Annotated in this window: 63 protein-coding genes (2 of these 63 only partly in view); 49 read left to right on the top strand and 14 right to left on the bottom strand. The window is 41.9% G+C overall.

Translation table 11 applies throughout. The features are described from left to right. The 8 genes from I588_RS23110 to msrA form a co-directional block, all read left to right on the top strand. Positions 1-2809: the 3' portion of a sigma 54-interacting transcriptional regulator gene (locus I588_RS23110; RefSeq protein WP_010756604.1), read on the top strand. 11 nt of this gene lie to the left of the window's left edge; 2809 of the gene's 2820 nt are visible here — the last part of the coding sequence; its start codon lies off the left edge, out of view; its stop codon occupies positions 2807-2809. A gap of 93 nt (positions 2810-2902) precedes the next feature. Then, positions 2903-3313, top strand: coding sequence for a PTS sugar transporter subunit IIA (locus tag I588_RS23105; RefSeq protein WP_010756605.1), 411 nt, complete (start codon positions 2903-2905; stop codon positions 3311-3313). Positions 3314-3329: 16 nt separating this feature from the next. After that, a complete protein-coding gene (locus tag I588_RS23100) occupies positions 3330-3827 on the top strand; it encodes a PTS sugar transporter subunit IIB (RefSeq protein ID WP_010756606.1) in 498 nt (165 codons plus the stop codon). A 15-nt stretch (positions 3828-3842) separates the two neighbouring features. Beyond that, positions 3843-4595 carry a PTS mannose/fructose/sorbose/N-acetylgalactosamine transporter subunit IIC gene (locus I588_RS23095; RefSeq protein WP_010756607.1) on the top strand — a complete coding sequence of 251 codons (753 nt, stop codon included), beginning with the start codon at positions 3843-3845 and terminating at the stop codon, positions 4593-4595. Then, the gene (locus I588_RS23090) at positions 4595-5446 is read left to right on the top strand and encodes a PTS system mannose/fructose/sorbose family transporter subunit IID (RefSeq protein WP_010756608.1); all 852 of its coding nucleotides are present in this window, start codon (positions 4595-4597) and stop codon (positions 5444-5446) included. The genes I588_RS23095 and I588_RS23090 overlap by 1 nt, the downstream gene beginning before the upstream one ends. Positions 5447-5461: 15 nt before the next feature. Continuing rightward, positions 5462-6553, top strand: coding sequence for a DgaE family pyridoxal phosphate-dependent ammonia lyase (locus I588_RS23085; protein WP_010756609.1), 1092 nt, complete (start codon positions 5462-5464; stop codon positions 6551-6553). Positions 6554-6566: 13 nt separating this feature from the next. Beyond that, a complete protein-coding gene (gene dagF / locus I588_RS23080; protein WP_010756610.1) occupies positions 6567-7304 on the top strand; it encodes a 2-dehydro-3-deoxy-phosphogluconate aldolase in 738 nt (245 codons plus the stop codon). A 110-nt stretch (positions 7305-7414) separates the two neighbouring features. Beyond that, positions 7415-8242, top strand: a complete 828-nt coding sequence (msrA, locus tag I588_RS23075) for a peptide-methionine (S)-S-oxide reductase MsrA (RefSeq protein WP_010756611.1) — start codon at positions 7415-7417, stop codon at positions 8240-8242. 50 nt (positions 8243-8292) lie between these two features. Here the strand turns inward: msrA and I588_RS23070 are convergent, their stop codons facing one another. The 3 genes from I588_RS23070 to pflB form a co-directional block, all read right to left on the bottom strand. After that, positions 8293-9159 (bottom strand): aldo/keto reductase, encoded by an 867-nt coding sequence (locus I588_RS23070; protein ID WP_010756612.1) that lies wholly within the window; start codon positions 9157-9159, stop codon positions 8293-8295. Between the two features lie 84 nt (positions 9160-9243). Further along, entirely contained in the window at positions 9244-10122 is an 879-nt protein-coding gene (locus I588_RS23065; RefSeq protein WP_010756613.1) for a DMT family transporter, read from the bottom strand. A gap of 580 nt (positions 10123-10702) precedes the next feature. Then, positions 10703-12979: a formate C-acetyltransferase gene (gene pflB / locus I588_RS23060; protein ID WP_010756614.1), complete on the bottom strand. Its 2277-nt coding sequence runs from the start codon at positions 12977-12979 to the stop codon at positions 10703-10705. A 431-nt stretch (positions 12980-13410) separates the two neighbouring features. On the opposite strand from pflB, the gene I588_RS23055 reads away from it, so the two are divergent. Then, a complete protein-coding gene (locus I588_RS23055; RefSeq protein WP_010756615.1) occupies positions 13411-14280 on the top strand; it encodes a hypothetical protein in 870 nt (289 codons plus the stop codon). Positions 14281-14319: 39 nt separating this feature from the next. Here I588_RS23055 and I588_RS23050 read toward each other — a convergent pair whose 3' ends face one another. Next, the gene (locus I588_RS23050) at positions 14320-15708 is read right to left on the bottom strand and encodes an APC family permease (RefSeq protein WP_010756616.1); all 1389 of its coding nucleotides are present in this window, start codon (positions 15706-15708) and stop codon (positions 14320-14322) included. 142 nt (positions 15709-15850) lie between these two features. Here I588_RS23050 and I588_RS23045 point away from each other — a divergent pair, with 142 nt between their 5' ends. Then, complete coding sequence (locus I588_RS23045) at positions 15851-16624, top strand: helix-turn-helix transcriptional regulator (protein ID WP_010756617.1); 774 nt, start codon at positions 15851-15853, stop codon at positions 16622-16624. Between the two features lie 45 nt (positions 16625-16669). On the opposite strand, the gene aguA is transcribed toward I588_RS23045, so the two are convergent. Next, complete coding sequence (aguA, locus tag I588_RS23040) at positions 16670-17773, bottom strand: agmatine deiminase (RefSeq protein ID WP_010756618.1); 1104 nt, start codon at positions 17771-17773, stop codon at positions 16670-16672. Positions 17774-17978: 205 nt separating this feature from the next. Between aguA and I588_RS23035 the strand changes: the two genes are divergently transcribed. From I588_RS23035 to I588_RS23020, 4 genes are all read left to right on the top strand, one after another. Continuing rightward, positions 17979-18188: a helix-turn-helix transcriptional regulator gene (locus I588_RS23035; RefSeq protein WP_010756619.1), complete on the top strand. Its 210-nt coding sequence runs from the start codon at positions 17979-17981 to the stop codon at positions 18186-18188. After that, entirely contained in the window at positions 18185-18661 is a 477-nt protein-coding gene (locus I588_RS23030; RefSeq protein ID WP_010756620.1) for a hypothetical protein, read from the top strand. The genes I588_RS23035 and I588_RS23030 overlap by 4 nt, the downstream gene beginning before the upstream one ends. A gap of 220 nt (positions 18662-18881) precedes the next feature. Beyond that, positions 18882-19193 (top strand): hypothetical protein, encoded by a 312-nt coding sequence (locus tag I588_RS23025; protein WP_051138945.1) that lies wholly within the window; start codon positions 18882-18884, stop codon positions 19191-19193. Between the two features lie 70 nt (positions 19194-19263). Beyond that, positions 19264-19995, top strand: a complete 732-nt coding sequence (locus I588_RS23020) for a TraX family protein (protein ID WP_010756621.1) — start codon at positions 19264-19266, stop codon at positions 19993-19995. A 215-nt stretch (positions 19996-20210) separates the two neighbouring features. Here the strand turns inward: I588_RS23020 and I588_RS26595 are convergent, their stop codons facing one another. Then, positions 20211-21362: a hypothetical protein gene (locus I588_RS26595; protein ID WP_010756622.1), complete on the bottom strand. Its 1152-nt coding sequence runs from the start codon at positions 21360-21362 to the stop codon at positions 20211-20213. 625 nt (positions 21363-21987) lie between these two features. On the opposite strand from I588_RS26595, the gene I588_RS26590 reads away from it, so the two are divergent. From I588_RS26590 to I588_RS22985, 6 genes are all read left to right on the top strand, one after another. Further along, positions 21988-22557: a GNAT family N-acetyltransferase gene (locus tag I588_RS26590; protein WP_010756623.1), complete on the top strand. Its 570-nt coding sequence runs from the start codon at positions 21988-21990 to the stop codon at positions 22555-22557. A 153-nt stretch (positions 22558-22710) separates the two neighbouring features. Then, entirely contained in the window at positions 22711-23523 is an 813-nt protein-coding gene (locus tag I588_RS23005) for a MerR family transcriptional regulator (protein ID WP_010756624.1), read from the top strand. A 57-nt stretch (positions 23524-23580) separates the two neighbouring features. Next, positions 23581-24021 carry a hypothetical protein gene (locus I588_RS23000; protein ID WP_010756625.1) on the top strand — a complete coding sequence of 147 codons (441 nt, stop codon included), beginning with the start codon at positions 23581-23583 and terminating at the stop codon, positions 24019-24021. A gap of 121 nt (positions 24022-24142) precedes the next feature. Beyond that, positions 24143-24607: a VOC family protein gene (locus tag I588_RS22995; protein ID WP_010756626.1), complete on the top strand. Its 465-nt coding sequence runs from the start codon at positions 24143-24145 to the stop codon at positions 24605-24607. Positions 24608-24799: 192 nt separating this feature from the next. Further along, entirely contained in the window at positions 24800-25273 is a 474-nt protein-coding gene (locus tag I588_RS22990; protein WP_010756627.1) for a GNAT family N-acetyltransferase, read from the top strand. 94 nt (positions 25274-25367) lie between these two features. Further along, positions 25368-26726, top strand: coding sequence for a TPM domain-containing protein (locus I588_RS22985; RefSeq protein ID WP_010756628.1), 1359 nt, complete (start codon positions 25368-25370; stop codon positions 26724-26726). Between the two features lie 29 nt (positions 26727-26755). Here I588_RS22985 and I588_RS22980 read toward each other — a convergent pair whose 3' ends face one another. Continuing rightward, the gene (locus I588_RS22980; RefSeq protein WP_016250092.1) at positions 26756-27628 is read right to left on the bottom strand and encodes a DUF805 domain-containing protein; all 873 of its coding nucleotides are present in this window, start codon (positions 27626-27628) and stop codon (positions 26756-26758) included. Positions 27629-27878: 250 nt separating this feature from the next. On the opposite strand from I588_RS22980, the gene I588_RS22975 reads away from it, so the two are divergent. The 7 genes from I588_RS22975 to I588_RS22945 all read left to right on the top strand — a co-directional run bounded on the left by I588_RS22975 (position 27879) and on the right by I588_RS22945 (position 32766). Then, positions 27879-28376 (top strand): helix-turn-helix domain-containing protein, encoded by a 498-nt coding sequence (locus tag I588_RS22975; protein ID WP_010756630.1) that lies wholly within the window; start codon positions 27879-27881, stop codon positions 28374-28376. After that, positions 28373-29116, top strand: coding sequence for an ABC transporter ATP-binding protein (locus I588_RS22970; RefSeq protein WP_010756631.1), 744 nt, complete (start codon positions 28373-28375; stop codon positions 29114-29116). The genes I588_RS22975 and I588_RS22970 overlap by 4 nt, the downstream gene beginning before the upstream one ends. Then, positions 29109-29750: an ABC-2 transporter permease gene (locus I588_RS22965; RefSeq protein ID WP_010756632.1), complete on the top strand. Its 642-nt coding sequence runs from the start codon at positions 29109-29111 to the stop codon at positions 29748-29750. The genes I588_RS22970 and I588_RS22965 overlap by 8 nt, the downstream gene beginning before the upstream one ends. Positions 29751-29920: 170 nt before the next feature. After that, positions 29921-30418, top strand: a complete 498-nt coding sequence (locus tag I588_RS22960; protein ID WP_010756633.1) for a GyrI-like domain-containing protein — start codon at positions 29921-29923, stop codon at positions 30416-30418. Between the two features lie 63 nt (positions 30419-30481). After that, positions 30482-31372, top strand: a complete 891-nt coding sequence (locus I588_RS22955; protein ID WP_010756634.1) for an AraC family transcriptional regulator — start codon at positions 30482-30484, stop codon at positions 31370-31372. Positions 31373-31385: 13 nt separating this feature from the next. Next, positions 31386-31847 (top strand): hypothetical protein, encoded by a 462-nt coding sequence (locus I588_RS22950; protein ID WP_010756635.1) that lies wholly within the window; start codon positions 31386-31388, stop codon positions 31845-31847. Between the two features lie 121 nt (positions 31848-31968). Further along, complete coding sequence (locus I588_RS22945) at positions 31969-32766, top strand: MerR family transcriptional regulator (protein WP_010756636.1); 798 nt, start codon at positions 31969-31971, stop codon at positions 32764-32766. 63 nt (positions 32767-32829) lie between these two features. Here I588_RS22945 and I588_RS22940 read toward each other — a convergent pair whose 3' ends face one another. Beyond that, on the bottom strand, positions 32830-33423 hold the full coding sequence (locus I588_RS22940) for a GNAT family N-acetyltransferase (protein ID WP_248628235.1): 594 nt from the start codon (positions 33421-33423) through the stop codon (positions 32830-32832). Positions 33424-33559: 136 nt separating this feature from the next. Here I588_RS22940 and I588_RS22935 point away from each other — a divergent pair, with 136 nt between their 5' ends. Next, positions 33560-34543 carry a helix-turn-helix domain-containing protein gene (locus I588_RS22935; protein WP_010756638.1) on the top strand — a complete coding sequence of 328 codons (984 nt, stop codon included), beginning with the start codon at positions 33560-33562 and terminating at the stop codon, positions 34541-34543. A 46-nt stretch (positions 34544-34589) separates the two neighbouring features. Here the strand turns inward: I588_RS22935 and I588_RS22930 are convergent, their stop codons facing one another. The 3 genes from I588_RS22930 to I588_RS22920 are packed head-to-tail and all read right to left on the bottom strand — an operon-like array spanning position 34590 to position 35996. After that, on the bottom strand, positions 34590-34964 hold the full coding sequence (locus tag I588_RS22930) for an FMN-binding protein (protein WP_010756639.1): 375 nt from the start codon (positions 34962-34964) through the stop codon (positions 34590-34592). Beyond that, complete coding sequence (locus I588_RS22925) at positions 34957-35493, bottom strand: flavodoxin domain-containing protein (protein WP_010756640.1); 537 nt, start codon at positions 35491-35493, stop codon at positions 34957-34959. Before I588_RS22925 ends, I588_RS22930 begins: the two co-directional genes overlap by 8 nt. 17 nt (positions 35494-35510) lie before the next feature. Further along, a complete protein-coding gene (locus tag I588_RS22920) occupies positions 35511-35996 on the bottom strand; it encodes a MarR family winged helix-turn-helix transcriptional regulator (protein WP_010756641.1) in 486 nt (161 codons plus the stop codon). A 197-nt stretch (positions 35997-36193) separates the two neighbouring features. Between I588_RS22920 and I588_RS22915 the strand changes: the two genes are divergently transcribed. From I588_RS22915 to I588_RS22900, 4 genes are all read left to right on the top strand, one after another. After that, entirely contained in the window at positions 36194-37390 is a 1197-nt protein-coding gene (locus tag I588_RS22915; protein ID WP_010756642.1) for a DNA repair exonuclease, read from the top strand. A 15-nt stretch (positions 37391-37405) separates the two neighbouring features. Next, entirely contained in the window at positions 37406-40042 is a 2637-nt protein-coding gene (locus I588_RS22910; RefSeq protein ID WP_010756643.1) for an ATP-binding protein, read from the top strand. Continuing rightward, positions 40039-40983: a 3'-5' exoribonuclease YhaM family protein gene (locus I588_RS22905; RefSeq protein WP_010756644.1), complete on the top strand. Its 945-nt coding sequence runs from the start codon at positions 40039-40041 to the stop codon at positions 40981-40983. The genes I588_RS22910 and I588_RS22905 overlap by 4 nt, the downstream gene beginning before the upstream one ends. A gap of 73 nt (positions 40984-41056) precedes the next feature. Then, on the top strand, positions 41057-41710 hold the full coding sequence (locus I588_RS22900) for a hypothetical protein (RefSeq protein ID WP_010756645.1): 654 nt from the start codon (positions 41057-41059) through the stop codon (positions 41708-41710). A 21-nt stretch (positions 41711-41731) separates the two neighbouring features. On the opposite strand, the gene I588_RS22895 is transcribed toward I588_RS22900, so the two are convergent. Beyond that, on the bottom strand, positions 41732-42055 hold the full coding sequence (locus tag I588_RS22895) for a hypothetical protein (protein ID WP_010756646.1): 324 nt from the start codon (positions 42053-42055) through the stop codon (positions 41732-41734). Positions 42056-42193: 138 nt separating this feature from the next. Between I588_RS22895 and I588_RS22890 the strand changes: the two genes are divergently transcribed. From I588_RS22890 to I588_RS22855, 10 genes are all read left to right on the top strand, one after another. Beyond that, positions 42194-42838 (top strand): TetR/AcrR family transcriptional regulator, encoded by a 645-nt coding sequence (locus I588_RS22890; protein WP_010756647.1) that lies wholly within the window; start codon positions 42194-42196, stop codon positions 42836-42838. Between the two features lie 75 nt (positions 42839-42913). Beyond that, the gene (locus I588_RS22885) at positions 42914-43174 is read left to right on the top strand and encodes a hypothetical protein (protein WP_010756648.1); all 261 of its coding nucleotides are present in this window, start codon (positions 42914-42916) and stop codon (positions 43172-43174) included. Between the two features lies 1 nt (position 43175). After that, positions 43176-43307 carry a hypothetical protein gene (locus I588_RS28115; protein ID WP_010756649.1) on the top strand — a complete coding sequence of 44 codons (132 nt, stop codon included), beginning with the start codon at positions 43176-43178 and terminating at the stop codon, positions 43305-43307. Between the two features lie 12 nt (positions 43308-43319). Next, positions 43320-43460: a hypothetical protein gene (locus I588_RS27425; RefSeq protein ID WP_010756650.1), complete on the top strand. Its 141-nt coding sequence runs from the start codon at positions 43320-43322 to the stop codon at positions 43458-43460. 12 nt (positions 43461-43472) lie between these two features. After that, a complete protein-coding gene (locus I588_RS22880) occupies positions 43473-43664 on the top strand; it encodes a hypothetical protein (protein WP_010756651.1) in 192 nt (63 codons plus the stop codon). A gap of 277 nt (positions 43665-43941) precedes the next feature. Then, complete coding sequence (locus I588_RS22875) at positions 43942-44874, top strand: hypothetical protein (RefSeq protein ID WP_034693058.1); 933 nt, start codon at positions 43942-43944, stop codon at positions 44872-44874. A gap of 189 nt (positions 44875-45063) precedes the next feature. Beyond that, positions 45064-45726 carry an ABC transporter ATP-binding protein gene (locus I588_RS22870; protein ID WP_010756653.1) on the top strand — a complete coding sequence of 221 codons (663 nt, stop codon included), beginning with the start codon at positions 45064-45066 and terminating at the stop codon, positions 45724-45726. A 14-nt stretch (positions 45727-45740) separates the two neighbouring features. Further along, entirely contained in the window at positions 45741-46499 is a 759-nt protein-coding gene (locus I588_RS22865; protein ID WP_010756654.1) for an ABC transporter permease, read from the top strand. A gap of 53 nt (positions 46500-46552) precedes the next feature. Then, positions 46553-47665 carry a sensor histidine kinase gene (locus tag I588_RS22860; RefSeq protein ID WP_010756655.1) on the top strand — a complete coding sequence of 371 codons (1113 nt, stop codon included), beginning with the start codon at positions 46553-46555 and terminating at the stop codon, positions 47663-47665. After that, positions 47658-48257, top strand: a complete 600-nt coding sequence (locus I588_RS22855; protein WP_010756656.1) for a response regulator transcription factor — start codon at positions 47658-47660, stop codon at positions 48255-48257. Before I588_RS22860 ends, I588_RS22855 begins: the two co-directional genes overlap by 8 nt. Positions 48258-48301: 44 nt before the next feature. Here the strand turns inward: I588_RS22855 and I588_RS22850 are convergent, their stop codons facing one another. Beyond that, on the bottom strand, positions 48302-49549 hold the full coding sequence (locus I588_RS22850) for a DUF1576 domain-containing protein (protein ID WP_010756657.1): 1248 nt from the start codon (positions 49547-49549) through the stop codon (positions 48302-48304). Positions 49550-49654: 105 nt separating this feature from the next. After that, positions 49655-50419, bottom strand: a complete 765-nt coding sequence (locus I588_RS22845; protein ID WP_010756658.1) for a DeoR/GlpR family DNA-binding transcription regulator — start codon at positions 50417-50419, stop codon at positions 49655-49657. Between the two features lie 201 nt (positions 50420-50620). Between I588_RS22845 and ulaG the strand changes: the two genes are divergently transcribed. The 7 genes from ulaG to I588_RS22810 all read left to right on the top strand — a co-directional run. Next, positions 50621-51688: an L-ascorbate 6-phosphate lactonase gene (gene ulaG / locus I588_RS22840; protein WP_010756659.1), complete on the top strand. Its 1068-nt coding sequence runs from the start codon at positions 50621-50623 to the stop codon at positions 51686-51688. A gap of 15 nt (positions 51689-51703) precedes the next feature. Continuing rightward, positions 51704-52165, top strand: coding sequence for a PTS sugar transporter subunit IIA (locus I588_RS22835; protein WP_010756660.1), 462 nt, complete (start codon positions 51704-51706; stop codon positions 52163-52165). An 11-nt stretch (positions 52166-52176) separates the two neighbouring features. Then, on the top strand, positions 52177-53664 hold the full coding sequence (gene ulaA / locus I588_RS22830; RefSeq protein ID WP_010756661.1) for a PTS ascorbate transporter subunit IIC: 1488 nt from the start codon (positions 52177-52179) through the stop codon (positions 53662-53664). 70 nt (positions 53665-53734) lie between these two features. After that, on the top strand, positions 53735-54037 hold the full coding sequence (locus I588_RS22825) for a PTS sugar transporter subunit IIB (protein WP_010756662.1): 303 nt from the start codon (positions 53735-53737) through the stop codon (positions 54035-54037). A gap of 12 nt (positions 54038-54049) precedes the next feature. After that, positions 54050-54691, top strand: a complete 642-nt coding sequence (locus tag I588_RS22820) for a 3-keto-L-gulonate-6-phosphate decarboxylase UlaD (RefSeq protein WP_010756663.1) — start codon at positions 54050-54052, stop codon at positions 54689-54691. A gap of 2 nt (positions 54692-54693) precedes the next feature. After that, complete coding sequence (locus tag I588_RS22815) at positions 54694-55554, top strand: L-ribulose-5-phosphate 3-epimerase (protein WP_010756664.1); 861 nt, start codon at positions 54694-54696, stop codon at positions 55552-55554. Further along, on the top strand, positions 55544-56152 hold the 5' portion of the coding sequence (locus I588_RS22810; protein WP_010756665.1) for an L-ribulose-5-phosphate 4-epimerase. 105 nt of this gene lie beyond the right edge of the window; the window shows 609 of its 714 coding nt (coding positions 1-609); the start codon lies at positions 55544-55546; its stop codon lies off the right edge, out of view. The genes I588_RS22815 and I588_RS22810 overlap by 11 nt, the downstream gene beginning before the upstream one ends.

Here is a 56152-nt window from a genome sequence, read left to right as displayed (position 1 = left end):
TAATGTCTACAAAAATTTGGTGCAGTTTCATCATCAGTATCCCGTCACCGCTGAACAGCTGACTGGTTGTACCGTTAAGGATATTTGTGCAGCGACGGGCTATGCTCGAACCGCTGTCAGTGAGGATTTAACTAAATTGGCTAACCAGCAGCTGGTTATTAAGGTGAAATCACGCCCCGTTCTCTTTTTTGCTCGGGAGGTGCTGGAAAAGCAGCTGAAGTTTGCGCCGCAAAAAGAAGTTTATGCATCTATGGAGGAATTAAGAGCAGAAATTTCCCAAAGACTGGAACGGCAAAAAATAGTCAAACAGGAACGGGCCAACAATCCTTTTTCCAAAGTGATTGGCTATGACGGAAGCCTGAGTGACATTATCAAGAAGCTGAAGGCGGCAGTGTTGTATCCCCCAAAAGGCTTAAATATTATGCTGACTGGCGAATCGGGTGTCGGCAAGACCTTGCTGGCGGAGCATTTGCATCAATTTTTTGAAGCAAAAACAGGACAACAGGTACCGTTTATTTATTTCAATTGTGCGGAATATTTCAACAATCCGGAGCTGCTGACTTCTCATTTGTTCGGTTATAAAAAGGGCAGCTTTACCGGAGCAGACAGTGATCATCAAGGCTTAGTGGAGTTGGCGGATCAGGGCTTTTTCTTCTTGGATGAGGTGCATCGATTGACCAATGAAGGCCAGGAAAAGCTGTTCACCTTATTGGACAAGGGCTACTTTACCCGCATGGGAGAGGCCGAGAAGCAGCGGCATGTAGCTATCAAGTTCATTTTTGCCACGACCGAGGAGCTGGAAAAGACTTTTTTGAAGACGTTTTTACGGAGAATTCCGGTCACCTTGCATGTCCCTAGCTTAAATGAGCGCTCCATCAAGGAGAAAATTCAACTGATTTTAGCCTTTTTCTTAGAGGAGAGCCAGGGGATTCAAAAGGATTTGTACATTTCCTATAACACGTTAAAGTATTTGGCGTTCTCGGAGTACAATGCCAATGTCGGCGAATTGAAATCAGAGATCCAGTTTATTTGTGCTCAAGCCTATCTGGATGCGATTGATTATGAAACCGATGAGCTGATGATTGATGTTCCCATGGAGCTGTTTGATGAAAACTCCTTGGATACTAAAGAGATTGTCGTTTTAAATGAATACGTTCCCAGTAAGGGAATCAAAATTAGTTATGACACATTTTACCCACATATTGATCAGCTGCTGCAAAGCACTCAGCAGCAAAATGACCGCTTCTACAACTTTTTGCTGAAGGAGTATGCAGATTTAAAGAAGGTCAATATTTCGCCGCGGGATGCAGTGGCGATGATGCAAAATAAAGTCGATCAGCTGTATGACATGGATTTGTTTAGCCAGAAGCTTTCGCAGGAGGGGAAAATTGATGAGCAGTTTTATGCTCAGGTGCAGCATATTCTGCAATTGATTGAAGACAAGATGCAGTGCTTTTTGCCTGAACAGCTGAAGGATGTGTTGATGGCGCATATTTATTCCAGCGTGTTCTACTCAGCCCAAATTAATGAGGACTTTTTTGACCTGACGAAGAATATTTTTTCGGGAAAAATTGAGAACTATCAGCTGGCGGAGCAGATTGTTCAAAGTATTGAAGCGAGCTTTTCCTTGAAGCTGCCGGATACGGAGATCATTTTTTATGACCTGTTTATCCGCAAACTAAAGGCTCACGATCGCAGGTATGAGCTGGACGAAAAATGCGGCATTGTGGTGGTGGCTCACGGCAGTGCGACGGCTTCCAGTATGGTGGAATATACCAATGTGTTGTTTTCCACTAGTTTAATGAACTCGGTGAATATGCCCATCAATCAGTCGGTGGAGGAAACCTTGGATAAGGTTCGGAAAATTGTCCGTGACAACCAGTACAGCAAGCTGATTTTAATGGTAGATATTGGATCGCTGGTGTATTTCGGCAACGTCATCAGCAAGGAATTCCAAATTGAGGTTCTGCTGATCAGCAATATTAATCTGCTGACGCTGCTAGAGGTTGCCCGAGAGGTCATTTATGAATCAACGAACTTTGACTATTTATTGCCAGTATTAAAGGAAAAGGATCATAAGGCATTAATCTGTCGCAAAGGAAACTTTGAGAATTCGAAGGTGCTGATTATTTCCTGCCTGACTGGACTGGGCACGGCGTTGAAAATCGAACGGCTGCTGCTGAATACCTTCCCGCAGGAATTACTGACCAATGTGCGGATGCTGACACTGGAAAAACGCGAGCTGGAGGACATTAAGCGTCTCCACTCCTTTATTCATGACGATGAGAAGCTGGTGGGAATTATCGGAACGGTGCAAACGGAAATCCCAGATATTCCCTTTATTTCCTTGGACAAGCTTTTGTCGGATCAAGGCATCAAGCTGGTTTTTCAAATGCTGGGCTTTGATCTGTCCGTAGAAAAAAACAACGAGGTCTTTAAACGCGTCTCGGCTAAATATGTTCAAGGACTATCAGTCGAGGCGATTACCGGCTTATTGACGATCTTGAATCCGAAAAGTATTTCGATTGAGCTGTCGAAAATTTATTCGGATATTTGTATACAGACCAAGAAGAAAAGCGATGAGAAACGCCTGCTGCGCTTTATCATTCACTGTGCCTGCCTGATTGAACGCCAGATTCAACATCCGGAGTATGACCATACCTCTTATGAACTGTCATACAACGAGCTGCCGGAAATGGCATCTGTCATCAAAATGGCCTTTCGACCGATTGAAGTGTCATACAATATAATCATTCCACCACTGGAAGTGAAATATATTTATGAGCTGTTGTTTGAGGTGAACGTCTAAACAGCATGAAATAGCCCCTTTTTCAAAGGGCTATTTTTTTGGCACGCCTCTTGCTTTATATAAAAGTGAACAGAACAAATGAGGAGGGAGCTTATGGAGAAGGAACCGATCTTGATTTTGACTCACAATGGTTGGGGGCAGGCATTAATTAAAAGTGTCCGCATGATTGTCGGCGAAATCAAGGATGTGTATGAGGTACCACTTCAGGCAGAGGATTCGTTAGCGGATTACATTGCCCGAGTGAAGGAACAAATTGATCAGCTGCAGTGGTCAAAGAACTTATTGATTTTAACTGATATTAAAGGAGGGACCCCCAGCAATGTAGCTTTACGGATCTCCAAGGATTATCAGGTAATTACTATTTCCGGATTATGTGCGTCGATGCTGCTGGAAGCCGTAATGAAACAAGAAGAGGGCGGCTTTACTCGCGAGCTGGCACAGGAAATTCAGACAGCGGTGGTTGAAAGCTGTCAGGTATTGGAGCTACCACAAATTCAAAAATAAAGGGACGTGGAAAAAGATGTCAACAATCGTATTAACTAGAGTCGATAGTCGACTAATTCATGGTCAGGTGGTCACTAAATGGCTGCAGCAATCAGGAGCCAATGAAATTTTAGTAGTCAGTGATGAGCTGGAGCAGGATGAATTTTTACAAAGTATTTATTTAATGGCGGCCCCTCCTGGTGTCGAAGTAATTATTAAAGGTATGGAATCAGTGAAAAGCTATTGGGCTGAGGAAGCTGCGGCTAAAAATAGTAAAGTCTTGTTCTTAGTGCCAGATTTAACCACCTTGAAATCAGCAGTGGATGAAGGCATCGTAACCGAAGCTATTCAAGTTGGTGGATTAGGCGGTGGTCCTAACCGGAAAAATGTGATCAAAAATATTAATCTGTCAGAAGAGGATGTAGCGATTTTAGAAGGCTTGTTAAGCAAAGAGATGGATGTCTATTTCCAAGCCATTCCAGAAGAAACACCAGTACCTATGCAAAAATTGATCGAAAAATATAAATCATTATAAAGGGGTGTAAGAAATATGGGCGTTTTAGGTATTTCAATTGTGATGGGGTTGTACTATTGGTTTGCCCGCTTGCGTTTTGGCTATACCTTTTCCGGGATGCTTTCCCAGCCGCTTTCAGCTGCATTGATTGCAGGAGCGGTGACTGGCAAGCTAGGAGAAGCAATGATTATCGGTGCCGGAATTCAGCTGGTGTACTTAGGCGTAACGTCTACACCTGGGGGCAATGTTCCTAGTGATCCGGCATTGGCTTCAGCGATTGCGATTCCAATTGCTTTAGGTGTTGGGATGAATGCAGAGGCAGCGATTGCTTTGGCAGTACCATTTGGGGTGCTGGGTGTATTTATGGATCAAATTCGTCGAACGATTAATGCAACCTGGGTGCATATGGCTGACAAGTATGCAGAGGACTTAAATTATTCTGGAATTTATCGTGCCGCCTTTTTATATCCTGCTATGGCTGGCTTTGTTATTCGTTTTCCTCTCGTATTTGCAGCGAACTACTTTGGTCAATCGATTGTTAATCAGATTTTGGAAGTCATTCCGGAATGGCTGATGCACGGTTTTGAAGTCATGGGCGGCATTTTACCGGCTTTAGGCTTTGCCTTGACGATTATGGTAATCGGGAAAAAGACCTTGATTCCTTATTTCCTGATTGGCTTTGTGGCAGTGGTTTATTTTGGTGCTGAAGTTATGGCAGTGGCAGTTATTGGTGTTTGTGTGGCATTTTTAGTTAGAAACAAAGCGCTAGAAGAGGAGGCGGGTGCGTAATGGAACAGATGACAAAGCAAAACGAAGAGCAATTGGAGCAAAAGAAAATCACTAAAAAGGAATTATCTCAGGCCTTTTGGATTTATCAGCTGGGCTGTGAGCTGTCTAACTCTTATGAACGGCTGCAAAGCTTAGTCTTTTGTGCCTCGATGATTCCAGCCATTAAGAAGCTGTATGCCGATAATGAGGAGGAACAGCGGGAAGCCTTGAAGCGCCACTTGAACTTTTTTAATACCGAAGGAACAATTGGGTCATCGATTCAAGGGATCGTGATTGCCATGGAGGAAGAAAAATCCAATGGGGCTGCGATTACCGATACGTCGATTACTTCGATTAAAACAGGCTTGATGGGACCTCTGGCTGGGATTGGCGATTCAATTATTTGGGCAGCCGTAATGCCCCTGATTATCTCGATCTTTATCCCAATGGCGTCTAATGGCAATGCGATCGGCGGAATTGGACCGATCGTCATTTACACGGTGATTACAATGTATATCAGTTGGGCCCTAATCAATAAATCCTATACGTTGGGTCGTAATTCGATCTTGAGCTTGCTGAAGGACGGCAAAATTAAACAGGTCATTTATGCGGCAAACGTATTGGGAATGATGATGATGGGAGCCTTGAGTGCCAGCTATGTAAATATCACAAGTCCAATGAAATTCGTGGTTCCTGGTGGTGCGACAATTGTGCTGCAGGAAATTTTGGATCAAATTATGCGAGGCCTGCTGCCGTTAACCGCTGTTTTTGCGATTTATTTCTTCATGGTGAAAAAAGGCCCACGATACGGCATCATTATCGGTACGATCGTGGCTGTTAGTATCGTGGCGGCCTTCTTCGGACTTTTATAGAAAACAGGTGAATGCATGATCAGTTATCAAAAATTTGGATTAAAGGAAGTTATTAATGCCTCTGGTCGGATGACTATTTTAGGCGTATCCAAGGTTTCTGAAGGCGTGTTGGCGGCTCAGCGCTTTGGTGGAGAACACTTTTTCGAGATGAGCGAGCTAAGCATTCAAACCGGTGCGTATTTAGCGAAGCTGCTGCAGGTAGAGGATACCCAAATTGTGTCCTCGGCCTCGGCCGGTATTGCTCAAAGTGTGGCGGCTGTCATCGGCCAAGGGGATATGTACCATACGTATCATCCCTATTCCGAGCGTTTTAGCCAGCGGGAAATTGTGGTGCCGAAAGGGCATAATGTTGATTATGGCACACCAGTGGAGGTAATGGTGGCTCTCGGCGGCGGTCAAGTTGTTGAAGCCGGCTATGCCAATATGTGTTCAGGGGAGCATTTGGAGCAGGTGATTACCGAAAAAACGGCGGCCATCTTATACATTAAAAGTCATCATACTGTGCAAAAGAGTATGCTAAATGTAGAAGAAGCAGCCAAGGTTGCCCAAGCGCACCAGCTGCCGCTAATTGTCGATGCTGCTGCTGAAGAGGATTTGTTCAAGTATGCAAAAGCTGGAGCTGATCTGGTCATTTATTCCGGTGCCAAGGCAATTGAAGGACCCAGTGCCGGCTTAGTGATTGGTAAAAAGCGATTGGTTGAATGGGTGCGGCTGCAGAGTAAAGGCATTGGCCGAGCGATGAAGATTGGTAAGGACAACATCCTCGGCTTCACCCAAGCAGTGGAAGACTATTTGCAGCAGGGCAGCGAAAGCGGCGAAGCAATGAAGACGCGTTTGGCACCTTTTGTCGCGGCGGTGAATCAGATACCCGGGCTTTCAGCCGCAATTGTTCAGGATAGTGCCGGTCGCGACATTTACCGAGGCAGTGTGAAGGTGCAAGGGGAGAAAACCGCTAGGCAAGTGATTGAGGAATTAAAAGCTGAGAATCCGGCCGTTTATACTCGCGAATATCAGGCCAACGTGGGCATTATCGAATTTGATATTCGCTCGGTGAATCAAGCAGAGATGGAAAAAATTATTCAGCGCCTAGAAGCAATCATGGCGTAAAGGAGAGACCAAGATGTCGTTGACACCCAATTATTTAAACGAGCGCATTTGCTTAAATGTATTAGCCAATTCAGTGGAAAATGCCAAGGACTGTTACGAAGCAGCTGAAGGGCACGTGGTTTTAGGCGTACTGTCTAAAAAATACGCTACCGACGAAGCGGCGATTGAAGACATGAAACAGTATCAGTCTGCTACTAACAATGCCTTATCCGTGGGGCTAGGTGCTGGTGATCCCAATCAAAGCCAAATGGTCTCACGTATCTCAGCTGTTCTGCAGCCGCAGCATGTGAATCAGGTCTTTACTGGGGTGGGAACTTCGCGGGCGTTATTAGGGCAAACCGATACAGTGGTTAATGGCTTAGTTTCGCCAACTGGAAAAGCCGGCTATGTCAATATTGCTACGGGACCTTTAAGTTCTCAGGCACCAGCGGGAATCGTTCCGATTGAAACGGCCATTCGCTTGCTTCAGGATATGGGGGGCAGCTCGATTAAGTATTTTCCAATGAAAGGCTTAGCCCATCGCGAAGAATATATCGCGGTAGCCAAAGCTTGTGCGGAGGCGGATTTCTATTTGGAGCCGACTGGCGGCATTGATTTGGACAATTTTGAAGAGATTGTTCAGCTGGCGGTGGATGCCGGCGTGAAAAAAATCATCCCTCATGTGTATAGTTCAATCATCGATTCAACAACAGGGGACACCCGGGTTGAAGATGTTCAAGCGTTGTTAGCGATTATGAAAAGAATTGTTTAAGCTAAGGTCAAAAAAGGACAGTTTATTCGTGTATTTAACTTAACTATGGTAAATTTCAAGTGTATTTCCAACAATAAAACTATGACGTTTTTGTTAAAGGAGATCCTAATATGAAATTCACTCAAGAAGATACCATAACTGAAATTTACAACCTTATTTTAAATCCTAAAACGCGAGACTGGGAACGTCAACGGCTGATCGAAGCTAGAGATGCTTTGGAAAAGAACAGCAGCTATCCGGAGACCATTGCCAAGCTGGAGGCGGCTTTACGCCCGTTGGCTAGCAGAAATAATTTGACACCGGATATGACGGACTTTTACCAAAAGCTGACTGGCGAGTACAATTCAGAGCTGGATTATGACCGCAGCAAGCATAAAATTGACGATCCTCAGAACCAAAGCCGCGCCGTTTTTGCTGGCGGGTGCTTTTGGTGCATGGTGGAGCCTTTCGAAACCCGGCCAGGTATTATTTCGGTATTATCTGGATATACTGGCGGCGATTTGGAAAATCCCAGCTACGATCAAGTGCTGGTGGGCAATACCGGACACGTAGAAGCAGTGGAGATTATCTTTGATACGCGAAAAATCAGTTATCAGGAATTGGTAGATTTGTATTGGCAGATCATTGATCCTACTAATGATACGGGGCAATTTCAAGATAATGGCCTTCAGTATCGTCCGATTATCTTTGTTCAGGACGAAGAGCAAAAGCAAATTGCGGAAGCTTCTAAACAGCAGGTGATTGATTCAGGAAGATACAGCAAGCCAATTGTCGTTGAAATTCGCTGGGCCAGTACCTTTTGGCCGGCCGAAAATTATCATCAAGAGTTTTATAAGAAACAGCCGAAAAGATACAAAGCCATTAAACGAAGTCGCCAGCAGTTTTTGACCTATCAGCACCTAAAAGGAAATCTGCGGAGGACGTTTGCTAAAAAATAAAAAGGAGCAGCAGCGAAATCATCGAAAATTCGCTGCTGCTCTTTTTGTAGCTATTTATCGGTTGCCCTACGGAATACCGGAATATCACTATGGTCGCCGTAATCCACGCGGCCGATATTTTTCAAGGTAGTCATGTCTTCCGCTGAAATGACAAAGTCGACATCGGCATTGTTTTTCATGTGATCGATGTTTTCTGTTTTAGGCAATGGCAGCAGATCCAATTGCAGGCAATAGCGAATCGCTAATTGCGGAATGGAAACGCCGTATTTGTCCGCCATTGAAGTGATGTCTTCGTTTTGCATCATGGCACCATGAGCAATCGGCGAGTAAGCCTCCACGATCATGTTGTTTTGCTGCGAAAATTCAATCACCTCTACTGGCGTATGACCGATGTGGGCCAAAATCTGATTCACCATTGGTTTAACCTGGGCATTGGTTAATAAGTTTTCCAAATCGACTTGTTCAAAGTTAGAAACCCCAATTGCCCTCAGCTTGCCAGCTTCGTAGGCTTCTTCCAAAGCCCGCCACGCTTCCAAGTTGCCCTCAAAGAAATGATCGTCATCGTTTTGGAATTCTGCCCAAGGCTTGGGACTGTGAATAATCATCAAATCAATGTAATCCAAATCCAGTTTCGCCAGTGATTCGTCAATGGCCGCAACCGCTTCTTCATAGTTTTTGATTTCAGCCGCTAATTTGGTTGTTAGAAAAATATCCTTGCGATCAACACCGGATGTCCGGATACCTTCACCGACGCCAACTTCATTAGCATAGGCTTGAGCAGTATCGATGTGACGATAACCGACACTAATCGCATCGCGGACATGTTGAGCTACCTTGGCATCGTCAATCATCCAAGTACCAAAACCGATTTTAGGGATACTTACACCATTGGATAAAGTAAAGCTTTCATTTAACATGCAGGTTCCTTCTTTCTTTATGATATCTCCATCATAAACCTTAACCCTAACTTTAAGGCAAGCAATTTGCTGCAAGTTTTTTATTTAATGGATTTTCACTTGTTTTGCCAGTTTACTATTGAATAAAATCAACCCGCCCAAAACAAACACACCGCCAATCACAGTGGACCAGCCAGGAGCCTCGTCAATCAGCAGAAAGCCTAAAATCGAGGTAAAAAAAGGCGTCAAATACATATAATTACTCACCGACGCTACATTTTCTGCCCGCTCAAAGGCCTTAGCCCAGCAAACATAGGCCACTGCACTAGAAAAGACCCCCATCAAAATAATGCACAAAATTGCCAGCCAGGAAGCCTGCTGAACTTGGCGAAAGGAACTCACCGAAAAGATAGAAAGCAGCAATGTTCCCGCAAAGATACTATAAGTCGTCACCTGAATCGCCGCATATTTTTTAACCATTCGTTTAGAAAGCAAATTGTAGAAGCTCATGCAAAAAGCCGCTCCAAAAAACCAAATCAAGCCGTAATTAATCGTGAAGCCGCCAGGCAGCAGAGTAATTAGCAACACACCTAGAAAAGACAAGGCGCTGGCCAGCCATTGCAGTCGGGTGAGCTTTTCCTGGTAAATAAAACTGGATAAAATGGAAGAAATCATAGGAACAGCCGCAATAATGACACTGCCAGTTGCAGCGTTGACGGTCTCCAGGCCTTTATTAAAGGCAATCATATAAATGAAAAAGCCAACTGCTCCGGTTAAGAAAATCCAGCCAATATCTTGTTTCTCAATTTTTTTAAGCTTAATGATAGGCGCCAGCAAAAGTAAGGCAATCGAAGCCACAATATAGCGCAGAAAAGAAATCGAGTAGGCAGAAAATTCCCCCATAATGAAACGGGATAAAACATAGGAAATCGACCAGCACAAAATACTTGCCATAGCGTAGAAATGATAGCTCTTTTTATTCACGAATTCACGGCTCCTCTCAGTCTCTTTACTTTATCATGAAACCGCGAGGAAGAGGAGAGGTGTTTTTGAAATTGCGAGGGGGATTTGTTTGGGGTGGTAGATAGCTCACATTAAAGGGATTCTATTCACGTACGCTTACCATCCAACTAAACAGCACGAGCGGAAAATATCAGGAGGCTTTTTATTTCTTTCACACTAAACGAATTGCGAAAAGTTGGACTGGCAGCTAACTCTCAGTAAGGAATTCATTTTTCCAAGTGCGCGAAAAATGAGTCTGATTCTCGTGCGCTTACCATCCAACTAAACGCTTCTATTTGTCTATTAATCTAATTACAAAATTAGTTTTCTGAATAAATAGAACTGCGAAAAGTTGGACTGGCAGCTAGCTCTCAGTAAGGAATTCATTTTTCCAAGTGCACGAAAAATGAATCTGATTCTCGTGCGCCTACCATCCAACTAAACAGCACGAATGGGAAATATCAGGAGGTCTTTTATTTCTTTCGCACTGGAAAAAACTGCAAAAAGTTGGACTGGCAAAAAGCCCACTGAGAGATTTCTCTTTCAGTGGGCTCGGTATTTTTTATAATGAATGGTGGTCAGTTCTTGAGATTACGTCGCGACGTTGTTCTGGTGTTAAGTCACGGAATTTAACAGCGTAACCTGATACACGGATGGTGAAGTTCGCGTATTTAGGATTGTCGATGTCTTTATCCATTTCTTCCAACAGTTCACGGCCGAAGACGTTGACGTTCAAGTGGTAACCGCCGCGGTCAAAGTAACCATCTAGGACATTGCGCAGGTTGTCGATTTGCATTTCTTCATCATCTGTTCGGCCAAGAGCACCTGGGTTGATGGTTTGAGTGTCAGAAATACCATCTTGCGCACAAGCATAGTTCAATTTAGCTGTTGAGTTCAATGAAGCCAACAGACCATTTTTCTCACCTAGGAATTTACCATCTTGATAACTTGGGTTCGCACCTGGTGCCAATGGTTTACCTGCCCGACGTCCATCTGGTGTATTCCCAGTGTTTTTACCGTAAACAACATTTGACGTAATTGTCAATAATGACAAGGTTGGTGTTGAGTTGCGGTAAGTGTGCTGACGTTTGATTTGAGCCATGAAGTATTCTAAGATCCAGTTTGCTTCTGCATCGGCTTCATCATTGTCGTTTCCGTAAGTTGGGAACTCATTTTGTGGAACATAGTCCACAGCTAGTCCGTTTTCATCACGGATAACTTTAACATTTCCGTGTTTAATTGCCATTAATGAGTCAGCAGCGTGAGAAATACCAGCAATACCAGTTGCAAAGGTACGTTTCAAGTCAGTATCCATCAAGGCCAATTGTGGTGCTTCATACGCATATTTATCATGCATGTAATGAATCACGTTTAGTGTGTTTACATATAATTCAGCTAACCAATCCATGATATCTTTGTAGTTTTGGATGAAAGTATCGTAATCCAACGTGTCGCCATCCATTGGACGCATTCTTGGTCCAACCTGCATGTGTGTCATCTCGTCCACACCGCCGTTGATTGCGTACAAGACAGCTTTTGCCAAGTTAGCACGAGCACCAAAGAATTGCATGTCTTTACCGATAACAGTTGCTGAAACACAGCAAGCAATCGCTGCATCATCAGAACCCCAGTATTGACGCAATAGATCGTCGTTTTCCAATTGGATAGAAGAGCTTTGTTTTGCTACTTTTGCTGCATACGTACGGAAGCCTTCAGGTAATTTTGAAGAATACAAGACAGTCAAGTTTGGCTCTGGTGAAGGACCCATGTTTGTCAAAGTGTGCAAAATACGGAAGTCATTCTTCGTTACTAATGAAGAACCGTCCATGTTCATCCCAGCAATTGACAGAGTCGCCCAGATTGGGTAACCAGAGAACAATTGGTTGTATTCAGGCGTACGGGCAAATTTCACCATACGTAGTTTCATGATCAAGTGGTCGATTAATTCTTGTGCTTCAAATTCAGTAATCAAGCCACGGTCTAAATCGCGTTGGATGTAGATATCCAAGAAAGCAGAGATACGTCCGATAGACATTGCTGCTCCGTTTTGAGATTTGATTGCTGCCAGGTAACCGAAGTACAACCATTGGATTGCTTCTTTTGCGTTAGCCGCTGGTGCTGAAATATCATAGCCGTATGAAGCAGCCATGTCCTTCATGTCTTTCAAAGCACGGTATTGTTCAGCCACTTCTTCACGCAATTGGATAATGTCGTTAGTCATGGTTTTATTGCCGATTAGTTTGTGATCCTTCATTTTTTGTTCCATTAAGAAGTCGATCCCATACAAAGCCACACGACGGTAGTCACCAATGATACGGCCGCGGCCATAAGCATCTGGTAAACCAGTGATGATTTTGTTTTTACGAGCTAAACGCATTTCGTCAGTGTAAGCATCAAAAACACCTTGGTTATGTGTTTTACGCCATTTGCTGAAAATGAATGACATTTGATCATCCACCTCATAGCCATTTGATTCCAACGCTTTGTTGGCCATATTGATACCACCAAAAGGCATGAACGCTTGCTTCAACGGCACATCTGTTTGTAAACCAACGATTTTTTCTTCTTCTTTGATCAGGTAGCCTGGTTCATGAGAAGTGATAGTTGCTGGAATGTTTGTATCCATGTCGTAAACGCCATTATTTTTGTGCTGTACTTCAAATAGTTCTTGTAGTTTGTCCCATAGTTTGTTGGTGCTTGGTGCAGCTTCTTCTAAAAAGCTGTCATCGCCAGTGTACTCAGTGTAGTTGCGTTTAATGAAGTCTAATGTGTTTACCTCATTTTGCCATTTACCAGGTGTGAAACCTTCCCATTGTTCAAAGTGTAATTTGTTTTTCATTGAAATTCTCCTTATTATTGGTTGTGAGACTAATTATTTTTTACAAATATTAGTCAGGGTCCATGCGGAATACTAATCTGCTAAACAACAATTGACAATTATTCTAATTATCAATTAGAGTGGAAAAATTGCAGAATAGGTATCCTTATTGAGATTGAAAGAAAGCGCTTCTTGATACCGAGAGTATAACAGATAATGGTACTGTTTTGCTACTGTTTTTTCGAAATTAGTGAAAAAAAGTCGGTTTTTCGCTAATTTTATATAACAGATAGCTATGCTGTATAACAGTTTATGATAGATTTTTAATGATAACTTTTGTCATTTAAACATGATTTAATAAAAGCTGGATTAGGAAGTCTGTGAATAAAAAAGCAAAAAACAGGTTCGTTTTTTTATGCTGCTGGTTTATAGTGAAGGAGGAGGGGATCAAGATGGATACAGCCTTACAGCTTCGAAAAGCGTATGACCAAAAGCAGTTGTTAACGGTTCAAGAAATTGAACAGTTGCTTAGCGCGTCGTCGATCGTCAAAAAACTGACAAAGGATTGGATGGAGAACCCGTTTTTTGCTATTTTTCGTTTACTTTGCCTTGCGGAGATACCTTATGCTGAACGGCTTCCTTATACGCAACAGTTGTTGAACTATGTAACAGAGGTGATTGCTACGGAGGAAGGTTTTTCTTATACCGGAAAGCTTGAGGGAATTGTTCCATGCTACAATGTGATGTTGCTGGAGGCGTATACTCGTTTGGGGCAAGCGAAGTCACCAGAAGTTCAAGCAGCCTTAAATTGGATTAAAAGATACCAAGTGTTTGAACGGAATCAAACAACCAGCTGGCCTCACAAAGGGATTTGTAAGCATGGTGGCTGTATGCGCAAAACGCCTTGTTATATCGGGATTGGAAAAACGGTGCGGGGACTGCTTACTTACGCAGAATATACGAATCATCAAGATGAAGAGGTGGAAGCATTAATACAACAAGGAACCGACTATATGCTGAAGCATCAGCTTTTTCAACGACTTTCTAATCAACAGCCGATTAGTGCTCATATTACCGATATCATGTTTCCGCAGGCGTATATGCTTTCACTGACCGATTTAGTTTTTATCGCTAATAAGGCGCATGTATGGGCGGACGAACGAACCCAGCCTTTAAAGAAGTTGCTGCTGGAAAAAGAAACAGCTCCCCAACAATGGAAGCTGGATTACATCTATGGTCATAAGGGCTACAAGGCATTTGAAACACGGCGCAAAGCCTCTGAATGGATCAGCTATTTATTCACGGAAGGCTGGAAGGAATAAACTGTAAAAGAGACGAATCAGGGAATTCGTCTCTGGAAGCTAATGGGTTTCATCCGGCAGATGCGGTGTTTCTTCTTTAGGAAGCTGTTCTTTAGAGTGATACAGCCAAATTCCCAACAACAGTGTAATAATCGTTCCTACGACATAGGTTCCAATCACAAAACTGGATTCGGCCGTAATAAACATCAAAATGATGCTGAGAATCAAGCAAGCCTCACCTAAAACCGAGCAAACAACTAACCCAGTCATGCCCCCTGGCACTTGATAAATCCGCTGCATGGTGGCGTCTTTTTTGCGTAAAAGAATCGCAGCTGGAAACATAAACAAATAGGGAATCATTAGGATAATCACACTAAAGGAGAAGATCGTCCAAAATATAGCGTTGGCATCACCGGTCGTTGCATAATTGACAATAATCAGGAAGGTAGCCACAATCCCCATAAAATAATACAGACCATCAGGAGTGCCGTATTTCGCGCTGCGATGCTTCAAGAAGCGATTCCGCTGATCCAATTTGGCTGCAATAAAGACCTCGTTGGCGCCCAAGGTCCAGGAAACCATATTGGAAATGAGGGTACTCATAGCAACTAAAATAATGACATAAAAGACAGGCATTTGGAAACTGCCGAAGACCTTGCATAGTTCCAGTAAGGCATAATAAAAGCCGTCAACGGTATCAATTTGATTAGCAGGAATGGCGACTAAGACTCCGTAGGTTCCAAAAATATAGAGAGCCGAAATGATTACACCGGCAACAACCGTCATTTTAGGAATTGTTTTGCCGGGATTATCAATTTGATTGCCAATTGAGCCAATTAATTCAAAGCCTAGCAGATTATAGATGATCACCGAGATGTAACGAACAGTATTTCCCGGTGTCGGCATGAACGAAGCTACAGAGAAATCATTGGCTGATCCATGCTGCAAAGCATAAGCGATTCCCATAAATCCAAAAATCAATAAGACCGCCACTTTAAAGATAGCCGCAATGTTAGTCACGGTTACTGATAAATCCACCCCGCGAATTCCGATGTACACAATCAGCCAGCACATCACCAAAGCCAAACCAGCTAGAAAAATCGGACTAGCCTCAGGCATGAAGGCATAAGAAAACCAGCTGGAGAAGGCGACAAACACCGCAGGCATCCAAAAGGCCACATTCACCCAATAAAACCAGCCATTCAGCACGCCGATCTTATCGCCAAAGGCCCGTTTAATCCATAAATAAATCCCACCATCACCGGGATAATTGCTCCCCAGCTCAGCTGTTACTAAGCCATAAGGTAAAAAGAAAAGCACCGTTGTAATCAACCAAATCGTAATTGAAGAAACCCCAATTGCTGAAGAGGCGACAAAGGAATCCAATACTAAAACACTACAAATTGTAAATAGTATACTTTTTACCAAGCTTACTTTTTTCTCTTCCATAGGTCATTCATTCCTTTCCTATACCAAGGTGTTGCCATTAAGTAAAACAAGACCTTCGTATTTTTTTGTGACATTCAGAAGAACAGGCAAATATTGTGTCCGCAGAGTGTTATAATCAAGAAAAACACTTGGAGGTTATAAAATGATATCGCTTCCTAATGAGGTGTGGCACAGACTCAACACCTTTATTTATTCCATTAATCAATCAGATTCCATTGATGCCTTACGTTTGACGACGTTGAAGAAGCTTCCTGAATTAGTCGTATCAGACTGCTCCTTTTTTGATATGGCTCGAATTGAAAAAGGTCAAACGCACTATTTCAATCCACTATCTTTAACAATCAGCCAGGAAAAGCTGGATGAATATTTTAATTCTTTTATTTATGGCGATTATGTTTCTTGGATGTTTTCTCTTCATGAAAATTCTGTTGTATACTGCGATTCTCAAATTGTTACTGAAGAAGTTCGGGAACATTCGCCATTGTACAAGCAATGGTTAAAGCCGATGGATTTGTATTACAGCTGCGGAATAAATTTCGTGCAGGGCAGTATTCCTTATGGGTCACTTAATTTATTTAATTCCCGAAAACGAGGCGATTTTACGCAACAGGATTTAGCGGTTTTAACCATTTTAGAGCCGCATTTTACTCTGAAGCTGACTCAGTTGTATCCTCATGGTTTGCCTATTTTATCTGACCAAACCGTTGAGCAGCCATTAGACAAATTTCATTTAACCGAGCGAGAACAAGAGATGGTTCGCTGGCTGTGTTCCGAGGCCAGTATCGAAGAAATCAGCCAACAAATGTACATTAGCATCCATACGGTTCGTAAACATGCTGCCAATATTTATCGTAAAACCGGTTGTAAAAATCGCAATCAGCTGATGGCTTTAATGACCAGGACCCAGCTGACATAAGAAGGTCGCTGAGAAGCAGACCGCACTCTCAGCGTCCCAAGATTGTTAAGGTTTTGGTTTTTGCAGCGTCATGCAGTGGATGTTGCCGCCGCACAAGGACCATTCGCGACTCCAAATACGGACAATCTCGCGATCAGGCATTAATTCCTTAAACATGTTGCAAGCTACCTCATCCATCGGATCGTTAAATTGCGGCACCACTAATGCCCCGTTGATCATGTAGCTGTTAATATAAGTAACCGCTAGTGGCAAGCCGCTCTCACGAGTCGCTGCAGTATCGCTGATATCAATGCCGGCATTTTCTTCTTCACTAATGTAAAGAATTTCAGGAATAGGCACCTTGTGGATTTCCAGTTTACGGCCCTTGGCATCGGTGGCTTGACTCAAAATGTCATAGGCTTCCTTCAAAGGTTTGTACTGTGGATTTTCTTCATCATCGGTCCAAGAAAGAGCAATTACACCAGGCTTGATAAAGAAGCAAACGTCATCAATATGCCCATCAGTTTCGTCAAAGGCCATGCCGTCCTTCAGCCAAATGACCTTTTCTAGATTCATGTATTCTTTTAACAATTCCTCGATTTCATCGCGAGTCATGCCAGGATTGCGATTGTCATTGAAGACACTATTTTCTGTAATGATCAACGTGCCTTCCCCATCGACTTGAGTTGCGCCGCCTTCCAGAATTAATTTTGCTGTGGCATCATAGCGATCAATATTTTCCAGTTCCAATAATTTTTGAGCAAACTGGGAATCCAGCTTCCAAGGGAAATACAACCCTTCATCTAAGCCGCCATAAGCATTAAAGCCCCAATCAACTCCGCGAATCTCGCCTTTGTCATTGATTACATAAAAAGGACCTTTATCCTGTGCCCAAGAATCATCCGTAGACATTTCGATGACACGAACCTCCTCAGGTAAGCGAGCTCGAGCATTCTCATACTGTGCTGCTGAACAAATTACGCGTACCTCTTCGTAAGGAATCATCTTCTCAACTACATCCACAAAAACCTTTTGCGCTGGTTTACCGCCGTCACGCCAAGTATCGGTCCGTTCGGGCCAAATAATCCAAGAACATTCATGTTCTTCAAATTCTCCCGGCATCCGGAAGCCGTCCTTTTTTGGTGTACTGTCTTTGATTGATCGTGCCATTTTTCTCCACTCCTTTATCTTTGTTGGGTTTAGTGTAGGCCTAATCACCTAATTGAATAAATTAGCGAAGACAAGTATTTATTCAAATTACTTAAATGAAGTAGCAATGAAGTAGGCTACTAAAACGAAAAAAGGTAAAAGTATCTTTACATTTTTCGAGAATGATGTACAATTATGTAAAGATATCTTTACAAAGGGGAAGCAAATGAAAGTCATTAATCATATTAAAGAAATTCGGGAAGCCAAAGGAATTCCGCAATATGCGATGGCTGATGCTGTGGGGGTGTCGCGTCAGACCATGACAGCAATTGAAAAGGGAAAGTACAATCCTAGCTTGGAGCTCTCCTTGAAGATTGCGGAATATTTTGAACTGCCGTTTGAGGAAATATTTTATTTGGAAGGGAAGAAGAAATGATGGAAAGAACGGGGTATGCTTTTTTTCGAGGAACTTTTGAGGGGAATGCTTTTTGGCTTATTTTTTTTATGATCTTATTCTTTTTAGAGATCTATGCATTGGGAGCAAGTTTTCTTTTTATTCTTCGAGCGCAAGATAAAACCAATTATGAAGTGGAAAACAGGGGATTTATTAATGCGTTGGCCAAGAGCTTTGTACTTATTCTGCTTCTTCATTTCGTGCAAATGGTGGTTCGAGTGGTTCACTATGAGAGAACTGGGACAGATATCAATTTGGTGGTTAAACCTGGGTTGTTGATTTATGGTTTAGACGGCCCGCCTAGAAACCATTTTGAATCTTTCGGAGTAGACTTAGCTGTATTGGGTATTTGTCTAGTAACCAGTCGTTGGCGCTATCGGACTTGGAGTTTGAGGGAAAGCTTCGCAGCGCGAGCTGCTGCTTTTAAAAAGCAGCGACAGTTGAAGAAGAAATAGTTGTTATTAGGCGGAGTATTTTAAGCTGCCTTTTGAGAAAATAGTTTATTTGGAAGGGAAGAAAAAGTGATAGGGTTAGGGATAATTAGTTTTTTACATCGTTGGTTTAGGGACAGGTGCAAGAATTGTTATATGGATAGTTAGTTTTCTGGCGATCTATGGTTTCTTTTCTTCGCTTGTTTACCTCATCAAAGAAGTACGTCGAAAGAATGACGAGCTGGTGAGAAGAATTTTAGTTGATGCGGTGGCGATGAGCTTTGTGGTTATTCTGTTACTGCACTTTGGTCAGATGATTACTCGATTGCTGGTTTTTATCAACACCGGTAATGACTATCATTTTTTAGTCTCGTCTGGGTTGTACATAAGTAACTTGGATGTAGAAAGAGCTCATTTGGAATCCTTTGAGGTAGATCTTGGAATATTTGCAATTTGTCTGCTAATAAGTCGTTGGCGCTACCGTGCATGGACGTTAAAAGACAGTCTTACAACTTGGATAACTGTTACTGGGGAAGAAAGACAGTCAAAGAAATAATATTTTTCCGCCTAAAGTAGGAGGTCAGCATCACGGAGTTGTGTCATACTTTTATTTAGGAGGTGATGCTATGACTAGCTCAATAGATGGCTTTAAATTAAAATTAATTGCAATTATTGCGATGGCACTAAACCATATTGGGAGCGGGTTTAGTTTGGGGGACTATTCTCCACCAGTATATTTCTTCACTGAGTTTATTGGCAAGCTAACGTTCCCAATTATGGCATACCTGCTGGTTGAAGGGTTCTATTATACGAAGAACCGAAAGAAATATGCAGAGCGCTTGGCGATTTTTTGCCTGCTGTCTGCCTATCCGTTTCATTTATTGTTTTATCCCAACCATTCCTTTAGCGCTATAGAACTGGTTAACAACATTTTCTTTACACTCTTGATGGGGCTGCTGTTGCTGATGGCCTGTGAAAAGGTCAAAAGTACAGGAGTTCAGGTGGCTCTGGCTTTTCTGTTCTCGTTTACGACCATTTTGTCAGACTGGACCTTAATCGGCGTACTGATGATATTTGGCTTTTACAAATTACGGGGTCGTAAAATTGGTATTATTCTTCCCGCTGTTTATGGGGCAGTATTTTTGATCGCAATTATGACCTTGATGCATGTCAGTGATCCAGCATTAGTCCCACTTTATGAGGTTTTTACGGGATTGGGAATTTTATTAGTTATTCCAATTTTATTTGCCTATAACGGAGAACGTGGATATTCGCCTGCCTGGGTAAAATGGGGCTTTTATGGCTTTTATCCACTGCACCTATTGGTTCTTGTGGGCATTCGCTTCTTAATTCAATAAGTAACTAGTCGATAACAGAAATTCATTGCAATTTTTGCTATCGGCTTTTTGTTGGTAAAAAATTTCGCAGTTAATAAAGCTGTTACAACAAGGGGCAGGCTTCACAAATTAGCTTTGTCGACGATAAGCAAACTGGTCTATCAAAAATTTAGTCTTATTCTATAGATCAGTGAGTTTGCGAAGCCATGCTCTTTCATTCAGGTGAAAAGCCCAACTTATTTCCGTTTTTTCTTATTTCGCTTACTCTTGCCCATTTTTTTGTCCAGGCGTCTTTTTAATCGCTTTTGTTCCCACTGCTCTTTTTTCTTGCGAATTTCTTCCGGACTCTCATAAGAGTTCTGCTTCTTATTCTTTTTGGATTTCTTCTTATTAGGGAGCTTTTCTGTTTTCGCTTTTTTGTCGGAATCAGGATCAGGCGTGTTCTCTGGTTCATCATTCAAGACGAATTCAGCTTGGGCATCCTTCAGCTTAATTCCTCGTGCAAGGGCAGTCAACAGCCTGCTGAGCAATTCTGTTTCATCTGTTCCCGGAGGCAGCGTAAAACCATCCAATAAGAATTCAGTGGTTTCTTCGAGGGATTTGCCTGCATAGACATTATTTTTCAAATAGTCGCTAGACTCAAGAAACGGAACAGTCTCTGCTGAATCACCTTCAAGTTGAGCGTCCATGTGAGCCAAGATATTCATTGCTTTAGAGATTTGTGGCAGCAAAATACTCAGCATGTCACCAGCTGGTTCTGCTTCAACTTCCCGTTCACTGTCGTAAACTGGCTTAGTCGGTAAATAGATGTAGCGAACCAATTCAGTGAAGCGTCTAACGCCATCTTTTTCAAGGATGGTTAGTGAGCTTAAAATGGATAAAAGGGCAGTGGTTTCTTCAATGGAGTAGCAAGGATCAGCATCCTTTAGAGTAAAGCGATGCTTTCTTCCGTTGGCATCTTTATAGACAGTGGAAATATTCATGAGTTCTTTGGCTTCGCGGCTGCCAGAATGCAGCATCTTGTGAAGATGATTAGTTTTCTCGCGGGTAGCTTGGGTAACAGCTAAATACTCTTCATGGTTTTCAAATAAACGGGAAAGGACCTTTTCCCAATGTTCTGGAGTGAAATATTCTTTAAAGTAGACACAAAAATGACGGACGGAGGCTAATTCCTGCACATTACCTTCCAAAAAAATACGGCAAATCAACTCTTGACCCAAGAAAGAAAAGTTATCAGGTGAAAAAGCATTGCGAACAAGTACAAAAACAGCACTTTCCACTATGTGTTGGATGGTGCGATGCTCTGCGAAGTGCTCGGAAAATCTACGTTCGAGTCCTTTTCTCTTCATGGTGGTCAGTTGGGTTAGCTGCAGTTTTTTTGTGGTCATGGCGGTATCTCCTCATCTATAGTTGTAAGTTTGAATGAATTATTTCATGTTGTTTTAGTATTCGCTTCCATTGTAATGTATTTTAATAAAAAATCAAGTAATTTTTTAAAAAGAAACAAAGTGACTAACAAATAGACTAGTTTTTAGTCACTTTGTTTTTGTATTTAAACACAACTATAATAATTATAGTTTAACAAAATGTTATCCGAAATATAATGATTTTGTGATGTTATAGCGGATTCATAACGAATATAGAACGAAATGCCGATTAAAAATATAAGAGATGTTTAAGAGTTTTTTGTGTGAAATCCCACGTTACGTGCGACTCTATACTATTAAGCAAGCTAGTGAAAACGAAATAAAGTGTAACTATAATGATTACTGCAAAAGAATACCGGCTATGATCACCAATGATATCGCAAAGGCAGCACAACAGAATGAACTATTTTGTTTAGCTAATTCGGGTTAAAAAAGAAACTGAAGATTTTATTTCTCAAGCTGTGGTGATGTTCAGCGCAGGCATAAGTGAGTCCTTTTAAATAGTTCATGCTTAGGGCGGAATACAAAGAGGCGTTAATTTGGTAAGCTTGTCTTGCGGGAACTTAATAAATCTTGGAGGTAAGGGATGACTGACTACCAAATAATCAAATTTTCAGAAGTAACTAATTTACAAAAGGAGCAGGCCGTTGACGTTTTTCTTGAGGGCTTTGGTCACATGATGACTTTTACTAAAGAAAATGAAAAATTAGAGGCGCTATTTCTGGACTCCTTTAATCCAAGCTACATCTTACTTTATAAGGAAGCAGAGCAAATACTGGGAATTGTCGGGATTGCCACAAACAAAGTTCGACCGATCAAATTTAACAAAAGTGAGTGTCAAAAGTTATTTGGGAATGTAAAGGGTAGTATAATTTGTGGACAAATGAACGCTATTTTTCAAAGCAAAGCGGTAGAGGAAGAAACCGATTTGTACATTGATGTACTTGCTACAGCTAAAGCAGCCCGTGGCAAAGGCGTGGCGAGTAAGCTTATTCAATATTGCTTAGAATTACCGGACTTTCAAACGTGCCACCTTGAGGTTCTATCAAAGAATGCAAATGCCAAACGCCTTTATGAACACCTAGGTTTTGCAGCTTATAAACATCAGCGTCTTTCCCCAACGCTCTTACAAGGGTGGGGTACCCCATCAAAATGAAAAAAGCGATGAATCATTGCTAACAGAAAACTTTTTTGGTCCTTGATCAAAAAAGTTTTTTATTTTGTGTTGACTCCCACGTTACGTGTGACTCTATACTGTAAGTAAGCTAGCGAGGACGAAATAAAACATAATCATAAGGAGTTAACAAACATGTTTAAAATTGGAGAATTCTCAAAACTATCTAATACCACTGTTCGAACATTGGATCACTATGCCGTACTAGGCTTGTTAATACCAGAAAAAATTGATACGCAATCTAACTATCGGTATTATTCAGCAGGTCAGCTTGGGTTGTTGAATCAAATCAAAATGCTGCAGCAAACCGGTCTGCCATTGAAAACCATCAAAGAAATCATTGAAACCAATGATCTAGAATTTTTAGAACGACATTACACTTTGCAAGAGCAGAAGCTGCAGGAGGATCTTGATGAGGTGATGAAAAAGCAGCGGATGATCTCCTTGCTCCAACAAACGATGAAAGAAGGAATTGAAATGACTAAATATAACGTAGTAGTAAAAGAAGTAGCAGAAAGAAATGTGTTAAGCGTGCGAGAAAGAATTGCCGATTATACTTTGGAGGGCGAACTTTGGATGAAACTCCAACAAGGTATGCAGGAAACCAAGGCTAAAATGACTCAGCCAGCGATGAATATGACCGTTTTTCATGACAAGGAATTTGTCGAAAAAAATCCAGATGTAGAAGTCCAAACAACTGTAATTGGCGAATATCCAGAAGCACAATCTGTTCAATTTAAAAAAGCGCCAAGCTTCATTATGGCTTCTGTCACCTTCAGCGGCCCCTTCGAGCAAATGCCGCAGGTCACTCAGGCATTAGGGGAGTGGATTGAAGCAAATGATTACAAGGTAGTAGGACCAATGATTAATATCGGCCATGTTTCACCAGCTGAAGACCCTAATCCGGAAAACTGGGTAACCGAAGCAGGATTTGTTGTCAGTAAATAAGCAACAGAGACGTTCTCTAAATCTAGGGGACGCTTTTTGATGGTAGGAGGAATACTCATGACTTGTCCAGAATGTTACAGTGAGCAGTCCCGCATCACTCCGTTATTGAACCCAAAGGATTGCTTAGAAAATCATCAGCAATACATTTGTGGTACCTGCGGTCGCTGCATTTGTATTCAAGCAGACGAAAAACGCGGGTTACGTCGTTGGAACTTCCCATTTAAGACAGCAGAAATTGCCCAGTTGTATTTACGTGCCGCAGATGTGACGACTCAGAATAATTGCGGCATTTATGAAATTATCAGCAACAATGGCCGCAAAGCTTATAAAATTTTTCCTCAACAAGTGGATTTTGAAACCTATTTGAAGCAACATAATAAATCAGCGACTCAAATGACGCCCGTTTATCAGAAGGCTCATTTTGAAGAATTTCCGGAAAGCGACATTCGTTATCTGACAGCAGATGAACTAGCTGCCTACCTCCAAGAGCGAGAATAGCTAGTTTTTGAATATCGCATAAATACACCATGGTCCATTAATTAAACTAGCAGAATTGGGCAAAAATTAAGAGTCTTTTTTTCCAGGAACCTGCTAGAATAAAATAAAAAGGAGGTAAGTTATGAAGTTTAAAGGACCGATGCTGGTTGTAAAAGATATGGAGAAATCTAAAGAGTTTTATACTAAAGTAATTGGTGTACGTGTGATCGCTGATTTGGACGAAAATGTAACCCTGACTGGAGGGTTATCGCTTCAAACGGAAAGCTCCTGGGCAGAGTTCACCAATTGTACCCCTGATTTTTTTCAGTATCAAGGCAATGATGCTGAAATGTATTTTGAGGAAGAGGATTTTGAGGGCTTTCTCGAAAAGCTGGCTAAGTTGAAGGTTGAACAGATTGGTGAAGAAATGGAAATGCCATGGGGACAAAAAGTTATTCGTCTGTATGATCCAGATAAGCACATTGTGGAAGTCGGCGAAGACTTGTCAGTGATGATGAAACGTCTTGCAGCAACTGGTATGACCATTGACGAGCTAGCTGAAAAAACTTTTTTGAAGCCCAAAATGATTGAGCGAATGTTGAAGTAATCTTATGCATTCTAACCAGCGGATAGAAAACTATTCGCTGTTTTTTTGTTGTTTTGAAAAAAATATAACGGATTTTTTACAGGTGAACTAGCTTGTTAGAGAAGCTGATGATATGCTTGAAAAAAAGGGGGATGACCTATGTGTGGAGGAGCAGCTGATTAGGCAGAATAATAATCAGGAGGATCAACAAAGATGAAAGTAACTATTCGAACAATGCAGCCAGCAGAATATCCACTGCTGGAAGAGTTTTTGTATCAAGCGATTTTTCAACGAGATCTAAACAATTTGATTCCACGATCGGAAATCTGCAAACCAGAGATACAGGTATACATCAAAGATTTTGGTCAACAGGCGGAAGACTATTGCTTATGTGCCGAAGCAGCAGGAAAAATTGTTGGTGCAGTTTGGGTGAGAAATATAGAAGGCTTTGGTTCAATTGATGATCAGACACCAGAATTTTCAATTTCTCTTTTACCAGAATATCGAGGCCAGGGAATCGGAACTGCCTTGATGAGAGAAATGCTGGCATACCTCAAACAAACCGGATATACGAAAACGTCTTTAGCCGTTCAAAAGAATAATTATGCGTTTAAAATGTACCAAGATGTTGGCTTTACAATTGTTGATGAGAATGAACAGGAATATATCATGGTTTGTTTTCTGTAGAGGTTTTCTGGCTAAAAAATCCGTCCAAAGTCTCTTTTTTGCAAAAAAAAGTTTGCGTATAATAGATGAAAAGATGAAAAAGTAGGGAATAAAAATGAAAAAAGATACTGAAGATGCAAAGCAGCAACGGAACTTTGACAGGCTGAACAAGCGAGCGCAGGAGACTTTTCAAAGGTTAAACAGAAAAAGTAGAATTCAGCAGCTTTGTTTATCACTGATGCTGATCATTTGTTTAGGTCTGTTAGTACTAAGGCTTTTACCTGGCAACAATCAAAGCTATGCTGAAAACAATCAAAAATATGCTGCTCAGATTGAACAGCTGGAGTCGGAAAAAGCAGCGATTCTTTCAGGAGATAAGGAAGTAGCAACGGGGAATTTTGAGGAAACCTTGGATGAAAATTTGGCTAATTTAAAAGATTATCCAGAGCAGAATGATCTTTATACAGTGAACATAAAAGGTACGAATGCATCCATTCGCTTAAATCGGAATAATCTTTTTATCTCGGACAATGCCAATATGCTGAATAAAGAGACTAAAAAGAAAATATATGATTTAAACAAACAATTAGCAGCCAGTACCAATGGGGCACAGCTGCAGGTGGTTACCGTACCAGAACTGCCTTCAGGGGAGAGTATTGAATCTTACGCAGAAAAGATTTTTAATCAACTGGGAATTGGTAATAAGGATGAGAACAACGGTGTTTTGTATTTGATTGCCTTGGAAGATCGGGAGTTTCGTCTAGAAGTTGGTTATGGTCTAGAAGGACTAATTACAGATTCGACTGCGGATGACATTATTAATGACGATGATGTAGTGGAAGATTTTGGAGACGAGAAGTACGATGCGGCGGTCAGCCAAGTAGTAGACGAAGTATTTGAGATTATGAATTCCAAGACGGCTTTAGTAGATTCGCAAATTGCTGCTATCACGAGGACGAAACGCAATGGTCAATTGCTTTTTTGGCTGCAGATAGTCATTTTATCAATAGGAATCCTCTTATTTGCAGGATTTTTGATCAGCAGTCTTCGAGGCAGGAGCTTAATGAAGCAGCACTATCAGGCATTTCAAACCGACTTGGAAACTTTCCAGCGAGGCAGAAGTGCGCAGGAGAAAACTGCTCGCATCACTAAAATAAAAAGAACGCCATTTTATTATTTGATGATGGCTGGGATTGGAACTATCTGGTCAGCTGGACAAGTTAGAAATGCAATAAAGCGTGGGAAAATCTTAGCGAAATATCCCAAGGCTAAAAAGCAGTCTATGGGTCGTATTCTGGTAGGAGATACATTGTATGGCTATAATGGCGATGTAATCACTACTGCTTACCTAGCTTCCCATTACAATCCGTCCAATCATTCAGATAGCGGGTCAGGCGGCAGCGGTGGTGGCGGCTCTTGGGGTTCCTTTGGCGGAGGATCTTCTGGTGGCGGCGGTGCTTCTGGCGGCTGGTAAATATGAATAAGTAAAAAATGAGCCCCGCTTTATAGCGGTGGCTCATTTTTAGTCTCGTTGCTAGTCTCGTTGCTAGTCTCGTTGCTAGTCTCGTTGCTAGTCTCGTTGCTAGTCTCGTTGCTAGTCTCGTTGCTAGTCTCGTTGCTAGTCTCGTTGCTAGTCTCGTTGCTAGTCTCGTTGCTAGTCTCATTGCTAGAAGAATCTGCAGGTTCGCTTTTTAGCTCTTCAATGATCTCTTCCACTGAGGTTTCTGAAGTTTCTTGTGGAGGAATCGCTGTTGAAGGTTGTACAATCGGCAGTTCTTTTTCTCTAAAGAAGAAACGTAAAAAGCTGTTGTTGCTGCGGATCGTTATCTCATTTGTCGGCATCAAGGTAAAGACAAACAGTTCAATAGAGATAATCAGATTGAAAAATAAACACAGCATAGATGCTACATAGTAGCCAGGTGACCAAGTACTAGCAATTTGGAAAGTAAATTGGAGCATGCTCAAAAGAAAGAGTGCAATATAGTGTACCAGCAGGCCGCGTCCTCGAAGCCCTGCATCTCGCATTCTACGAGTCATTAACGACAAGCTTGGCAGTAAAATGGCCAACCAAAAAATAAAATAGAAAACCAACATTGGCAAAATACGAAAGAATGCACTGAATACTTCCCAAGCAATTTCATCATCAGACATGTAATAATCATAATATCCATACATCATACCGGTATTCATAATTGCCGAAAACAAAGTTGTAAACAAAATTAGTCCAAATATAAAACGAATCGACATTAAAATAAGCTGAACCCACCAATATCCCGCTCGGGTTGTCCGTCCTTTAAACTCCACATAGCCGACAAAAAAATCCTTAATGGCTTGTTTAAAGCTTACTTCTCCTGGAACCTGATTAATAACCTTCATTCATTTTAACTCCTTTATTGTAACGCAAAATAGTTGATAGCTCATTATTAAGAAATAATGGTTATCGTTCCTCCTATTGTACACATAACTCAAACTAAATAGCTACGAAATTTTAAAAAAATAAAAAGAGAATATGGCTAATTCACTGTACAGAAACGGTCAGGTAACGAAAACGAACATTTTTGGTTAACGATGGTTGGTGTTTATTTCCTCAGTAGTTGCTTATGATAATAACAAGAGGTGGGGAAAGATGAGTCGGATAAAGAGCAATATTTCAGCTAATTTGAATTACTTAAGGATACAAAATCGCATGTCTCAAGAAGAAATCGCTGAAAGACTAGGTGTCACTCGCCAGGCCGTCGCCAAATGGGAAAAGGGAGTCTCCTTGCCTGATGTGGTCAATTGTACACTGTTGGCAGAATTATTTAATGTTTCACTCAATGATTTTGTTAATTACGATTCAAAACAAACTGGAGTGCCCATTCCGCCAAAGGGCAAGCATTTTTTTGGTACAGTGAAAATCAATGACCGGGGTCAAATTGTTCTGCCGAAGAAGGCTCAGGAAACCTTAGCATATCAAACGGGAGACACATTGGTTGTGTTAGGGGAAAGCAATCCGCTAACTGCTGGCATTGCTTTATTAAGCAGCGAAGTTTTTTTTCGCCTGGCGGAACAATCAACTGTTCGTTTGTTTGATGAAAAACAGCTTTTGACTGAGTCAAAAAAGAAAGTTGAGGAAGAAAAATGAATTTATTGAACATTGAAGGATTAACGAAGCATTATCCCAGCTTTACATTAGAGAATATTTCTTTGGCCCTGCCTAAAGGACAAATCATGGGGCTGATTGGGAAAAATGGGGCTGGCAAAAGCACGACATTAAAGGCACTATTGAATCTGGTGCATCCGGATTCTGGTAGGATTGAAATGTTTGGAGAGAATTTCTTAGCTAACGAAGAAGACTGCAAACAGCAAATGGGGATTGTATTAGGAGGGATCGATTTTTACGAACAAAAGAAGGTGTCTTTAATTACCAAGGTGACAAAACGGTTTTATCCGGCGTGGGATGAAGCAGCGTATGAAAAGTACCTTTCAGCATTTTCCTTGGATCCCCAGAAAAAGGTGAAGGACTTATCGGCTGGAATGAAGGTGAAATACATGGTTGCTCTGGCTTTGTCCCATGATGCTAAATTGTTGATTCTAGATGAACCTACTAGTGGCCTGGATCCGGTCTCTAGAGATGATTTGCTGGAGTTGTTTCAGCAGTTGGTTCAAGGCGGCGAACGCAGCATTCTTTTCTCCACTCATATTACCTCTGATTTAGAGAAATGTGCGGATTCGATTACGTATATCAAAGAAGGGAAAATGGTTGCCAGCGCACCTAAAGAGACCTTCTTACACTCCTTTGATTATTTGAAGAAGCCAGAGGAACAAGCACTCTCGCTTGAAGAAATTATGATTCGTACAGAAAGGAAGAGCTACGATGTTTAATTTATTGTATAAGGAAATCCGTTTAGCGGCCCACCCAAATTTATTCGTTTTTACCTGCATGGGGATACTGGTTTTAATCCCAGCCTATCCATACGGAATCATTTTCTTGTTTAGCGGGCTAGGTATATATATCAGTTTTATGTATGGTCGTGAGACGAATGACATTTACTATACCGCTTTATTGCCAGTTCGCAAGCGGGACACGGTAAAAGCCAAATGTTTACTGGTCGTTTTAGCACAGCTGGTTCAGATGCTGATATCTTTGCCTTTTGCTTTTTTACGATTGATTATTTTATCAAATGGAAATCCAGTTGGAATTGAAGCGAATATAGCCTTTTATGGTATGGGATTTCTCATTTATGCTGTATTCAATCTGATTTTTTTGACCGTCTTTTTCAATACAGCTTATAAAGCAGGAAAAGCATTTATATTAGCGATGCTCCCAACAACCATCATCATGACAGTAATGGAGATCTTTGTTCATTTTCCTGCCTTTAGTTGGTTGGATAGTGTGAAGTTGCCAGAAATGCTTCGACAAGTACCGATTCTCATTATTGGCTTTTTAGTCTATGTTTTAGCGACATTTCTGGCTTATCAGGTATCGGTAAAGCGATTTGAACAAGTAGATTTGTAAGGTAGATTTTTTGTTACCTAGCAAATTTTGCTCCTAAAATAAGAGGTTTCAGTTCTGAAGCGGTGCTATTCTTTAAACAAGAAGAAGGGTATCGCTTTTTTTGCTTAGAAAAGGGTACATGGATTCAGGTTAGCTTTTGTTATAGTGGAAAAAACAAGGAGGAACGAACAATGGACTATCGAATTGTAGAATTAGATGGATTTAAGGTAGTGGGCTACAAAAAGGAGTCAACCAATGAAAAGCAGCAGGGAATGCAAGATTGTCCAGCATTTTGGGGTGAGATTCTATCTACGAGGAAACAGGAAGCATTGCTGCCGTTGATCAATCGGCAGCCATTCGGTTTGATTGGTGCCAGCTTTTACAACGTTGATCCTGATGATGGGAAACGCTTCGACTACTATATTAGTGCAGCTACTACCCTGGAAACACCAGCTGGATTGGAAGAAAGAGAAGTGCCAGCCAATACTTGGGCAGTTTTTCCAACGACTAAGGAAGCCTCTGGACAGACACAATTTGAAATTGTCTCAGCCTGGGGACCGCAATCAAAGGACTATGAATTATTGAACACTGGCTATCTGACAGGAGAAATGGCTTCAGGAGGACCAGACATGGAGGTTTATGGAAGAGGCGACGACATTGAAATCTGGGTGCCTGTAAAGAAAAAATAGCTGAAGAAAACTCTGTTTTAGTGTGCTATGCTTAATAGGAGACTAAAACAGGAGTTAAACAAGATGACTACAGATATTCAACGATTTACAGCGACCCTCGCTTATATAGAGGAGCATTTATTTGAAGAGATTTCATTGAAGAAGCTGGCGAAACAGGCATTGCTGTCAGAATATACCTTTCACCGCTTCTTTACTTATCTAACAGGCTATTCTTTTTCTAATTATGTTCGCAATCGTCGCTTATCTGAAGCGGTTGAAGGCTTGCGGCAAGGAAAATCGGTTGATACGATTGCCGAGCAGTGCGGCTATGCCAATCGTTCGGCTTTTCATCGGGCTTTTGTGAAATTCCATGGCTTAACACCTGCTCAAGCCAAAGAAGAAGCTGCAGCTGTCAATTTTTTCCCGCCGATGAGATTAACGGTTCAAATTGATGGCGGGAAAACGTTAAATTATCGGATTGAGCAGCTGCCAGCCTTTCAAATTGTTGGTAAAATGGCCAGCTATTTGCTGGATGAGCAGTTGTTTCAGCATACAGGTCAGCAATGGGAGCAGTTTTTCACAGATCAAAGCCTGCGTGTCTTTGCGGGAACTGAGGCTATCAATAAACGTTTCTTTGGGGTAAATCGTGCCCCTTATTTTGCAGTAGCAAATCCAGAAATACCCAACAGTGGGCAGCTAAACTACTTTACGGGCTTTGTCTTGGCAGAGGGACAAACGAGTAAATACCCAACCTTTTCAATACCCGCACAAAGTTATGCGGTTTTTACTAGCGAACGATATGATTATCGACTAACTGCGAATGTGTCCAATACCTATAATCACCTGCAGCAGCAGATATTTAATACTTGGCTGCCGCAAACCCACTATCAAAAAATGGAGGGGCCAGAGCTGGAAACGTACGTCACGTTAGGTGAACAGGCGTGTTTAGAAATTTGGCTGCCTATCCAAAAATAAAGGAGTGTCCAGTATGACTGTCAGTAAATGGTATCAAAAAAGAGCAGGCCAAGCCGAGCATCTGGTCTATTTGAATAAAGAAGGCAAGGAACTTGAAAAACTGTTGAACAAAGAAAAAACAATGATTATTCGTGGAGCTGCCGGCAAAAAACTGCCTCTAGGCGGACGAGTAAAGGTTGGCGATCTGGCCTACTTTGTTGAAACAGGCGGGAGCTTGTTGGTTACTCATCGCGGAGTAATTACTCAGGTTAGCGAAAGCGAGAAAATGACTAAAGAAGAATCTGTTGCTTTTGTCCAACGCTATGAAAAGGAATTAAACCTATCGAAGAAGCAATACGATCGCTGGGCAGGTAAGAAATATCTCGCTGTTTTTGAGATTGATCACATCGAAGAGCTTAAGCCCTTTACTTATCAGCGCGGTAAAAATATGGATGATTGGGTCATTACGGATTCAATTGAAGAAATCAAAGCTTAGCAATCGTCGGAAATCTTCCAATTTGACCAGGGAGATCTTCGACTTTTTTTGTATAATGGAGATAATGCCTCTTGACCTTCCTCTATACAGGAAGGTTTATAGTTGGAGTAGGAGGGAAGACATGTATACAATTGGTGAATTTTCCAAAATTTCTAAGCTGACAGCTAAAGCGCTGCGCTATTATGATCAAGAAGGACTGCTGAAGCCTTCTGCTCGCGGCTCTAACGGGTACCGCTATTATTCGCTTGCTGATTTGGAAAAGGCTGAACTGATTCTTTTGTTAAAGCAATTCGATTTCACGATTGCCGAAATGAAGGAAGTGTTGGCCTATGATTTGGAAGAAGAGGATTTGGCTGGTTATTTATCTGAAAAGCGCCAAATGCTGAAGCAAAAGGTAGCCCGGCAAAAGGAATTGATTCGCCAACTGGATGACCTCCTGACAACAGCTAAATTAAGGGAGCGAAGACAAATGAACTATGAAATGACGGTGGAACAACTACCAGCTGAACAAGTTGCTTTATGGTATTTCGAGGGAACCTTTCGCGAGATCGGCAGCTACACGGGCAAGCTGTTTCAGGAGGTCAAAGGTCGAGCAAACGGAGCCCCATTTTGCTTATATTTTGATGAGGAAGTCAATGAAGTTGGGAAAATGGCGCTAGGTGTTCCGATTAAGAAGACTTTTGCTTCTGACAAAGTAACGATTACTACTTTCCCAGCCAGTAAAGTGCTGTGCACGATGCATATTGGTGAGTATGATCGTCTGCATGAAGCCTATAAAGCGTTGATCGACTATGCGAAGGAACATCAGTTGACGCTGGACACGCCCTGGCGAGAGCTTTATCTAAAGGGACCAGGCAAGCTGTTTAAGGGAAATCCTGAAAGCTATCAGACCAAGATTCTTGTGCCGATAAAAGAGTAGAAACTGATTTAAGCTAATGAAACGTAAAGCCAAGCTGAGTAGTAACTTCAGCTTGGCTTTACTTTATTTATGTCGTCTAATAAAACAATATTCGTCAAACGGAACATTAGGACTGTGATGAGTTTCCACCAGTTCAAAGCCGAAATGCTGATAAATAGGAACATTACTTTCAGTCATGGTCTCTAAAACGATATCTTGCTCCTTGGCTTGACATTCGGTAAAAATGGGTGTCAGCATTTTCCGCAAGGCACCCGTTCCTTTGGCTTCTTTCGCAACAGCAATTTGACAGAGGTAGTAAGCATTCTGGGTATGTTTTTTATACCAACGAGTATGAATTTCAGTGATTAATTTATTCTTTTCCAGAAGCAGCTTCTGTTCCTGCTTGGGCATTTTTCTAAATGGGCTCGGGGTAGTTAAGCTATAAAAAAGTTGATAGGGCAGTGAAAATTTTTTTAAAGGAATGCCGGCTATTGCTCCAAGTAAAGGATCTTGATAAAGATAAATATCGCCATATTTTAAAAATATCGCTGTTTGAGCAGCCACTAAAGCAGTCAATGTTTCTTTGGGGTCAGCTAAATCTTGTGACAAAAAATTAAAGTGTTCAAGTCCCCAGAAACGCTCCACCATAAAATCAGTGATGATTGGTAAATCCTTCATTTGGGCTCTTCTCATAAGTCATCTCCTCGTTTCTCAGCTTGTTCTTTAATCTTATATGACCTAAACTGGAGGGGAGAGATAATTCTACTATAGTAGAAATAGTAGAATTATCAAGAGTATAGAAAGAGGTGATTAAATGGAGGGAAAGCTTTTTCGCCAGCTGCGTAAAGAGCGGGGGTTAAGTATGCAGCAGCTTGCCAATGAATGGAACAGTGTCGCTTTTATCAGTAAATTTGAAAAAGGCAACACGAATATCAGCTTTAAGCGTTTTGAACAGCTGCTCAATGGCATTAATGTGACGATGGAAGAATTTTTGTATTTGCGTTCTCAAGCGGAAGGACAGCCAGTGTACAATTATCTGTCTGATCATCCCTTTTATTTATCTGGAAAGTTTGTTGCCTATCTGGATCAGATTTTTCACTGCAATCATCTAGCGAATAAATCTGGGGATTTTGCCAAAGGTCAAGAAGAGATGAGACAGCTGGAGCAGGCGATTACCCAGGATACCAGCTGGGGCAAATTTTTAGGAATTCTCTGTCAACTGCTGGTATTGAACTATCAAGTGAATGAAGAGGGAAAAGCGGGAAAAACAGTTGATTTGGATCGTTTGTTTAAGCAATCCCACACGCTTTCAGCGCCAATTGTCAGTTATTTGTACAAGGTAGACAATTGGGGTGTTTTTGAAGTGATGCTGTTTCGTTTTTTTCAATTCAGCTTTCCAGTAGAAACGACTAGGCATTTGCTGCGAACGGCAGTTGCCCGGACGAGAAAGCAAGAGGGATTGCAGGCGATGCAAGGTATGCGTTTTGAACTGCTTTTCGGAACCTGTACCACCTTTATTAATTTCCAAAAGTTTACTTGGGCACAGGAAGTACTGAAGGCGGCTGAAGAATTGTTGTATGATCAGGGGGATTTGCTGAATAGCAGCAAGCTGCTGTTTTATCAAGGCTGGTTGAAAATTACTTCTGGCTCTGTTGAGATGGGCAAGCAAAAATGTGACCAGGCACTTTCTATTTTTCGAATTTTGCAGCAGCCAGAGCTGCAGCAGGAATACAGTGACCTTCTTTCGACGATTTTGAGAAATCGGGAGAAACTCAATCATTGTCTGGTATTTGCTTAATAAAAGGCTGTCATTAAGCAAGCTCTTAACAACAGCTATTTCAGGTCTAGTCGGTCAACGCATTTTCGCAGGCTTTGAGAATGGCTTGGCTGCTCATGGTTGCTCCGCTGATGGCATCTATCTGTAAAGATTGCTTATCGATGATTTCAGCGGCAATCGCTTCGGCTTTTTTGCCTAAGCCAGTTTGATGTTCCGTAATTTGCACGCCGGAAATTTTTCCATCTGCAATGGTTACGTTAACTTTAGCAATGACTGGTTTTAGGGTTGCTTCACCAAGATAGGTGCCGTCAGGTAATTCACGCGGATTAACTTTAGCAATTGATACATTCTTCAACATATTTTTTGCATATATGTTTGTTCCTAAGAAAATTAGGCATGCAACAGCCAGAACAGTAACTAGTCCGGTAATTAATTTAGCCATCCGCTTCAAGCTCCTTTTTTACATAGTCAATCAGTGGGGCAATCGTTTCTCGGGACGTGAAGTCAACCTGTTGATTATAAGTAGCCAAAAATTCACGGTCTTCTTCATTAGGAGCGGTGCTCATTTTTTTCTCGACCTCTTTCTTCTTGAACGCCATCATCAGTCGATGCGTTTTTGATAGTCGTCCATAATCTATTCCACCTCGCAAATGGAAAATTTTAGTATGTTGTAATTGCTCGCTGCTTAAGTTGTGAGACAATATAGAACTATAATCTGTGACTTTGGGATCAGCTAAACCTACTGTGAACAAAATCAATTTTTCTCCCGAATGCTCCTTCAACAGCTTAAATCCTTTAATCCCACTGGCATATAAGCCGCCACCAAAAATCAGCCATTCATAGTCTTGCAGCTGCTCCTGCTTCGTTTTAGCAGCTTCCAACAAAGGAGCCTGCAAGCTTTCGGCAATCCATTGGGCATATTTCTGCGTAGTTCCGTATTGCGAACCATAAATTACTGCGACTTTTTCCATGTAACTTCCACCTCTCTTTATTCAAATGCTAGTTGTTCTAATTCTTCGACTCCCTCATACAGCTTCATAAAAATAGTAAAAAATTGTTTCAGCTCTTCATCCGAATATCCTTCAAACAATCGACCTAAAGCTGTCCGGTGAAGGTCTGCTACCTTAGCAAAATAGGCTAAGCCTTCAGGAGTAATCGATAAAAGTGTCTTCCGTTTGTCGTGGGTGCTTTGCTGAATCTTTACTAGCTGCTTCTTTTCTAAGGCTAGTGCAAGTTTTTTGGCAGTTTGGCGGGAGCTGCCTAATAGCTCCCCGATTTGAGTCAAGGTCAAGCCTTCTTCCGGGGCATTTTTCACCATGGTCAGCAGCATAAACTGCTTTAAGGTAACTGCTGGATCAAGTTTGTCAAAGGAAGTCTGCAGACGATTGCCTAAGATAAACAGACTGGAAAAAATGGCTCGTTGCTGTGAATCGCGATTTTTACTAAAGGTTTCGATTAAATGCTGAATATTCATAATAGTCTCCTTTTTAAGTAACTAGTTACCTTTTTAGTATAGCATGATTGAAAGCGGAGAAACATCCGTCGCAGGTCCTAATTAGAAAAAGGGGCGCTGTTTTTTAATAAAATTAAAAAGAAACACCAGTCCCATTGATTATACGAACAAACTTTCGCTTTGTTGTGGTAAAATAGGTAGGATTGGAGGCGACAGCAATGAAATTTTTACACGCGGCGGATTTGCACTTGGATCGTTCTTTTGAGGGACTAATCGATGTAGCAGACAGCTTTCAACCTTATTTATTGCAAGCAAATCAGCAGATGCTGACAAATTTAGTCGATACAGCAATTCAGGAGACGGTTGATTTTGTTTTACTGGCCGGTGATACCTTTCATCAGAATCGGCCAACCTTGAAAACGCAGCGCTATTTCTTTTCGGAGATGGAACGGCTGCATCAAGCGGGTATTCCGGTTTTTATGAATTTTGGCAATCATGATTATTATCAAGCGGAACGTTACTGGTTTACCTTTCCCGACAACGTTGTTTTATTTACTAAAGAAACCGTTGAAACTAAACGCTTTACTACCCGAACAGGAGAGGCTGTAGCTATCAGCAGCTTCAGCTTTCAGCATCCAACGATTGAACAGGAGCTGCTTCCGCAGTTTCCAGTGAAAAGCAGCGAGGCCTTTCATATCGGGATGTATCATGGCGGACAAATGCCCTATGCACCTTTTACGGTGGCTAAGCTGATTGAAAAGGGCTATGACTATTGGGCTTTAGGACATATTCATGTACCTCAGATCTTATCGGAGCAGCCGTGGATTGTTTATCCAGGAACACCCCAGGGCCATACGCAGAAGGAAACTCAGTTGTCCGGGGTTCAACTAGTGGAGAAAAGGGATGGACTGGTAAAGGTACGCTCAATTCCTATTGCAGAGGTTCAATGGAAGAAGCAGCAGGTCTCTTTGGCTCGTGTCCGCAATAATCCTCAGCTTTTTCAGGCGGTGAGGGAGCAGGTTCAGTTTTCACAGCCTACCTTATTGCAAATTGAGCTAACTGATGGTGAAGCGCTGGGATCAGAATTGAGGTATCAGGTGACTTCTGGTGAGCTGCGAATGGTTTTGCAGGAAGAATTGCCTGAACAGATTTTTTTGTGGCAGTTAACGCTGACCGACACCTTAGAGGAGCAGCCGTATTTAGCAGTGGATGAAGCATTAGTGAAGCAGCTTCTGACCACGTATGAAGAGCCGCAGGTATTTCAAGAGCTGCTGCAGGAATTGGATCAAAATCCGATCATTCATCCATTGTTAACCCAGCAGTTTAAACAAGAGGTTATTGAAGAATTAGGTCAAACACTGAAGGAGTCGTATCGTTTTAGAAAGTCTGTCCCTTCAGATGAGACGAATAATTAAGGAGGAGGGATGCGCATGTGGATAAAAAAGGCGGAGATTACCGGCTTTGGCAAGTGGCGGCAGCAGACATTTTTGTTTGAGCCGAAGAATCAGCTTGTTTATGGGTTAAATGAAGCGGGCAAATCAACCCTCTATCAATTTATTCAGGCCATGCTGTTTGGCTTTCCCAACAAGCGGAAAAAAGGACAGGATTATACCCCAGAGGACGGCAGCGGTTATGGGGGACGGTTAACGATCGCCACCGCTAAATATGGTCAGGTCACGATCGAACGCTATAAAAATAAGAACAAAGGAAAAGCGATTGTTCAGCTGGAGGATGGTCAGCAGGGAAGCGAAGAGCTGCTGGAAACCATGCTGTACCCTTTAAATCAGGACCTTTTTCAGCAGGTGTTTACCTTTCAACAGGAGCAGCTGCAGCAGCTGGAATATTTACAGGAGGATGCACTGCATGATGCTTTAGTGTCCTTAGGATTATCAGGCAGCAACCAGCTATTTGAGCGAAAGGGCAGCTTGCAAAAACGCTACGAAGCCATCTATAAACCTCGCGGGCGTAAGCAAACCTTAAATCAGGCCTTGCAAAGCTGGCAGGCGTTACAACAGAAAATCCGGCAAAAGGAAGCGCAGGAGGCTGATTTTCAATCCTTAGTGCGTCAGGCGGATGAGTTGCAAATGCAGGTAAGTCAGCAGGAAAGCATGCATCAAAAAGCCCAACAGGAACAATTGCAGCTAGAGCAGCAGCGTTTAAATTGGAATAACTACGCAGAATATGTGGCTTTACAGGAGCTGGATTTGACCCCGCGAGGCAGTGAAGAAGCGCAACAGCAGCTGCAGGATTTTTATCAAGAGTATCAGCAGCTAAACAAAGAGCTGGAGAAGCTGCAGCAGGCATTGCAGCGACACAGCGGCATGGATCAGCACTCGGCGAAGTATTATTTTTATTTAGAGCATGAAGAAAAAATTCAACAGCTGCTGGAGCAAAAGGTAGCGGTTCTTCGCCTATTGGATGAAGAGCAGCGTTTAGCCGTTCAATTGGCCCAGCAGCAGTCAGCAGGTTTTGATTGGACGATGGAAGAGCCGCCAGTGCCTTTTCCGGACAATCAAGGGATCAGCAAATTATTTAGTCCCATCCAGCAAAGTCAAAAGCAAGTCGAAGAGCAGTCGATTCGTTTGCAAATTGTTAAAGAGCAGCGGGATCAGGCAGAAGCTGTTTTGAATCAATATGAGAAACAACATCCGGAACTATTTAACCAGCCAAAACGCAAACCTTGGGGCTGGCTACTAGCAGGAGCGGCGCTTATTGCAGCCTTTCTATTGCCGGCGCCTTGGCGTTATGGCTTAGTGGTTCTCGCAGTAGCAGGTATCCTGTGGGGATTGCGCAAACCTAATTTGACCGTCAGCAAAGAAACCTGGCAGGAAAAGCTGGGACAGCTGGATATTTACGAAGGCCAGCTGGCAGAGCTGGAGGGCAAGCTGTCGCAACAGCAGCAACAGCAGCAAAGGCTTTATCAGCAAGTACAGCAAGAGCTGCACCGCCGTCGACTACCGCTGCGGGAGTCGGAGCTGGAAATCCAGCAGGTAAATCAAGCTGCCCAACAGTTTTTAGCCCAGCAGGAGCAGCAGACGGACTGGCGAAAAGCGCAGCAAGCCATTCATCAAGAACTGCTGAAGCAGGAACAGGAATTTACTTTCTTACAGGAATGGCTGCCGCTGCAGGAAAAGAACATCAGCGAAAAATTTGCCGCCTTAGAGCAGTATGCAAAAGAGATGGAGCAGATTCGTTTTGCCCAGACCTATCAGGAGAATACGATGCTGCAGCAGCGGATGAACGAGACGAAAAAGCAGCAGCAGGTGTTAATTAGTCAACATCAACCCCTATTGCAGCAGCTAGGCTTGCATTACCCTGCCGAAGTTCCAGCCTTTTTGCAGCAGCAGCAGGAGTTGAAACAGCAACAGCAGCGTTTGCAGGATTTAACCAAAACGGTGGCACCTTTATTTCCAAAATCAATTTCGTTAGAAACAATTGAGGATAATTTGCGTATCTTAAGAGGACAGCAGCAAACGAACCAAGAACGCTTGCGCCAATTGCAGGAACAAGAACAGCGTCTACGTTTGCAGATTGATCAGCTGCAGGCCGATGGAACGTTGGATGCCTGGTACCAGCAGGCCAGTCAACAAAAGGCGGTCGTTACCCAGCTGTTAAAGGAATACACTGCAGCTAAGCTGGAAAGTCAGTTGCTGCAGGATATTGCCACAGAATTATCAGAGCAGCAGTTGCCAGAATTAATGAAGCAGGCGAGTCGTTACTTCCAAGTTTTAACGGACTATCAGCAGGCTCGGTTAGACTTTCTAGATGGCACCGTGACGGTGAATCAACGGCCGGTATACAGCCTGTCTACTGGAACCAAGGATCAGGTCATTATGGCGATCCGCTTTGCCTATTTGGCAATCCAGAAGAGCAATCCGTGGTGTCCCATCATTATTGACGATGGCTGGCTGCATTATGATCATCAGCGAAAACGGCAATTGGCTAAGCTATTTGCGGAATTTAGTAAAGATTATCAAATCATCTGTTTGTCATCTGACCAAGAAATGGTAAGCTATTATCAAGAGCTTCACCAACCTGTTTGGGAATTGAAGGGAGTTTCACGATGAAGAAAATTAAAGAATTGACGGTTGACGAGCAATTTGAAATGTATGTACTGATTAAAAATGCCGATGTACGCTTGGCGAAAAACGGCAAGAAATTTATCGCCTTTACCTTCCAGGATACTTCTGGCACCGTAGACGGCAAGTTTTGGGATGCTTCAGAAGAAGAAATCAAGAAATTTAAAGCAGGTCAGGTAGTTTCCCTAAATGGCAAACGGGAAGTTTACCAAGGCAATCCTCAGGTGAAAATTCTGCATCTGCGCTTAACCAAGCCTGAAGAACCTAGTGATCCAAGTCTGTACATGGAGCGGGCGCCGATTCGTCGGGAGGAAATGGAAGAAGAAATCAATCAAACCTTGTTTGAGATTACCAATGCCCATTGGAACCGGATTGTTCGTTTCCTATTAAACAAATATCAAAAAGAGTTCTTTGAATACCCAGCTGCTAAGCGGAATCATCATGCCTTTGCGGGAGGATTGGCGTATCACACGCTGACTATGCTGCGCATCGGAAAAGCGCTAGTTAAAGAATACCCGCAATTGAATGCCTCTTTATTGTATGCGGGGATTATTCTGCACGATTTAGGCAAGGTACTAGAATTATCAGGACCTTCCTCAACTGAATACACCGTTGTAGGCAATTTAGTCGGACACCTAGTTTTGGTGGATGAAGAGATCAATAAAGCTTGTGCGGCCTTGAAGATCAGTGATGCGGATGAGGATGTAGTCGTACTGCGCCACATGGTTTTATCTCACCACGGCTTGCTGGAATACGGTTCTCCTGTGCGCCCACGTATTATGGAAGCCGAAATTTTACATCAAATTGACAATATTGATGCGTCGATGCAAATGCTGTCCAGTGCAGTGAAAAACACGGAGCCGGGCACCTATACTGAACGTATTTTTGGTATGGATAACCGCAGCTTCTATGTACCAAAGGATATTTAATCGAAAATAGGCGAGAATTCTCTTAGGAGATGCATCGCCTTTCTTTTTACCAAAAAATAAGGAGGAATACGGAATGGATAATTTTGTCGCAGAAGATTTTGATTACTATAAACGGACAATCGAAATTATGTATCAAAAATACTACAACAAACGAATCATCATGGTTGTGGCAGCGCTAGTGATTATTGGTGCTTATACGGCTTTCTTTCAAGAGTTTATGCTGCTGAATGGCTTAATGATTTTAGTCTTGATTGGCGTATTAGTTTTTCTGATGGGACAGCGAGGGAAATTTTCGGAGATTTACGAGGAATTTCTGCAGGCCAATCAGCCAGCTGCCAAGATTGACCAAATTGAGGAAGATGAATACAGCTATAATATTCTGGATGACCAAGGTGAGAAGGTCAGCATTAATAAAAATGGGGTACGTAATTTGCCTTCCAAGAATAAACAATACACCATGATGGTTGGATTTGAAAAGACCTTCTTCGCCAAACAGCCGTTACAAATTATTTACTACGATATGCTGGATATTACATATGAAGAAAAGTTTCGCCTTAAACGCAATGGCTACAATAGCATGCCCCGGTTTTTACGCCGCTTCAGCTTAGGTAATATTAAAGCGAGTATCGGGAATCTTTTCAGTTTCATTTTTGGAAATATTTTTATTCTCTTTATCGTGTTTCGCCTTTTGCGCTACATCATTTCGATGCTTCGTTCATTTATGTAAAAAGCAGCATTCGCTGCTTTTTTAGTTTAACAGAAAAATATCCGAATCAAAGTATTGCTCGATAAAAGCAATCTGATCTGCGATTTCCTGCTTTGAAAGAACGGTTCCTCTTTTTGCTACCACCCATTTATCCTCTACATCATCTTTGCGAACTACCACAGCAATTACCTCACCAACAAAGGAAGAAAGTTTTTCTGTTTCTAATAAAACATAGGCATCTTGGGCTTCGCCGTCACCAGCAATAATTCCTTCCACGAATCCATAATTAATCGGATACGTATTGTTATAAGAATCAACATATCCTAAAGGTCGATCGATAGTAACAGTGACTGTAAATCGTTCCATAACATCCACTCCTTTGGGGCATTTTCCTTATTTTAGCAGAAATTCAAAACTTTTTTTAGAAACAAGTTGACAAACTGGTAGACAGACAGTATAGTATAACTATAAACAGACCGGTGGTCGGTCTAGAAGGAAGAGCCTATGAGAATTGTAAAGGAACATGAGACGCGGCGAACGGAAATTATCGATACTGCTGAACAGCTTTTTCTAACCAAAGGCTACGAAAAAGCGACGATCAATGATATCTTGAAGCAAATTGGAATTGCTAAGGGAACTTTTTATCATTACTTCAAATCGAAGGAAGAGGTTATGGATGCGGTGATTATGCGAGTCGTAGAGAATGATCGTCTAATCGCCCAAGAGGTTTTGAAGACAGAAGGCAGCAGCTTAGACAAGCTGTTACTCTTTCTGCAAAAGCAGTCAGCTGCAGGCAATGAACAAAAAAGCGATTTGCTGGAACAATTTCAGCACACCGAAAATGCGTTAATGAAGCAGCGAGCACTAGAAGGAACCTTGCACTATGTTTGTCCGGTTCTAGCAGAGATTTTGGAGGAAGGCAATCAACGTGGCGAGTTATCAGTCGTTTATCCGCTAGAAAGTATTCAATTTTTAATTGCGGGTATCCAATCTTTATCTGACGAACGAGTCATCGGTGAAGACTCAGAAGCCATCCAACGTAAGCTGTTTTCCTTCGTGGAGTTCATTTTTCGTATCTTAGGGATTGATGAAGCCAAAAGCGACAAGGAAACAGTCACGCAGCAATTTCTACAAATTTTTGCCAGTTAAACTCAATCATACCGGTTGAGTTTAAAAAATAAAACAAAATAGACTGACGGTCGGTCTATAGAGGAGGAACTAAAAATGAATCATCAACAAACAATCGAAGAATTAGCTTATCGCAGCGGTGAACAAGTAGAAACATGTGAAGCAGTTATGAAAGCCTACGAATTATACGCGGAGAATCATTTGAAAAAAGCTCGTCGCAACAATTTAGAGGAGGCTGCTCAAGCGGTTGCTGAAGAAACCGGATTAGCAGCCCGAATCTGTGAAAATATTTTAACCCAGTTTTTTGACCTATTAGCTGAAAGAATCCCTTTCATGAAGCGGCAAGGGGGAAAATAAAATGATGCCATTCATTATAGTAATCGCAGCATTAGGAATACTGTCTCAAATAGTTGAATCCATGATAAATAAGCAAGCAGTAAAAGAATTTGTAATTAAGCACTTAGGCGAAATCCCAGCAGACGAAAAATAGGAGGAGAACAAAATGAAAAAAATTATCATTGCAATCGTAGCAGTAGTAAGTATTGGATTGGTATCACAAATAGTCGAGTATTCAATCAATGAAGAGGCAGTAAAAGAAGCAGTAACGACCCACTTAGGCGAAATCCCAGCAGACGAAAAATAGGAGGAGAACAAAATGAAAAAAATCATCATTGCAATCGTAGCAGTAGTAAGTATTGGACTAGTGTCTCAGGTAGTGGAACGAACAATCGATGAAGAAGCAGTAAAGACGACGGTTCAAACTTACCTGAAAGAAACACCCGATAAAGAAGATGAAGAAACCATCAGCTTTGAAGAAACCAGTTTTAGTGAGTGGGTGGGATTTTAAAATAAAAGTAATGGCCCAAGTCAGGTTTACTTGGGCTATTTATCTGTTTGTTTTCACACAAGGATAACAAAAATATTTTATTCGTTATATAACAAAGAGTATTTTCGGGAAAACAAAAGAAAATATAGTTTAGATTTTGATTATTTGTTATAATAATTAGAGCGGTGGTTGAGTTTATTTAAGGTTTAGGTTTTACTTTGTAGTCCACTAACTAATGGGTAAATGAAGTCAATCACTAGGTTAATTGAGGATATTATAATAGATAGGAGTTAAAATGATGAAAAAACGTATTCTTGTTAAAAAATGTTTATCAGTTGGGGTTGTTTTGATAGCGGTTGTAGGGCTGGCGGCTTGTTCGTCAGATGATTCAGCTACTTCTACTTCCAGTAGCACAATAGAAAGTACCAGCGAATCGGAAGCTCCACCGAAGCGATTGACCAAGCAAGAGGTAATTGATGAACTAGGCTTGGAAAAAACAGAAGATAGAAATTCCGATATTTTTGCTAGTAATATAGAAAAATTAGAGCAAGCTGGTTATATTATCATCAATAGTAACGATGTTTATGGTGGGATTTATGAGAGTGAAAAAGCAGTTTTAGAGGCAAAAAATCTGAAGGTTAAGGGCATTAAGTCACCTGCTAAAGATACTATTACTGCAGGCAGAATTTTTGAAACGAATTACCCACAAGAAATAGGCTTGAGCACAGAATACATCGGGCCATCATACAAGATTCTTTCTAAAGGTGATCAAGTAATTTTGAATTATTATGATGCGGAAGAAATGGATGAATCTGAGAGTTCCCAAACGGATGATTCTGAAACAGAAGATTCTTCAGAGAAAACGGCGACTAAAAAAGCAGGCTCCTCTTCAAGTCAGAAATTAATAAAGGAATTAGACTTGGAAGAAACAGAAGACCATGATTCTTCGATTTATGTTGAGAATAGGGAAAAACTTGAGGATGCTGGCTATATTGTAATTAATAACAGTGAAGTTTTCAACAAGGACTTTGATACGGTAAAAGCAACCTTAGAAGCTCAAGGCTTAAAAGTTAAGGGAACTGAAGGAAAAGCAGCAGAAGGAGATAAGGCAGCTGGAAGTATCTATGAAACCAACTATCCGCAACAAATCAAGTTTAGTACGAACTACCTAGGGACTGCCTTGAGAGTTTTAACCGAAGGTGATCAAGTAATCGTTACTTACTATAAATAGTTTCTTATCTACCAATCGTGAGTGGTTGGGATTTTAAACACAAGCAATGAGGGCCTGAGACAATCTGTCTTAGGTCCTTTTTTTTACTAAATGACAAATGTCATAAATAGTCATGACGAATACGTCTTAATTACTAGCCCATACTTCGATAAACTAGGTCTATAAACAAGCAGAGAGGGAGTTACTTAAATGACTAAACTAGTGGATGTAAAAAATATGAGTATCACATTTAAACGAAAACAAGCGCTGGAAATGGTAAATTGTCATTTAGCGCAAGGAGAGGTAGTTGGCTTGGTTGGTCCAAACGGTGCCGGAAAGACGACGTTAATGAAGGCCATGGTCGGGTTTATTCCAATCAGCAAGGGAGAGATTCGGAAAGCTAAAGGAGCTACTATTGAGGCGTTGATTGAACAGCCGGGACTTTATCCTTTTTTATCAGGCTGGGATCATTTGAAGCTGTTTGCTAAGGATCGATACAAGAAAGTAGAGATTGATCGTTTAATTTCGTTATTAGACATGAATGAGTTTATTGGTAAGAAGACGAAGGATTATTCGTTAGGGATGAAGCAGCGGCTGGGGATTGCACTCGCTTTATTGAATCGGCCGCAGGTAGTTATTTTGGATGAGCCGATGAATGGCTTAGATCCTTATTCAGTCAAGCTGCTAAAGAAAGCTATTTTGACTTATAAAGAAGCCGGAACAACCTTCCTAATTTCCAGCCATATCCTGAGTGAGTTGGAGCAATTGGTGGATCGTGTCTTGCTGCTAAAAGCCGGAAAATTAGTGGAAAATGTGGAACATCCTGAGTTGTTAGAAAATTTTGAGGATGATCTATTAACCAAATTAGCCTAAGGAGAATGATGAAAATGAAACATGCAGTGAAACAGGAAGTATTTAAACTAATGAAGCAACATGTGATTTTGAAACAAACGCTAAAAGTGAGCGGACTCATCCTGCTCGTTGCATTGGTAACCAAATTTGGAAATTTTGAGATGCTATCGCCAAATAAATTAGTAAGAACCTGCTTTAACAGCGGCTGGCTGATTGTTTTCTTCATGGTCTACTTGGCTAGTCAAACCTTCTCAATGGAATTTCGCTTTGGAACGATTAAAAATCTGTTGCAAAAAAATCAGCAGCGCCGGACAATTTTCTTTAGTAAACTCATTACTTTAGTGGGCTATTCCATTTATTTGAATGTCGTAGCAGTAGTTGTAACGATCAGTCTCAGTATGATTTTGTTTCCAGAAGTTTCACTGGAGCAAACAGAAATAATCCGTACATTGTTTGCTAATTTGCTGGGGAATTTTGTTGGAATGTGGCTGTTTGCTAGTTTGGCATTGATGATTTCCTTAATCGTAACCAATGAATCGCTGGCAAGTATGTTGGGAATTGCGACTTACTTCTTGTCTTCAATGCTGGCAGGTATGCAATTTATACTGTTGGATAAGTTCAGCTGGCTGCGTTGGAATCCGTTAAACATGTTGAATCTGAGCAATCAGTTAATCAACAGCGGTATGGAAAAGCTGACTCAGCTAGCAACAAATCAATTGTTGATTGGCAATATCGTGTACATTTTAGGTTTTCTCCTAATTGCTGATGTCGTATTTAGTCGGAAAAAGATCTAATTCATATGGTATCATCGTAGGTAACATACGCAGGAGCATAGAAAGGACTATTCATGAGAAAATTTCACTTATTTCCCAAGGGAGAGGCACTTAGCTCGATTATCTGGATGCTTTTTCTGTTGATTCCTATTTTATCCTTGGTTCCTTTTGATACGTTTGAGAAAATTTTCTTAGGAATACTGATGCTGCTGTTCTGCTGGTTTTATCGGAATGCTCTTTTTCAAAAGAGATATTTTACCTACTGGCTGATAGTTCAATATGTCATTGCTGCCTTTTATGGGTTAAAGCTGGGATATATTTATCTATTCATGTTTCCCGCTTGGCAGATGGGCTTTGGCTTTTCCAAAATGAAAAATTCTACCTTTTGGCTGTTATTCTTCGGACAGGTAGGAATGATTGTACTAAGCTTTATTTTTGGACCAATGGAAAATCCAACTTTTGGTGGGAATCAACTGCTAGTGTCAATTCCTTTTGGCTTGTTTACTATGATTGCGCCTTTGCCTGGTAGAGAGGTACACAAATTGATTGAGCAGCGGAAACAATTGTATCAAGCTAATCAACGATTGGAGGCTGAGATTAAGGGAGAGGAACGCAATCGGATTGCGAGAGAATTGCATGATTCTTTAGGGCAATCCTTATCAGTAATGACACTCAAGCTTGACTTAGCCCAAAAGATTTTAACGAAAAATCCGCAAATGGTATCAACTGAGCTGCAGGAAATCGAACAGCTTTCCCGCTCTACCTTAAAAACGGTTCGGGAAATTGTTTCGGATATGCGCAAGCGTTCGGTTCGGGAAGAGTTGATTGAAATAAATCAGGCCTTAACTGCAGGAAAAATCATTTTAAAGACTGAAAACGAGGAACTGGCGAACGATTTGTCAGACACTCAGCAAAATGAAATCAGCAATGTCCTGCGAGAAGCCGTAACCAACATTATTCGTCATAGCAAAGCGACCTTTTGTACGATTGCTTTTTCACTTGAGTCAGGCTGGTTAAGACTTTCGATTAGGGACAATGGGATTGGAGCAAAGGAACTGATTGCTGGAAACGGGATTACTGGGATGACCGAACGAATTGAGAAGATAAAGGGTACGATCGTGATACAGGATGATCGAGGAACGTTGATTCGAATTGCGGTTCCTTTGGAGGAGATATTGAATGATTAGATTACTGATTGCTGAGGATCAAGGTCTGCTGTCATCGGCTTTAGCGATGATTTTGAATTTGGAGGATGATCTAGAGGTTGTTGGCACAGCCAAGGATGGGGCAGAAGCGGCAGCCATGCTGAAGCAGCTAACGCCGGATATTTTATTAACCGACATTGAAATGCCTCATAAATCGGGATTGGAGCTGGCAGAAGAATTGAAGGAGAGCCCAATCAAGGTAATTATATTAACTACTTTCGCACGGGACGGCTATTTCGAAAAGGCAGTGAATGCTAAAGTATCCGCTTATTTGCTGAAGGACACGCCTAGCGAGGAGTTAATCGAGCATATTCGCTCAGCGATGCAAGGAAAAGTGTACTATGAGCCTTCCTTGATTACCGGCTACATGAACAATCAACGAAATCCGTTGACGCCCAAAGAGCAGGAGATTTTAACCTTGATCGCTAAAGGCGCCACCTCGAAGGATATTTCAGCTCAGCTATACTTAACAGATGGAACGATTCGCAATTATATCTCGGAAATTATCAGCAAGTTAGGCGCTAAAAATCGCATCGATGCCGCAGCAAAGGCAAAGGAAAACGGCTGGCTATAAACGAAAAGTCTGGAAGATCATCGGCAAAATGATCTTCCAGACTTTTATTCGTAGTTAAGGGGAAATAGTCGCTGCTTGACCCAGTCTTTGCAGCGGGTCAGCTGAAGCAGCAGCTTTTGTTCACTTATCATCAGTTTCTGATAAGCGGTACTGCAGGTTTGTTTAAGCCAAGGCTGCCGAAAGAGAAGGTAGCGCAGGAAATCCAGTAAAAGAACGGTGACACCACCTGAAAATCCGCAGTTGTAGAGATTAACACCGGCAGTCAACACATGGGCATGGCGAGAAATCATCGCAAACACGGCACCAGACAAAATACCTGTCAACAGCCCATACTTTCTAGTGAAAGGGGCTAAGGTAGCGGCAAAGAACAGGATAACAATCGTAGTGGTCGACGTTACATCCTGAAAGACAAACCAAGACGCCAACAGCACACCGCAAGCCGGAAAGAAATAATAACGGAAGTGAAAGCTGTACATACTAAAGCCGGCAAAGGTTAAAATTGTCCCTACTAACAGACCATTTAAGGGAACCTGCAAAATTAAAGGGACGCTTAAGCCAATGAAGCCATAAGTTGAAAAACGCACCAGCTTCAACAGACTTAGATGGACCCCCTTATGAAGAGAGGACTCAAATTTTAAGCGAATCAGAGAATAGACCATTGGCGTTAGGAAAAGCAGCACCAAAAAGAGCAAGAGTGTCAAACTATGAGCAGCATTCAAACGATGGGGAAGGATCTGGATATTCAACAGCTTACGCGTGGCAAAATTCCCAACCAATCCAATACAGCCAGCAGAAAAGCCCATGTTGTAAAGATTCATTTCTTTGGTATGATCCTTTAAATAGTGAAAAACAGGAATACTGATATAGCCAATAGTAACCCCAACAATCAGGGCAATCAGCTTATTTTGCAGGCTAAATGGGCTAGGGGCCAGATAAATAATACTGACCATTGGAGACAAACAGGTGCTTAAGAGACCCATGACCAACGATTCCTGACGGGCTTCAGGCTTGTGATGCAGATACAGCAGGCTCCCTAAAAGGATAGGGGCTGAGTTGGCTAAATTTTTCCCAAAAAAAGAAAAACCGGAAAGCATCATGATAACAGGAATCGTTAAGGGGCAAAAGCTGTGACGATATTTCCTCAAGATAAACAAGCTTAATAAAGTCAGCAGCCCGCTATTGGTCACGGCTGCCCCCACCCCGGCAATCTCCACATAATCACTGATTAGATTACTGGGGGAGTGAACAATCTTGATCATGCCTGTTACAATAGCATCAGGCGAGTAAATCACTAGCGGCAGACAGGTAAGCAGCAAACCGTATAGGAGTAAAAAGTTGAAAATTACTTGCTGCGACAGAGCAAATTCGTTTTTTTTCAGGCGTCATCTTCCTTTCTATTAATCAATCTGAATAACCTTCACACCCATTTTTTGAATTTCCTTCAAGGTCTCTGGTGAACTAAATTGATCGGTGATCAAATAGTCGAAAACAGAAATATCCGCAATTTTAAATTGTGAAGTTAGGCCAATTTTACGATGGTCAGCAACGAGAATCTTTCGTTTAATCGTTCGGTTAATCATCAGCTCGTTAATCTTTGCTTCATTGATAATCTTGGTGGTCACACCGCTTTCCAGGCTGACTCCGCTGCAGCCGATAATACAGACATCCGCATTCATGGATGAGATGGTATTCATGGCAATATCCCCCACTAATGCTTCTTTCGGAAATCGCATTTCTCCACCAGTCAATATGTAATTGTAGTTAGCATTATGCGGCGAATAGTTGATCTTCAAATTATTCGTAACAATCGTTAGATGCTCTGAATTCAAATAATCAATGGTCTTTAAGGCCGTCGAGCTGGAGTTAATAAAGATCGTGTCGTAATCATGGACACACTTGCTGGCCTCGCGAGCGATGGCCTGCTTAATCCGCTCAGGACCGGACTGATCGAAATCACGCTTGTTGTCGTAATTATAAATGCAGTAGCCATATTTGCGGATGATGTCATTCTTTTCTTCTAACAGATTTAGATCCCGGCGAATCGTACTTAAGGAAACGTCCAATGCTTCTGCTAGCTCCTGGGTTGTCATCTGGTGATTGGCTTCTAAAATCTCCAAAATATCAGCATGGCGTTTGTCGATCGCAACTATCGAATTTTTCATACATGTCCCACCTTTTTCCTGCAAAATTATCTCTATAGAAGAAAACGTTTTATTTGATTCTATTATACAAGAAAATCGGCGCTTGCGTGAAGAAAATCATATAAAATTCAAAAAATCATATAAAAGGGTTTTCATCACAAGTTTTACGATTTATGATTTAAACATAGATCATAACAAAATCACGACAGGAGAGATTTACAGATGAGCAAGCATGTTAACGAAGTTACAAAAGAAAATTGGATTCTTTCAACGTTTCCCGAATGGGGGACCTATTTAAATGAAGAAATTGAAAATGAGGTCGTTGAAGCAGGAACTTTCTCCATGTGGTGGCTAGGCTGTACCGGAATCTGGCTGAAGAGTCATGAAGGCACGAATATCTTATGCGACTTATGGTGCGGAACTGGCAAACGCAGTCACGGGAACGGCATGATGAAAAAGGGCCATCAAATGATGCGCATGAGTGGCGTTCAAAAAATGCAGCCGAATTTGCGGACCCAGCCGTTTGTGATTGATCCTTTCGCCGTCAAAAATGTGGATGCTTTAGTAGTGACGCATATTCATTCTGATCACTTAGATATTAACACAGCTGCAGCCGTACATCAAAATTGTCCAGAGGCTAAATTTGTAGGACCAAAGGAAGTTGTCGCAACTTGGCTAGGCTGGGGCATTCCTGAGGAAAAAACGATTGTTGTGAAGCCAGGTGATGAGGTGAAAATTAAGGACATTAATGTAGTTGCCTTAGAAGCCTTTGACCGGACTGCCTTAGTTACCTGCGAAGATCCAGAAGTTACTTTAAAAGGAAAAATGCCGCAGGATATGGATCAGATCGCGGTGAACTACCTGTTTGAAACCTCTGGCGGTAATTTGTATCATGCCGGTGATTCTCATTATTCTAATATGTTTGCCAAGCATGGCAATGAGCACAAGATTGATGTCTGCTTAGGTGCCTATGGCGAAAACCCCCGAGGAATTACTGATAAAGTCACGTCAGTTGATATGCTGCGCATGGCAGAGTCGTTAAATACGAAGGTTGTTATTCCGGTCCATTATGATATTTGGGCGAATTTCATGGCGGATCCGAAAGAAATTACCGAAATTTGGAAATTCAAAAAGGATCGTTTGCGTTATGAATTCAAGCCGTATATTTGGCAGGTTGGCGGCAAGTTTACTTATCCAACCAACAAGGATGATTTAGAGTTTAATTTCTATCGCGGCTTTGAGGATGCCTTCAGCGTTGAAAATGACACACCGTTCCCATCATTCCTATAGAAAAGAGGTAGAACCATGTTAACGTACTTTTACGACAATGAACTGATTCGTTACTCTGATAAAGAAATTACTGACTGGAAAGAAGCAATTGCTGAAAGCTGCCAGCTGCTGCTGGACAAGGAAATTATTAATCAGCACTATGTAGATGAAATTATTCGCTGTGTGGAGGAGCACGGTCCGTATATCGTGATTGTTCCTCAGGTTGCCATGCCTCACTCTTCTGAAAAGAGTGAGGGGGTGTTTGGAACCGCCATTTCCTTTACCAAAATGAAACGACCGGTTGCCTTTGAAAGCACCGATGGAGAAGAAAAGGATGCCATTCTCTTCTTTACCTTGGCGGCTAAAAATGCGGAGGAGCACATGCAGAATATCCAAAATCTGTCGGAAATGCTAATGACTGACGGCTTGATTGACAGTCTGGTGGCTACTAACTCGCTTGAAGACTATCAAACCGTCATGAAACAATACCAGCTATAGGAGGAGAAATAATGGGGGAATTTTTGTTAAGTATTTGGACGTATTTTGCTGAGAACGTGTTGACGCAGCCAGCCTACTTGATCGGATTTATTGTATTACTGGGCTATTTGCTGCTGAAGCGGCCAATTTATGAATGTATTGCTGGTTTTTTGAAGGCGACAGTTGGGTATTTTATTTTGACAGTTGGTTCAGGCGGATTGGTTGGCAACTTCCGACCGATTCTAGTTGGTTTGAAGGAACGGTTTAATCTAGACGCCATGGTAACAGACCCTTATTTTGGTCAAAATGCGGTAGATGCAGGCTTAATGGAAACCTTTGGTCGAACCTTTGGCGACGTAATGATTTTGCTATTAATTGCTTTTATCATGAATATTTTATTGGTTCGTTTCCAAAAATATACCAAATTACGTTCAGTCTTTACCACCGGGAATGTGCAGATTCAACAAGCGGCTACGGCCTTCTGGATTCTATTGTTCTGTTTCCCAAACCTGGGGAGAGTAGAAGTATTGATTTTCATGGGACTAGTTTTAGGCTGCTACTGGGCAGTTGCTTCCAATTTAACAGTTGGTGTAACACAGGAATTGACAGAAGGTGCCGGCTTTGGGATTGCTCACCAGCAGATGTTTGGTATTTTTATCTTTGCAAAGCTGGCTGAATGGCTGCGCAAACGGGATCAAAAGAAAAACAAAGCTGAAAATGTGGATAAAAAATTGGAAGACATCGAGCTGCCAGGCTTCCTATCTATTTTCAACGAAAACATGGTAGCGACTTCATTATTGATGCTGTTCTTCTTTGGGATTATTTTAGTGGTACTTGGTCAGGATTACTTGGTTGAAGCGGAATTTATGGCAGAAGGCCAAAGCTTCTTGTTCTATATTATGACTACTTCTCTGAATTTCGCGGTTTATCTGGCGATTTTACAATTGGGCGTACGGACCTTCGTTGATGAGTTGACTCAGTCCTTCCAAGGGATTTCCAATACGATTTTACCAGGTGCGGTTCCAGGGATCGACGTGGCCGCAACATTTGGCTTCGGTTCACCAAATGCGGTAACCATTGGCTTCTTGTTCGGTGCGTTAGGTCAGTTCTTAATGATTGGACTATTGATTTTGTTCAAGTCACCAACAATCGTAATTGCCGGCTTCGTTCCATTGTTCTTTGATAATGCTGTAATTGCCGTTTTTGCTAACAACCGTGGCGGCTTTAAAGCAGCCTGTATCTTCCCGTTCATTTCCGGGATTATTCAAATTGGCGGCTCCGCTTTGTTTGCTACCTGGATTGGCTTATCTCAATACGGCGGATACCTGGGCATGTTTGACTGGGCAACCGCTTGGCCATTGTTTGCAGTGATCATGAAGTTCTTAGGGTATATCGGTGTCGCTGTAGTCGTAATTGGGCTGTTGATTATTCCGCAGCTGCAATACCGGAAAAATCCAGAAGGCTACTTCATGATCGTTGAAGACTATGATCAATATGCCGAAAAATTTTTGAATGACTAATTAAGGAAACTTGTCGGCTCAGCTTTGTCTGAGCCGCCTAAAATAAAAACTAACCTAGGGGGATTTTAAAATGAGAATCTTAGTATCTTGTGCCAACGGATCAGGAACCAGCTTAATGATGATGAAGAGTGTGGAAAAAGCAATGAAGGAATTAAGTGTGCCAATTACCAAAATTCACCATTGTGCACTTTCAGAAGGTAAAAGTTCAGCGACACAATACGATGTAGTCTTTACACCAGTCAACTTCTTAAACATGTTCGATCAAGCGGTGAAAAAAGGTGTTACCGTAATTGGCATTAAAAATGTTATGTCGCCAAAAGAAATTAGCGAGAAGTTCGCTGAATCAGAATTGTATCAAAAAATGGATAAATAAGAGGAGTTTAGAATGAGTAAACCAAAGTTGCAAATTGCATTGGACCATAATGATTTAGAACATGCCTTAGCCGATATCATGAAGGTAGGAGAAATTGTCGATATTATTGAAGTAGGGACGATTCTTTGCCTGCAGGAAGGGCACAAAGCAATCAGCTGTATTCGCAGCATGTTTCCTGAGAAAACAGTAGTAGCCGATACAAAATGTGCAGATGCTGGCGGAACCGTGGCTAAAAATGTGGCGGATGCCGGTGCTGATTTTATGACGGTTATCTGCTGTGCTACGATTCCGACGATGCAGGCCGCGCAAAAAGAAGTCAAGGAATTGCAGGTTGAGCTGTATGGCGATTGGACTTATGAACAAGCGGCTGCTTGGCGAGAAATTGGTATAAAGCAAGCTATTTATCATCAGAGCCGCGATGCCCTTTTATCTGGAGAAACTTGGGGCGAAAAGGACTTATCCAAAGTGCAAAAGCTAATTGAAATGGGCTTCAATGTTTCGGTGACTGGTGGCTTAGATGTTGACACCTTGAAGCTGTTTGAAGGGATGCCGGTGTATACCTTCATTACAGGTCGCGGAATCACGGCGGCGCCAGATCCCGTGAAGGCAGCACAAGACTTTAAGGATGAAATTACTCGTATTTGGGGGCAGTAAGCATGGCTCAAATCGGAATTTATGAAAAAGCTTTGCCAAAAGGAATCACCTGGCAGGAACGGTTTGCCTTGGCGAAAGAATTAGGCTTTGATTTTATCGAAATGTCGATTGACGAAACCGATGAACGCCTGGCACGGCTAGACTGGTCAGATGAACAGCTTGCACAGCTGCGAGAGGACATGTTTCAATCTGGTGTGAGAATCAATTCAATTTGCTTAAGCGGTCATCGCCGTTTTCCCTTTGGCTCCTCAGATCATGAGAAGCAGCAAAAAGCCAAGGAAATAATGGATAAAGCTGTTCGTTTTGCTCATAAGCTGAGTATCAAGGTTATTCAGGTAGCTGGCTATGATGTTTATTATGAGGAAAAATCCATGACCAGCCGGGAAGCGTTTATTGAAGGCATGAAGGAAAGTGTCAAGCAGGCCGCTAATTATGGCGTCATTCTTTCGATTGAGATTATGGACGATCCTTTTATGAATTCGATTGGGAAATTTTTGGAAATCAAACGGCAGATTCGTTCGCCGTATTTGCAGGTCTATCCCGATTTAGGCAATCTCTCTGCTTGGCCGGAAAACAATCCCGCAGTTGAATTGGAGGAAGGCATTGACTGCATCACTTCCATTCATTTAAAAGATACCTATCCAGTAACCGAGGATTCGGCGGGCCAGTTCCGAGATGTACCTTTCGGCGAGGGCTGTGTAGATTTTCTCGGCCTGTTGAAAAACTTAAAACGTTTGGAGTATGATGGCACCTTCCTGATTGAAATGTGGAGCGAAAAAAGCGCGAATTTTAAAGAGGAAATTGAAGCAGCCAAAAACTATCTTTACCCTAAATTAAGAGAGGCGGGATACGATGTCGCGTGAAGAAATCATTCAGGGAATGAAGCAGCGAGTATTTGAAGCGAATCTGGAACTGCCTCAATACGGCTTAGTGAAGCTGACCTGGGGAAATGTCAGTGAAATTAATCGAGATCTTGGCGTAATTGTCATTAAACCAAGCGGTGTGAAGTACGAAAAGATGCAGGCAGATCAAATGGTAGTGACTGACTTAGCTGGAAACAGTCTGGAAGCAGACAGTATGAATCCTTCTTCTGACCTGCCCACCCACGTGGTGCTGTATCAGGCTTTTGAAGACGTAAATGCGATTGTTCATACTCATTCTACTCATTCGGTGATGTGGGCCCAGGCAGGAAGAGACCTGCCTGCTTACGGAACAACCCACGCGGATGCCTTTTATGGAACAATTCCTTGTACTCGGCAGTTAACAGAACAAGAAGTCAAGGAAGCCTATGAGATCAATACAGGTCATGTAATCGTAGAAACCTTTGAGGAACGCGATTTGAAGGCCCAAGAAGTTCCGGGAGTCCTAGTTTATGGTCATGGGCCATTTACTTGGGGCGATTCACCCATGAAGGCAGTGGAGAACAGCTTGATTTTGGATGAAATTTGTTTAATGGCAAAA

It is taken from the genome of Enterococcus pallens ATCC BAA-351 (assembly GCF_000407485.1).
Classification (GTDB): domain Bacteria; phylum Bacillota; class Bacilli; order Lactobacillales; family Enterococcaceae; genus Enterococcus_A; species Enterococcus_A pallens.
This window is presented reverse-complemented; position numbering and strand designations above follow the sequence as displayed.

Excerpts from the sequence above, each read along its gene's own strand:
- I588_RS23095 (WP_010756607.1), top strand. The coding sequence starts at position 3,843 with ATGGGCGTTTTAGGTATTTCAATTGTGATGGGGTTGTACTATTGGTTT.
- I588_RS23000 (WP_010756625.1), top strand. The coding sequence starts at position 23,581 with ATGACTTGTCCAGAATGTTACAGTGAGCAGTCCCGCATCACTCCGTTA.
- pflB (WP_010756614.1), bottom strand. The coding sequence starts at position 12,979 with ATGAAAAACAAATTACACTTTGAACAATGGGAAGGTTTCACACCTGGT.
- I588_RS22920 (WP_010756641.1), bottom strand. The coding sequence starts at position 35,996 with ATGAATATTCAGCATTTAATCGAAACCTTTAGTAAAAATCGCGATTCA.
- I588_RS22955 (WP_010756634.1), top strand. The coding sequence starts at position 30,482 with ATGACTACAGATATTCAACGATTTACAGCGACCCTCGCTTATATAGAG.
- I588_RS22975 (WP_010756630.1), top strand. The coding sequence starts at position 27,879 with ATGAGTCGGATAAAGAGCAATATTTCAGCTAATTTGAATTACTTAAGG.
- I588_RS22970 (WP_010756631.1), top strand. The coding sequence starts at position 28,373 with ATGAATTTATTGAACATTGAAGGATTAACGAAGCATTATCCCAGCTTT.
- I588_RS23105 (WP_010756605.1), top strand. The coding sequence starts at position 2,903 with ATGGAGAAGGAACCGATCTTGATTTTGACTCACAATGGTTGGGGGCAG.
- I588_RS22985 (WP_010756628.1), top strand. The coding sequence starts at position 25,368 with ATGAAAAAAGATACTGAAGATGCAAAGCAGCAACGGAACTTTGACAGG.
- I588_RS22905 (WP_010756644.1), top strand. The coding sequence starts at position 40,039 with ATGAAGAAAATTAAAGAATTGACGGTTGACGAGCAATTTGAAATGTAT.
- I588_RS23070 (WP_010756612.1), bottom strand. The coding sequence starts at position 9,159 with ATGTTAAATGAAAGCTTTACTTTATCCAATGGTGTAAGTATCCCTAAA.
- I588_RS27425 (WP_010756650.1), top strand. The coding sequence starts at position 43,320 with ATGAAAAAAATTATCATTGCAATCGTAGCAGTAGTAAGTATTGGATTG.
- I588_RS22865 (WP_010756654.1), top strand. The coding sequence starts at position 45,741 with ATGAAACATGCAGTGAAACAGGAAGTATTTAAACTAATGAAGCAACAT.
- ulaA (WP_010756661.1), top strand. The coding sequence starts at position 52,177 with ATGGGGGAATTTTTGTTAAGTATTTGGACGTATTTTGCTGAGAACGTG.
- I588_RS23100 (WP_010756606.1), top strand. The coding sequence starts at position 3,330 with ATGTCAACAATCGTATTAACTAGAGTCGATAGTCGACTAATTCATGGT.
- I588_RS22995 (WP_010756626.1), top strand. The coding sequence starts at position 24,143 with ATGAAGTTTAAAGGACCGATGCTGGTTGTAAAAGATATGGAGAAATCT.
- I588_RS22935 (WP_010756638.1), top strand. The coding sequence starts at position 33,560 with ATGGAGGGAAAGCTTTTTCGCCAGCTGCGTAAAGAGCGGGGGTTAAGT.
- I588_RS22885 (WP_010756648.1), top strand. The coding sequence starts at position 42,914 with ATGAATCATCAACAAACAATCGAAGAATTAGCTTATCGCAGCGGTGAA.
- I588_RS22910 (WP_010756643.1), top strand. The coding sequence starts at position 37,406 with ATGTGGATAAAAAAGGCGGAGATTACCGGCTTTGGCAAGTGGCGGCAG.
- I588_RS26590 (WP_010756623.1), top strand. The coding sequence starts at position 21,988 with ATGACTGACTACCAAATAATCAAATTTTCAGAAGTAACTAATTTACAA.
- I588_RS22980 (WP_016250092.1), bottom strand. The coding sequence starts at position 27,628 with ATGAAGGTTATTAATCAGGTTCCAGGAGAAGTAAGCTTTAAACAAGCC.
- I588_RS22895 (WP_010756646.1), bottom strand. The coding sequence starts at position 42,055 with ATGGAACGATTTACAGTCACTGTTACTATCGATCGACCTTTAGGATAT.
- I588_RS22915 (WP_010756642.1), top strand. The coding sequence starts at position 36,194 with ATGAAATTTTTACACGCGGCGGATTTGCACTTGGATCGTTCTTTTGAG.
- I588_RS22965 (WP_010756632.1), top strand. The coding sequence starts at position 29,109 with ATGTTTAATTTATTGTATAAGGAAATCCGTTTAGCGGCCCACCCAAAT.
- msrA (WP_010756611.1), top strand. The coding sequence starts at position 7,415 with ATGAAATTCACTCAAGAAGATACCATAACTGAAATTTACAACCTTATT.
- I588_RS22815 (WP_010756664.1), top strand. The coding sequence starts at position 54,694 with ATGGCTCAAATCGGAATTTATGAAAAAGCTTTGCCAAAAGGAATCACC.
- I588_RS23035 (WP_010756619.1), top strand. The coding sequence starts at position 17,979 with ATGAAAGTCATTAATCATATTAAAGAAATTCGGGAAGCCAAAGGAATT.
- I588_RS22925 (WP_010756640.1), bottom strand. The coding sequence starts at position 35,493 with ATGGAAAAAGTCGCAGTAATTTATGGTTCGCAATACGGAACTACGCAG.
- I588_RS23030 (WP_010756620.1), top strand. The coding sequence starts at position 18,185 with ATGATGGAAAGAACGGGGTATGCTTTTTTTCGAGGAACTTTTGAGGGG.
- I588_RS22950 (WP_010756635.1), top strand. The coding sequence starts at position 31,386 with ATGACTGTCAGTAAATGGTATCAAAAAAGAGCAGGCCAAGCCGAGCAT.
- I588_RS22960 (WP_010756633.1), top strand. The coding sequence starts at position 29,921 with ATGGACTATCGAATTGTAGAATTAGATGGATTTAAGGTAGTGGGCTAC.
- I588_RS22880 (WP_010756651.1), top strand. The coding sequence starts at position 43,473 with ATGAAAAAAATCATCATTGCAATCGTAGCAGTAGTAAGTATTGGACTA.
- I588_RS22890 (WP_010756647.1), top strand. The coding sequence starts at position 42,194 with ATGAGAATTGTAAAGGAACATGAGACGCGGCGAACGGAAATTATCGAT.
- I588_RS26595 (WP_010756622.1), bottom strand. The coding sequence starts at position 21,362 with ATGACCACAAAAAAACTGCAGCTAACCCAACTGACCACCATGAAGAGA.
- I588_RS22835 (WP_010756660.1), top strand. The coding sequence starts at position 51,704 with ATGTTAACGTACTTTTACGACAATGAACTGATTCGTTACTCTGATAAA.
- I588_RS22855 (WP_010756656.1), top strand. The coding sequence starts at position 47,658 with ATGATTAGATTACTGATTGCTGAGGATCAAGGTCTGCTGTCATCGGCT.
- aguA (WP_010756618.1), bottom strand. The coding sequence starts at position 17,773 with ATGGCACGATCAATCAAAGACAGTACACCAAAAAAGGACGGCTTCCGG.
- I588_RS22860 (WP_010756655.1), top strand. The coding sequence starts at position 46,553 with ATGAGAAAATTTCACTTATTTCCCAAGGGAGAGGCACTTAGCTCGATT.
- I588_RS22900 (WP_010756645.1), top strand. The coding sequence starts at position 41,057 with ATGGATAATTTTGTCGCAGAAGATTTTGATTACTATAAACGGACAATC.
- I588_RS22825 (WP_010756662.1), top strand. The coding sequence starts at position 53,735 with ATGAGAATCTTAGTATCTTGTGCCAACGGATCAGGAACCAGCTTAATG.
- I588_RS22930 (WP_010756639.1), bottom strand. The coding sequence starts at position 34,964 with ATGGCTAAATTAATTACCGGACTAGTTACTGTTCTGGCTGTTGCATGC.
- dagF (WP_010756610.1), top strand. The coding sequence starts at position 6,567 with ATGTCGTTGACACCCAATTATTTAAACGAGCGCATTTGCTTAAATGTA.
- I588_RS22820 (WP_010756663.1), top strand. The coding sequence starts at position 54,050 with ATGAGTAAACCAAAGTTGCAAATTGCATTGGACCATAATGATTTAGAA.
- I588_RS22990 (WP_010756627.1), top strand. The coding sequence starts at position 24,800 with ATGAAAGTAACTATTCGAACAATGCAGCCAGCAGAATATCCACTGCTG.
- I588_RS23020 (WP_010756621.1), top strand. The coding sequence starts at position 19,264 with ATGACTAGCTCAATAGATGGCTTTAAATTAAAATTAATTGCAATTATT.
- I588_RS22875 (WP_034693058.1), top strand. The coding sequence starts at position 43,942 with ATGAAAAAACGTATTCTTGTTAAAAAATGTTTATCAGTTGGGGTTGTT.
- I588_RS23055 (WP_010756615.1), top strand. The coding sequence starts at position 13,411 with ATGGATACAGCCTTACAGCTTCGAAAAGCGTATGACCAAAAGCAGTTG.
- I588_RS23085 (WP_010756609.1), top strand. The coding sequence starts at position 5,462 with ATGATCAGTTATCAAAAATTTGGATTAAAGGAAGTTATTAATGCCTCT.
- I588_RS22940 (WP_248628235.1), bottom strand. The coding sequence starts at position 33,423 with ATGAAGGATTTACCAATCATCACTGATTTTATGGTGGAGCGTTTCTGG.
- I588_RS22945 (WP_010756636.1), top strand. The coding sequence starts at position 31,969 with ATGTATACAATTGGTGAATTTTCCAAAATTTCTAAGCTGACAGCTAAA.
- I588_RS28115 (WP_010756649.1), top strand. The coding sequence starts at position 43,176 with ATGATGCCATTCATTATAGTAATCGCAGCATTAGGAATACTGTCTCAA.
- I588_RS23045 (WP_010756617.1), top strand. The coding sequence starts at position 15,851 with ATGATATCGCTTCCTAATGAGGTGTGGCACAGACTCAACACCTTTATT.
- I588_RS22870 (WP_010756653.1), top strand. The coding sequence starts at position 45,064 with ATGACTAAACTAGTGGATGTAAAAAATATGAGTATCACATTTAAACGA.
- I588_RS22845 (WP_010756658.1), bottom strand. The coding sequence starts at position 50,419 with ATGAAAAATTCGATAGTTGCGATCGACAAACGCCATGCTGATATTTTG.
- ulaG (WP_010756659.1), top strand. The coding sequence starts at position 50,621 with ATGAGCAAGCATGTTAACGAAGTTACAAAAGAAAATTGGATTCTTTCA.
- I588_RS23090 (WP_010756608.1), top strand. The coding sequence starts at position 4,595 with ATGGAACAGATGACAAAGCAAAACGAAGAGCAATTGGAGCAAAAGAAA.
- I588_RS23050 (WP_010756616.1), bottom strand. The coding sequence starts at position 15,708 with ATGGAAGAGAAAAAAGTAAGCTTGGTAAAAAGTATACTATTTACAATT.
- I588_RS23005 (WP_010756624.1), top strand. The coding sequence starts at position 22,711 with ATGTTTAAAATTGGAGAATTCTCAAAACTATCTAATACCACTGTTCGA.